Source organism: Pseudomonas sp. NPDC088890 (assembly GCF_044900155.1).
GTDB lineage: Bacteria > Pseudomonadota > Gammaproteobacteria > Pseudomonadales > Pseudomonadaceae > Aquipseudomonas > Aquipseudomonas urmiensis.
In genome coordinates, this window is the sequence record NZ_JBJDNG010000001.1 from 382,330 (window position 1) to 440,000 (window position 57,671).

At 63.0% G+C, this 57,671-nt stretch carries 47 protein-coding genes (2 of these 47 only partly in view); 19 read left to right on the forward strand and 28 right to left on the reverse strand.

Features of this window, described 5'->3' with window-relative positions; genetic code table 11:
- The 5 genes in view from ACI2JX_RS01755 to ACI2JX_RS01775 are tightly spaced (at most 4 nt apart) and all read right to left on the reverse strand, a layout consistent with a single transcriptional unit that may run on beyond the window.
- Positions 1-1,622: the 5' portion of a tetratricopeptide repeat protein gene (locus tag ACI2JX_RS01755; protein ID WP_404689215.1), read on the reverse strand. 94 nt of this gene lie to the left of the window's left edge; the window shows 1,622 of its 1,716 coding nt (coding positions 1-1,622); the start codon lies at positions 1,620-1,622; its stop codon lies beyond the left edge, outside the window.
- Positions 1,619-2,695: a vWA domain-containing protein gene (locus ACI2JX_RS01760; protein WP_404689216.1), complete on the reverse strand. Its 1,077-nt coding sequence runs from the start codon at positions 2,693-2,695 to the stop codon at positions 1,619-1,621. Before ACI2JX_RS01760 ends, ACI2JX_RS01755 begins: the two co-directional genes overlap by 4 nt.
- Complete coding sequence (locus ACI2JX_RS01765) at positions 2,688-3,182, reverse strand: DUF4381 domain-containing protein (protein ID WP_186557277.1); 495 nt, start codon at positions 3,180-3,182, stop codon at positions 2,688-2,690. Before ACI2JX_RS01765 ends, ACI2JX_RS01760 begins: the two co-directional genes overlap by 8 nt.
- The gene (locus tag ACI2JX_RS01770; RefSeq protein ID WP_404689217.1) at positions 3,179-4,123 is read right to left on the reverse strand and encodes a DUF58 domain-containing protein; all 945 of its coding nucleotides are present in this window, start codon (positions 4,121-4,123) and stop codon (positions 3,179-3,181) included. The genes ACI2JX_RS01765 and ACI2JX_RS01770 overlap by 4 nt, the downstream gene beginning before the upstream one ends.
- 4 nt (positions 4,124-4,127) lie before the next feature.
- On the reverse strand, positions 4,128-5,087 hold the full coding sequence (locus tag ACI2JX_RS01775; RefSeq protein WP_186557275.1) for a MoxR family ATPase: 960 nt from the start codon (positions 5,085-5,087) through the stop codon (positions 4,128-4,130).
- Positions 5,088-5,321: 234 nt separating this feature from the next.
- Between ACI2JX_RS01775 and ACI2JX_RS01780 the strand changes: the two genes are divergently transcribed.
- A complete protein-coding gene (locus ACI2JX_RS01780) occupies positions 5,322-6,665 on the forward strand; it encodes a phospholipase effector Tle1 domain-containing protein (protein WP_368971759.1) in 1,344 nt (447 codons plus the stop codon).
- Between the two features lie 56 nt (positions 6,666-6,721).
- Here the strand turns inward: ACI2JX_RS01780 and ACI2JX_RS01785 are convergent, their stop codons facing one another.
- From ACI2JX_RS01785 to ACI2JX_RS01800, 4 genes are all read right to left on the reverse strand, one after another.
- Positions 6,722-8,050 (reverse strand): MFS transporter, encoded by a 1,329-nt coding sequence (locus ACI2JX_RS01785; RefSeq protein ID WP_404689218.1) that lies wholly within the window; start codon positions 8,048-8,050, stop codon positions 6,722-6,724.
- 43 nt (positions 8,051-8,093) lie between these two features.
- Positions 8,094-9,287 carry an L-2-hydroxyglutarate oxidase gene (lhgO, locus tag ACI2JX_RS01790; RefSeq protein ID WP_404689219.1) on the reverse strand — a complete coding sequence of 398 codons (1,194 nt, stop codon included), beginning with the start codon at positions 9,285-9,287 and terminating at the stop codon, positions 8,094-8,096.
- A 103-nt stretch (positions 9,288-9,390) separates the two neighbouring features.
- On the reverse strand, positions 9,391-10,101 hold the full coding sequence (locus tag ACI2JX_RS01795) for a FadR/GntR family transcriptional regulator (RefSeq protein WP_264233770.1): 711 nt from the start codon (positions 10,099-10,101) through the stop codon (positions 9,391-9,393).
- 166 nt (positions 10,102-10,267) lie between these two features.
- Positions 10,268-10,621 (reverse strand): hypothetical protein, encoded by a 354-nt coding sequence (locus ACI2JX_RS01800; RefSeq protein WP_186557270.1) that lies wholly within the window; start codon positions 10,619-10,621, stop codon positions 10,268-10,270.
- Positions 10,622-10,956: 335 nt separating this feature from the next.
- On the opposite strand from ACI2JX_RS01800, the gene ACI2JX_RS01805 reads away from it, so the two are divergent.
- Complete coding sequence (locus ACI2JX_RS01805) at positions 10,957-15,822, forward strand: NAD-glutamate dehydrogenase (RefSeq protein ID WP_404689220.1); 4,866 nt, start codon at positions 10,957-10,959, stop codon at positions 15,820-15,822.
- 233 nt (positions 15,823-16,055) lie between these two features.
- Here the strand turns inward: ACI2JX_RS01805 and ACI2JX_RS01810 are convergent, their stop codons facing one another.
- On the reverse strand, positions 16,056-16,874 hold the full coding sequence (locus ACI2JX_RS01810; RefSeq protein WP_186557268.1) for a pyruvate, water dikinase regulatory protein: 819 nt from the start codon (positions 16,872-16,874) through the stop codon (positions 16,056-16,058).
- Positions 16,875-17,052: 178 nt separating this feature from the next.
- On the opposite strand from ACI2JX_RS01810, the gene ppsA reads away from it, so the two are divergent.
- The 8 genes from ppsA (at position 17,053) to ACI2JX_RS01850 (ending at position 25,288) form a co-directional block, all read left to right on the forward strand.
- Complete coding sequence (ppsA, locus tag ACI2JX_RS01815; RefSeq protein ID WP_186557267.1) at positions 17,053-19,428, forward strand: phosphoenolpyruvate synthase; 2,376 nt, start codon at positions 17,053-17,055, stop codon at positions 19,426-19,428.
- A gap of 95 nt (positions 19,429-19,523) precedes the next feature.
- The gene (locus ACI2JX_RS01820) at positions 19,524-20,516 is read left to right on the forward strand and encodes an alpha/beta hydrolase (protein WP_264233767.1); all 993 of its coding nucleotides are present in this window, start codon (positions 19,524-19,526) and stop codon (positions 20,514-20,516) included.
- 259 nt (positions 20,517-20,775) lie between these two features.
- Positions 20,776-21,267 (forward strand): ribonuclease E activity regulator RraA, encoded by a 492-nt coding sequence (gene rraA / locus ACI2JX_RS01825; RefSeq protein WP_186557265.1) that lies wholly within the window; start codon positions 20,776-20,778, stop codon positions 21,265-21,267.
- 27 nt (positions 21,268-21,294) lie between these two features.
- Positions 21,295-22,290, forward strand: coding sequence for a zinc transporter ZntB (locus tag ACI2JX_RS01830; RefSeq protein WP_404689221.1), 996 nt, complete (start codon positions 21,295-21,297; stop codon positions 22,288-22,290).
- Positions 22,291-22,378: 88 nt separating this feature from the next.
- Entirely contained in the window at positions 22,379-22,630 is a 252-nt protein-coding gene (locus ACI2JX_RS01835; RefSeq protein WP_186557263.1) for a CrfX protein, read from the forward strand.
- Between the two features lie 2 nt (positions 22,631-22,632).
- Positions 22,633-23,457, forward strand: a complete 825-nt coding sequence (locus ACI2JX_RS01840; RefSeq protein ID WP_186557262.1) for a mechanosensitive ion channel family protein — start codon at positions 22,633-22,635, stop codon at positions 23,455-23,457.
- A 114-nt stretch (positions 23,458-23,571) separates the two neighbouring features.
- Positions 23,572-24,138 (forward strand): RNA polymerase sigma factor SigX, encoded by a 567-nt coding sequence (sigX, locus tag ACI2JX_RS01845; protein ID WP_372353289.1) that lies wholly within the window; start codon positions 23,572-23,574, stop codon positions 24,136-24,138.
- Positions 24,139-24,247: 109 nt separating this feature from the next.
- A complete protein-coding gene (locus ACI2JX_RS01850) occupies positions 24,248-25,288 on the forward strand; it encodes an OmpA family protein (protein ID WP_186557260.1) in 1,041 nt (346 codons plus the stop codon).
- Positions 25,289-25,356: 68 nt separating this feature from the next.
- Here ACI2JX_RS01850 and cobA read toward each other — a convergent pair whose 3' ends face one another.
- The 5 genes from cobA to ACI2JX_RS01875 all read right to left on the reverse strand — a co-directional run bounded on the left by cobA (position 25,357) and on the right by ACI2JX_RS01875 (position 31,049).
- Entirely contained in the window at positions 25,357-26,097 is a 741-nt protein-coding gene (gene cobA, locus ACI2JX_RS01855) for a uroporphyrinogen-III C-methyltransferase (protein ID WP_404689222.1), read from the reverse strand.
- Between the two features lie 27 nt (positions 26,098-26,124).
- Positions 26,125-27,795 (reverse strand): protein kinase, encoded by a 1,671-nt coding sequence (locus ACI2JX_RS01860; protein ID WP_404689223.1) that lies wholly within the window; start codon positions 27,793-27,795, stop codon positions 26,125-26,127.
- A 10-nt stretch (positions 27,796-27,805) separates the two neighbouring features.
- Positions 27,806-29,017 (reverse strand): NarK/NasA family nitrate transporter, encoded by a 1,212-nt coding sequence (locus ACI2JX_RS01865; RefSeq protein ID WP_186557257.1) that lies wholly within the window; start codon positions 29,015-29,017, stop codon positions 27,806-27,808.
- A 230-nt stretch (positions 29,018-29,247) separates the two neighbouring features.
- Entirely contained in the window at positions 29,248-29,823 is a 576-nt protein-coding gene (locus tag ACI2JX_RS01870; protein ID WP_186557256.1) for an ANTAR domain-containing response regulator, read from the reverse strand.
- An 11-nt stretch (positions 29,824-29,834) separates the two neighbouring features.
- On the reverse strand, positions 29,835-31,049 hold the full coding sequence (locus tag ACI2JX_RS01875) for a CmpA/NrtA family ABC transporter substrate-binding protein (protein ID WP_264233721.1): 1,215 nt from the start codon (positions 31,047-31,049) through the stop codon (positions 29,835-29,837).
- A 139-nt stretch (positions 31,050-31,188) separates the two neighbouring features.
- Here ACI2JX_RS01875 and ACI2JX_RS01880 point away from each other — a divergent pair, with 139 nt between their 5' ends.
- Entirely contained in the window at positions 31,189-32,214 is a 1,026-nt protein-coding gene (locus ACI2JX_RS01880; RefSeq protein WP_264233719.1) for a quinone-dependent dihydroorotate dehydrogenase, read from the forward strand.
- Between the two features lie 97 nt (positions 32,215-32,311).
- On the opposite strand, the gene rmf is transcribed toward ACI2JX_RS01880, so the two are convergent.
- A complete protein-coding gene (gene rmf, locus ACI2JX_RS01885) occupies positions 32,312-32,527 on the reverse strand; it encodes a ribosome modulation factor (protein ID WP_079227119.1) in 216 nt (71 codons plus the stop codon).
- Between the two features lie 547 nt (positions 32,528-33,074).
- Between rmf and rlmKL the strand changes: the two genes are divergently transcribed.
- The 6 genes from rlmKL (at position 33,075) to ACI2JX_RS01915 (ending at position 41,821) form a co-directional block, all read left to right on the forward strand.
- Positions 33,075-35,267, forward strand: coding sequence for a bifunctional 23S rRNA (guanine(2069)-N(7))-methyltransferase RlmK/23S rRNA (guanine(2445)-N(2))-methyltransferase RlmL (rlmKL, locus tag ACI2JX_RS01890; protein ID WP_264233718.1), 2,193 nt, complete (start codon positions 33,075-33,077; stop codon positions 35,265-35,267).
- Between the two features lie 92 nt (positions 35,268-35,359).
- Entirely contained in the window at positions 35,360-37,753 is a 2,394-nt protein-coding gene (locus ACI2JX_RS01895) for a diguanylate cyclase (protein WP_404689224.1), read from the forward strand.
- Between the two features lie 1,029 nt (positions 37,754-38,782).
- A complete protein-coding gene (locus ACI2JX_RS01900) occupies positions 38,783-39,190 on the forward strand; it encodes a GFA family protein (RefSeq protein ID WP_404689225.1) in 408 nt (135 codons plus the stop codon).
- Between the two features lie 171 nt (positions 39,191-39,361).
- A complete protein-coding gene (locus tag ACI2JX_RS01905) occupies positions 39,362-39,700 on the forward strand; it encodes an FKBP-type peptidyl-prolyl cis-trans isomerase (RefSeq protein ID WP_312154985.1) in 339 nt (112 codons plus the stop codon).
- Positions 39,701-39,881: 181 nt separating this feature from the next.
- A complete protein-coding gene (locus tag ACI2JX_RS01910) occupies positions 39,882-40,541 on the forward strand; it encodes a histidine phosphatase family protein (RefSeq protein ID WP_404689226.1) in 660 nt (219 codons plus the stop codon).
- 77 nt (positions 40,542-40,618) lie between these two features.
- The gene (locus ACI2JX_RS01915; protein ID WP_404689227.1) at positions 40,619-41,821 is read left to right on the forward strand and encodes a D-amino acid dehydrogenase; all 1,203 of its coding nucleotides are present in this window, start codon (positions 40,619-40,621) and stop codon (positions 41,819-41,821) included.
- 97 nt (positions 41,822-41,918) lie between these two features.
- Here the strand turns inward: ACI2JX_RS01915 and ACI2JX_RS01920 are convergent, their stop codons facing one another.
- From ACI2JX_RS01920 to ACI2JX_RS01930, 3 genes are all read right to left on the reverse strand, one after another.
- Positions 41,919-42,647, reverse strand: coding sequence for an aspartate/glutamate racemase family protein (locus ACI2JX_RS01920; protein WP_404689228.1), 729 nt, complete (start codon positions 42,645-42,647; stop codon positions 41,919-41,921).
- Between the two features lie 16 nt (positions 42,648-42,663).
- Complete coding sequence (locus ACI2JX_RS01925) at positions 42,664-44,196, reverse strand: NCS1 family nucleobase:cation symporter-1 (protein ID WP_404689229.1); 1,533 nt, start codon at positions 44,194-44,196, stop codon at positions 42,664-42,666.
- A 486-nt stretch (positions 44,197-44,682) separates the two neighbouring features.
- Positions 44,683-45,123 carry an Lrp/AsnC family transcriptional regulator gene (locus tag ACI2JX_RS01930; protein ID WP_186556258.1) on the reverse strand — a complete coding sequence of 147 codons (441 nt, stop codon included), beginning with the start codon at positions 45,121-45,123 and terminating at the stop codon, positions 44,683-44,685.
- A 134-nt stretch (positions 45,124-45,257) separates the two neighbouring features.
- On the opposite strand from ACI2JX_RS01930, the gene ACI2JX_RS01935 reads away from it, so the two are divergent.
- A complete protein-coding gene (locus ACI2JX_RS01935) occupies positions 45,258-46,163 on the forward strand; it encodes a DMT family transporter (protein WP_404689230.1) in 906 nt (301 codons plus the stop codon).
- Between the two features lie 87 nt (positions 46,164-46,250).
- Complete coding sequence (locus ACI2JX_RS01940) at positions 46,251-47,174, forward strand: class I SAM-dependent methyltransferase (RefSeq protein ID WP_404689231.1); 924 nt, start codon at positions 46,251-46,253, stop codon at positions 47,172-47,174.
- Positions 47,175-47,325: 151 nt separating this feature from the next.
- On the opposite strand, the gene ACI2JX_RS01945 is transcribed toward ACI2JX_RS01940, so the two are convergent.
- The 9 genes from ACI2JX_RS01945 to gcl form a co-directional block, all read right to left on the reverse strand.
- A complete protein-coding gene (locus ACI2JX_RS01945; protein WP_264237256.1) occupies positions 47,326-49,356 on the reverse strand; it encodes a mechanosensitive ion channel family protein in 2,031 nt (676 codons plus the stop codon).
- Between the two features lie 198 nt (positions 49,357-49,554).
- Positions 49,555-50,553: a sulfate ABC transporter substrate-binding protein gene (locus tag ACI2JX_RS01950; protein WP_264237203.1), complete on the reverse strand. Its 999-nt coding sequence runs from the start codon at positions 50,551-50,553 to the stop codon at positions 49,555-49,557.
- A 91-nt stretch (positions 50,554-50,644) separates the two neighbouring features.
- Positions 50,645-51,469 (reverse strand): ion transporter, encoded by an 825-nt coding sequence (locus ACI2JX_RS01955; RefSeq protein WP_404689232.1) that lies wholly within the window; start codon positions 51,467-51,469, stop codon positions 50,645-50,647.
- A gap of 44 nt (positions 51,470-51,513) precedes the next feature.
- On the reverse strand, positions 51,514-52,392 hold the full coding sequence (locus ACI2JX_RS01960) for an urea transporter (protein ID WP_368972921.1): 879 nt from the start codon (positions 52,390-52,392) through the stop codon (positions 51,514-51,516).
- 162 nt (positions 52,393-52,554) lie between these two features.
- The gene (gene pyk, locus ACI2JX_RS01965; protein WP_186556265.1) at positions 52,555-53,970 is read right to left on the reverse strand and encodes a pyruvate kinase; all 1,416 of its coding nucleotides are present in this window, start codon (positions 53,968-53,970) and stop codon (positions 52,555-52,557) included.
- On the reverse strand, positions 53,967-55,241 hold the full coding sequence (locus ACI2JX_RS01970) for a glycerate kinase (RefSeq protein ID WP_186556266.1): 1,275 nt from the start codon (positions 55,239-55,241) through the stop codon (positions 53,967-53,969). The genes pyk and ACI2JX_RS01970 overlap by 4 nt, the downstream gene beginning before the upstream one ends.
- Before the next feature lie 232 nt (positions 55,242-55,473).
- Positions 55,474-56,367 (reverse strand): 2-hydroxy-3-oxopropionate reductase, encoded by an 894-nt coding sequence (locus ACI2JX_RS01975; protein ID WP_186556267.1) that lies wholly within the window; start codon positions 56,365-56,367, stop codon positions 55,474-55,476.
- Positions 56,368-56,526: 159 nt separating this feature from the next.
- Entirely contained in the window at positions 56,527-57,309 is a 783-nt protein-coding gene (gene hyi / locus ACI2JX_RS01980; RefSeq protein WP_264237209.1) for a hydroxypyruvate isomerase, read from the reverse strand.
- Between the two features lie 58 nt (positions 57,310-57,367).
- On the reverse strand, positions 57,368-57,671 hold the 3' portion of the coding sequence (gene gcl, locus ACI2JX_RS01985) for a glyoxylate carboligase (RefSeq protein ID WP_186556269.1). It continues 1,472 nt past the right edge of the window; 304 of the gene's 1,776 nt are visible here — the last part of the coding sequence; its start codon lies off the right edge, out of view; the stop codon is at positions 57,368-57,370.

Sequence of the window (57,671 nt, forward strand, 5' to 3'; positions counted from 1 at the left end):
TCCAACGCCTGGCGTTGTTCGGCATCCAGGCTGGTGGCAGTCGGGCGTTGCGGCGGCTGGGTAAGGCTGTCGTCGTCGCCGGCCTGATTGCCTGACGGCGGCTGGCCGTTGCTGCTGTCGCCTTGCTCCTGGCCGGGCGCTTGCTCCTCGTTGCCGGGGGTGGCTTGCGCCTGATTGGCCGCTGAGCTGCTGTTACCGTCGGTTTCGCTGCCTGGGGTGCCTTGGGCATCGCTGCTGGCTTGTTGCTGTTCGGCCTTGGCTTGACGCTGCAGCAACAGTTGCTGGACCAGGGCCTGGTTGTCCAGTGCCGCTTGCAGTTCCGGTTGGCGCTCAAGGGCCTGCTCGTAGGCGTCCAGGGCTGCTTCCAGTTGATCGGCACGGGCCAGGGCATTGCCTCGATTGTAGTGGGCGGCGGCCGTGCTGCCTTGGGCAAATGCCTTGGCCGCACCTTCATAGTCACCGGCCTGGTACAGCGTCATGCCACGCCATTGCGGATCGTCGAAGTGGCGTGCGGCCTCGGCCGGACGTTGTTGCTCCAGCAGACGCTGGCCTTGCTGGTCAGGGCGCAGCCACAGGTCGTTGAATTCGAACGCCTGGCTCGGTTGCGGCAACGCCAGCAGCAATGGCAGGCAAAACAGCCAGCCGCGCCGTCCGGCACAGGCAGCCAGCAACAAAAGCGGCAGCAGTAGCCAGTAGCCCTGGTCGGCCCAGCTGTCCAACTGCAGGGTCTGGCCATCGTTGCGCAAGCCGCGCGGACTATCGAACAGGCCCAGGCCGCGCAGGTCCAGGTCGTCGATGCGGGCGTGGCGATAGCGCCCGCCAGTGCCATTGATGAAGGCCTTGAGGCTGGCGCTGTCCAAGCGGGGGAGGAGGATACCGCCTTGCTCATCCTTGAGGTATTCGCCATTGACCTGGCGCACCGGCGCGCCCTCGCTGCTGCCGATGCCGAGCATCAGCAGGCTGGGGCCCTGGCGGCCTAGCGCCTGCTTGATGCCGTCGCGCTCCTGATCGCTTAAGGCCGAGCCGATCAGCAACAGGCGGCCTTGGCCCAAGCCGCTCTGGGCTAGCAAAGCCAGACCTTTGTGCACTGCAAGGTCCGCGCGCTGGCCGGGCTGGGGCATGATCGACGGGTCGATCGCTTCCAGCAGGTTGCGCGTGGTACCGAGGTCGTCGGACAGCGGCACCAGGGTGTGGGCGCTACCGGCATAGACGATCAACGCGGTCTGGCTGTCGCGGCGGTGTTCGAGCAGGTCGAGCACCTTGCGCCGAGCCTGCTCCAGGCGATTGGGCGGGCTGTCTTCGGCGAGCATCTGCGGGGTTAGCTCAAGCATGATCACCAGTGGGTCGGCGGGGCGTTGGCGGGTTTCTTCCACCCGCTGCCAACTGGTGCCAAGCAAGGCCAGGACGATCAGCAACCAGGCCAGGCCCAAGGCGATCCACGGCAACTTGCTGTTGCTGCCACTGCCGCCGCCAAGCAGTACCGCATGAAATTGTGGCGGCAGGATCATCTGCCAGCGCCCGGCGCGCCTGCGCCGGTGCCAGAGCTTGAACAGCAGCCAGGCGAGCAGCGGCACGACCAGCAGCCAGAGCGGGCGCAACCATTGTGGCCAGAGATCGATCATCGCCGCCTCCTAAGCCGTAGACGTTTCAAGCGCTCGCGCCATTGCGGGTGCGGTTGCAAGAAGCTGGGGCGACGCAGGACCCGCTGCAACAGGTTATCCGGCCATTGCACAGCGACTACCAGCAACACGCTCAGCAGCAGCGCCAGGGCCAGCGGCCAGGCATACAGCTCCTTGGCGGTGCGCGCCTGGGTCGGTTGCTGCGCCACTGGCTCCAACTGATCGAGGGTGTCGCCGATCGCGTCCAGCTCGGCGCCGTCATGGGCACGGAAATAGGTGCCCTGGGTCAGCTCGGCGATTTCCCGCAGCGAGGCTTCATCCAGGTCCAGGCTCGGGTTCAGCCCGAGCAGGCCAGGAGTGCCGCTGGCCTCGGGGTTGGCGCCGATGCCGATGGTGTAGATGCGCACGCCTTCCTGGGCGGCCAGACGGGCGGCGGTCAGCGGATGGATCTGCCCGCCGTTGTTGGCGCCGTCAGTGATCAGCACCAGCACTCGGCTCTGCGCCGGGCGTTGGCGCAGGCGCTTGACGGCCAGGCCAATGGCATCGCCAATCGCCGTGTTCTTACCGGCGATGCCGATCTGCGCTTCATCGAGGAAGGTGCGTACGGTGCGCCGGTCGAAGGTCAGTGGCGCTTGCAGGTAAGCCTCGCTGCCGAACAGGATCAGGCCCACCCGGTCGCCCTCGCGGTCCTGGAGGAAATCGCCGAGCAGCGCCTTGACTAGGTCCAAACGGCTGATTTCCTCATCCTTCCACAGCATGTCGGGGAAATCCATCGACCCGGAAACATCCACGGCCACCAGCAGGTCACGCCCGCTGGCCGCCACCGGCACCGGCTCGCCGAGCCATTGCGGGCGGGCGGCGGCGATCAGCAGCAGCAGCCAGATCAGGACGTAGGGTGCCTGCTGGCGCCAGGTCGGCAGGTTGAGTCGCGCGCGCCGGCCGGCCAGACCTTCGAGCTCATTGAGAAAGCCAACCTTGAGCACCGGCTCCCCGCTGTCGGCGGCTGGCAGCAGCAAGCGCGCCAGCCACGGCAGCGGCAGCAGCAGGAAGATCCACGGCCAGGCCAGCTCAAACATGCTTGCGGATCCAGGTTTCGACCGCCTGGCTGAGCCCGGCTATCGCTTTGTCGTCGAGCTTGCACTCGGGTTTGTAGGTGCCTTCGACCAGTACCATCCAGCGGGTCAGGCCAGCAGCGGGGCAGCGGTTATCGAGAAACGCCAGCCATTGGCGGCCGCTGAGCGTGTGGCTGTTGGCGCCGGGGTAGTGGTTGCGGCACAGGCGTTTGAGCAAGGCGTTGATCTGCTGCAACCAGGCGCCTGCGGGTGCGCCGTCATAGGGACGGGGCAGGCGCGCGAGCTCGGCCAGGGCTTCCACCCGTACCGGGTCCAGGGGTTGTTCGGCGCGCACGATCCGCCGCTTGCCAGGGCGCCATTTACGCACCCGCCACAGGCCCCAAGCGAGCAGCGGTAGCAGCGCCAGTAGCACCCACCAGCCGGGTGCAGGCGGCCACCAGCCAATCGCCGCGGGGGCGATCAACGGCTGCAGCGAATCCAGCGGGTTCATTTGCTGCTCCCTGGGCGCTGGGCGTTGAGGTACTCGCGCAGCTGCTCGATCATCTCGCTTTGGGTGCTCAATGGCATCAGCACCACGCGCAGCTTTTGCGCCAGCAGCTCCCAGCGCTCGATCCGTGCTTCGGCCTGCTGGTGGTAGGTGCGGCGCAGGTTGGCATCGAGGGTGTCGAGTTCCAGCTGGGCCCCGCGCTGGGCGAAGCGCAGCAGGCCGGCAGCGGGCAGGGCATGGTCGAGCGGATCGGAGACCGGCATCAGCAGCACGTCGCAGTGGCGTGAGAGCATCGACAGGTGCTGTTCGACGCCCTCGCTGAGTGCGCGTTCGTCGCAAATGACGATGGCCAGGCTGCCCGGGCGCAGCACTTCGCGCGCCCGGCGCAGGGCCAGGGCCAGGCTGTCGGCCTGCGGCACCGCTTCGGTGTGCAGGGCCTGGTTGACCTTGGCCAACCGGTTGAGCAGTTGCAACAGGCTTTGCTTGCTGCGCCGCGGCTTGACTTCATGGTGCTCGTTATCGCCAAACACCAGGCCGCCGATACGGTCGTTATGGGCCAGCGCGGCCCAGCCGAACAGCGCCGCAGCCTGGGCCGCCAGGACCGACTTGAACATCAATCCGGAGCTGAAGAACAGCCGCTGGCTTTGCTCGACCATGATGAAGATCGGCCGCTCGCGCTCTTCGTGGAACAGCTTGGTATGCGGCTCCTGGGTGCGTGCGGTAACGCGCCAGTCGATGTTGCGCACATCGTCGCCAGCCTGATACACCCGCACCTGGTCGAAATCCACGCCACGGCCACGCAGCTTGGAATGATGCAGGCCGACCAGTGGGCTGCGCTGGCCGGGCCGCGAGAACAGCTGGATCTCGCGCACGCGGTGGCGCATGTCGATCAACTCGCCGAGGCTGGTGCGGATACCGGGTTCGGCCAACGTCGCAGTGGGCATGGGCTCAGGCGACTGCGACAACGTCGAGGATGCGTTGGACCACGCGGTCCTGGTCGACCCCGGCCGCCTCAGCCTCGAACGAGAGAATCACCCGGTGGCGCAGGACATCGAACAGCACCGCCTGGATATCCTCAGGGCTGACGAAGTCGCGTCCGGCCAGCCAGGCGTGGGCACGCGCGCAGCGGTCCAGGGCGATCGAGCCACGGGGGCTGGCGCCGTAGGCGATCCAGTCGGCCAGCTCGCTGTCGAACTTGGCTGGGGTGCGCGTGGCCATTACCAGTTGCACCAGGTACTCCTCCACTGCATCGGCCATGTACAGGCCGAGAATTTCCTTGCGCGCTGCGAAGATCGCCTGCTGGCTGACCCGGCGTTCCGGCTTGGTCTCGCCATTGAGCGCTTCGCCACGGGCCTGCTGCAGGATGCGCCGCTCCACGGCGGCGTCGGGGAAACCGATTTTCACGTGCATCAGGAAACGGTCGAGCTGCGCCTCGGGCAGCGGGTAGGTGCCTTCCTGCTCGATCGGGTTCTGCGTGGCCATGACCAAGAACAGCGGCGACAGGTCGTAAGTGCTGCGGCCCACGCTGACCTGGCGCTCGGCCATGGCCTCGAGCAGTGCCGATTGCACCTTGGCCGGGGCGCGGTTGATTTCGTCGGCCAGCACCAGGTTATGGAAGATCGGCCCTTGCTGGAACACGAAGCTGCCGGTTTCCGGGCGATAGATCTCGGTGCCGGTGATATCGGCCGGCAACAGGTCGGGGGTGAACTGAATGCGATGGAACTGCGCCTCGACACCTTCTGCCAGCTCTTTGATGGCCTTGGTCTTGGCCAGGCCCGGTGCACCCTCGACCAGCATATGGCCGTCGGCAAGGAGGACGATCAGTAGGCGTTCAACCAGCTTTTCCTGGCCCAGGATCTGGGAGGAAAGAAAGGTGCGCAGCGCGATCAGCGCTTCACGGTGTTCCATCGGCGACGGTTCCTGGAAAGGGGCCGGGGGTGCGGTAAACGAGCAGCCCGGGCAGGGGGTGATACTTTAATCCATCCGGGCCCATGCCGACTAATGGCGGCACGCAAATTTATGTAAGGGTTACAGACGACAGCGGCCTCGGCCGATTCCGACGAGCAAGCGGAAAAACCCTGATTCTCGCCAACGGTGACTGTGTTTTTTGATGGAGGCTCGGTAATCAGGACGGGCAGTGACATGGCGGATCATCAGGCGGCGGCATTCCCGCGACACCCGACGCCCCTGCGTCTGGGGGTGTTCTTCGACGGCACGGGCAATAATTTCTGCAACAGCCTGCGGGCTGACGATAACCCGGCTGCAGCCGACACGCGCCAGGGCAGCTACGCCAACGCACCGACTAACGTCGCCCTGTTACACCAGCTGTATCCCACTGGTCTGGCCGAACTGCCTGACGGCGCGTTGCGCGAGTGCTTCACACTCTACGTCGAAGGCATCGGCACCACCCGGGGTGCGCAGGACTCGCTCTATCATCAACTGACCGGGCGGGGCTCTACTGGGGTCAAGGCGCGGGTGGCGCAAGCCGTGCAGGCCATTGTTGAGCAGTTGCTGGGCTGGCGCCAGGCGTATCCAGGCGGACGCACCGTCACGCTCGAGTTCGATTTGTTTGGCTTTAGTCGCGGGGCGGCGGCGGCCCGGCATCTGGTCAACGATCTGCATCTGGGCGAAAAAAGCCAGTTGGCGCAAGCGCTGGCAAGTTTGGCCATACGCTGCGAGATCACCATTGAGTTCGTCGGATTGTTCGATACCGTGGCGGCTATCGTGGCGCCGCTCAAGGGTAATTTCAGCCCGGCCAATGGCCGCTATTCGGGATTGCGCCTGGGCCTTGAGCCGGGTGTGGCCAAGCAGGTGGTACAGCTGGTGGCCGGCGATGAGCGACGTTACAACTACCCGCTGGTGCGCACTGAGCACGACATCGTGCTGCCTGGCGTGCATTCAGACATTGGCGGTGGTTACCCTGAACGCAGCGTCGAACGGGTGCTGTTGAGCAAGCCGCAGTCCAATCGACTGCCGTTGCGCACCCCGGTGACGCAAAGTCGCGCCTATTTCCTGGCCCAGGCCCAGCTGGAACGTGAGTACAGCGATAGCCCAGCGCCGCGTCCGACCATTATCACTTGGGAAATGCCCGCAGGCGGCGGCCGACGTGAGCTGCCAGAGAAACAGGTGTATGCCGCACTGCAGCGCGAGCGCGAGGTGTACGGGCATCTGTCGCGCATCTACCTGCGCATCATGCACGCCTTGGCGGTGCGCAGTGGGGTGCCGTTCGCTGAGCTGGATGAGACGCGCCAGGCATGGCGATTGCCGCAGGCGCTGCATGAAATCAGCCGTAAGTTGCATGAGTTCGCCCTGGGGCGTACTGCACAGCCGGGCTTGACCGAGGAGGAACAGCAACTGCTGCAGGGCCGCTACATTCACGCTTCGGCGCACTGGAACCCGCTCAAGGGGCTGCGTAACAGTATCCTCGACCTGGCCTACATCGACCGCCCCGCAGAAGGTGGGCGGGCGGTGCATGCCAACCGCTGAGCGAACGCGAGGCCATTGGCGGCCCCGCATTGGATACGCCGATCAGTTTTCGCCGATCAGTTTTTCGAGTTGGAGTGCTTGCGCCCCTGGTCACACAAGGCGAACGCCACCACCAGCACGCCAGCGATGGTCAGGATCAACGCCACACCTTCGGTGGAGTGGGTCGCGGAGTTGGCCACCAGCGCCAGGCCGCCCAACGGCGCCAGGCCCCCGGCCACCGCGGTGCCGATCTCGCGACCGGTGCCAAACCCCGAGGAGCGCGTCTGGGTCGGGAACTGGCGGCTGAGGAACGAGCCCTGTGGGGCGAACATCATCGGCGCCAGGATGCCGGTGCCAATACCGATCGCGATGTAGATCTTGGTCGGCTCGCCAGTGCCCAGCAGTTGCAGGAAGGGGTAGGCGAACAGCGCCGACAACACCCCGCCGAGCATCAGCACGGTCTTGCTGCTCCAGCGGTCGCACAGCCAGCCAAAGAACGGCACGGCGAAAATCGCCACCAGGCTGGCGATGGTCACCGACAGCGAGGTGACATGCGCCTCGACACCCTTGAACTGGGTCAGGTAGGCCAGCGAGAAGGTCTTGAAGATGTAGCTCAGGGCGTTGTAGCCGACGGCCACGAAGAACACCACGGCCAAGCCCTTGAGGTCATTCTTGAACAGCAGCTTGAGCGGCGAGACCTTGGGCTTGTCGTCGGACTTGTCCAGTTCCTTGAAGTCCGGGGTCTCAGGAATGCTCTTGCGCACCCACAGGCCGACAGCGACCAGCACGATGCTGGCGATGAACGGGATACGCCAGCCGCCGGCGAGCAGGAAGTCATTGCCGTTCATGGTCAGCAGGTACACGGTCAGCGACGACAGCAGCAGGCCGAGGTTCAGCCCCAGCGCCGGCCAGGCACCCTGGCTGCCGCGCTTGCCTTCGCTGGCGTGCTCGTAGGAGGTCACCGCGGCGCCCGACAGTTCCGCGCCAGCGCCCAGGCCCTGGATGATGCGGATCACCACCAGCAGGATCGGCGCCCAGATGCCAATCGAGGCGTAGCTGGGGATCAGGCCGATCAGCGCGGTGCACACGCCCATCATGCAGAAGGTGATCACCAGTACGTGCTTGCGACCGAAGCGGTCGCCCAGGTAGCCGAACAGGATGCCGCCGAAGGGCCGGGCAATGAAGCCGATGGCGAAGGTGGAAAACGCCAGCAGCGAGGCCACTGCCGGGTTGCTGGCGTCGAAGAAGATCTTCGAGAACACGATCGCCGCCATGGTCGCGTACAGGTAGAAGTCGTACCACTCCAGCATCGAGCCGAAGATGGTCGCTGCGGCCACCTTGCGCAGGCGTTTGCGTTTCTGATCGGGGGTTTCCGTTGCGGCCACAGCCGCCTCATGTACCGACATCTGAGGTTTCCTTATTGTCTTTGTAGTTGTGTGTGCAGCAGGTTCAGCGGGCCTTGAGGATCTTTTCGGCGATCATCTGGCCGATCGGGATAGCCGAGGTGGCAGCCGGCGAGGGGGCATTGCAGACATGCACCATGCGCGGGGTCTCGGCGAACAGGAAGTCGTGCACCAGGCTGCCGTCGCGCATGACCGCTTGGGCCCGAATGCCGGCTTCATAGGGCAGCAGGTCTTCCACCTGCAGCGACGGGCAGTACTTGCGGCACTGCTCCAGGTAGCCGCGCTTGAACAGCGAATTCTTCATCTCGCGGGTGCCGGAGCCGAGGTTGTTCCAGATGGTTTTCCAAAAGCCCGGGAAGCGCGCGTACTCGGCGACATCGCCCCAGTTCACCGAGAGCTTGCGGTAGTTCTCCCGACCAAAGCCGAGCACTGCATTGGGGCCAACGGTGACGCTGCCATCGATCATCCGCGTCAGGTGCACGCCGAGAAACGGCAGCTCAGGGTCGGGGATCGGGTAGATCAGGTGGTTGACGATCTGGTTCTTGCTCGCCGGCAGGCGGTAGTACTCGCCACGAAACGGGATGATCTGGTGGTCGATCTTGACCCCGGCCAAGCGCGCCAGGCGGTCCGATTGCAGGCCCGCGCAGGCCACCAGTTGACGGGCGCGCCAGCTGTGCTCGGCGCTGCTCACTTCTACGTAATCACCGTGCTCGGCAATGGCCTGCACGCTGGTCGACAGGCGCACTTCGCCGCCGGCTCGCTCGATCACCTTGGCCATGGCGTAGCAGACCTGCTTGTAGTCGACGATGCCGGTGGCATCGACAAACAGCGCGCCTAAGCCTGCGATATTCGGTTCGCGCTGCTTGAGCTCGGCGCCATCCAGGCGCTCGACCTTCAAGCCGTTTTGCTGCGAGCGCTCATAAAGCGCCTGCATGCGCTGCATTTCCAGCTCGTTGGAGGCCACCAGCAGCTTGCCGCAGACGTCGAAGGCAATCCCGTGTTCGGTGCAGAAGTCCTTGGTAGCCTGGGCGCCGCGTTTGCACAGTTCGGCCTTGAGGCTGCCCGGGGCGTAGTAGATCCCCGCGTGGATCACGCCGCTGTTGTGCCCGGTCTGGTGGCGGCCGAGGCTGGATTCCTTTTCCAGAATCAACAATGAGGCGCCGGGGCGCTGTTCGAGCAGGGCCATCGCGGTGGCGAGGCCGACGATGCCGCCACCAATGATGAGGTAGTCGTAAGTCATGCAGGGGTACCTTGGTGTTCTTGTCGGTGGATCTGCTTATCAGGTTGTCAGACTAACTAGTGCGTGTGAAAACCTCGCCAGGTCGCGATAGGGTTCTCCGTATTCAGTCGAGGGTGGGCAGGTCGATTTTCAGGCGTTTGGCCGAAGCGCGCAGGTGCGCTTCGGCGCAGGCGGCAGCGGCGTGGCGGTCGCCGTCGGCGATGGCCTGGTACAGTGCCTGGTGTTCGCGATTGGCGTCTGCCGACCCCCCCACTGAGTGAGTGGCGGAGTTTTCCCAGGCATTGCGGCGCGCGGCGGCCAATTGGCCGCCGAGGAAATCATGGAAGGCCACGAAGTAGTCGTTTTTGCTGGCTTCGGCGATGGCGCGGTGAAAGGCGACATCGGCGGCGGCAGCGGCGGCCAGATCGTTACGCTTGTCGAGCATCTGCTCGAGGGCCTTGGCAATGCTCGCCAGGTCCGCGGCGTCGCGGCGGCGGGCGGCGATGGCGGCGGCTTGGGTTTCGATCCACAGGCGCATCTCGAACATCTGCACCAGGTCCGGCTTGCGCCCGTTGCTGCCGGGGAAGCGGAACACCGTGCCATTGGGCGTTTGCGAAATGTACGAACCGAGCCCGCGGCGAGCGATCAATACACCGTCGGCCTTGAGCTGAGCCACAGCCTCGCGCACCACCGAGCGGCTGACATTGAGCTGCTCGGCCAGTTGCTGTTCGGTAGGCAGGCGCGATTCGGCGGCCAGGCGGCCGGAATCGATCTCTGCGCGGATGGCGCTGACGACCCGTTCTACCAAGGTGTCTGGGCGCTGGAGCTCTAGCATGGACGGTGATGCCTATTGATCAGGTTGTCAGACAATGCCTGTCGGGAAGGTTGGCTGTCAATTGTTTCAGTGAGTGGTGTGTTTACAGTGCTGGCCTCATCGCGGGATAAGCCCGCTCAGGGCTAGCGCTAGTCCCGCGATGAGGCCAGCACCTTCAGTCCATCACTCAGAGCTCGCTGACGTAGGTCCCGGTGCCTTCGAGGATGATCCGCAGAGTCTCCTCGACCTCAGCCAGGTCGGTCCCTTGGCTGGTCAACACGATCTCCAGGGTGTCATCCCCCTTGAGTGCATCGGTATCCCCCGCAGCCACCTCCAGCAGCAGCCGTTCGGCACTGAGCGTCACCTTCAGCCCATCCAGGGTCGAGGGCTCATCATCCAGGGTCAGGTCGACCGTGTCTTCGTCTGGATAACGGGTGAGCAAGAACATCTGGCCCTTGTCGCTGTGGCAGCACAGGGTCGCCATGTTGTCTTCCTCGTCATCGCAAGGGGTGGCGAAGAGCAGGGCGGTTTTCAGTTGCATGGGCAGCTCGGGTCAAGTGAAGTGAAAGTGAATTCTGCCAGTCTTGGGCGGATCCATAAACGAATGTTACCGGCCATTGACCGAATATGTCGCAGCGCTGCAAGCCGGGATGACCGCTCAGTCGTTAAGCTGCCCAGTCGATGGGTTCGCGTAAAGGCACAGCCGCAGGCAGTCGCTTTTGCAGGTACCCATCGTGCAATGGATGAGTGTGCCGATCACGCTCAACGCCCGGTTTCATCGTCCTGTTTTGCCGTGGGTTAGCTATGGTTGATCCATGCAAGGCGGACGCGCACGACGCTTCTCTTACAAAATAAAGCCCAAGCGGAGTACCACAGATGGCGTTCTTCACCGCAGCCAGCAAAGCCGACTTCCAGCATCAACTGCAAACGGCCCTGGCGCAGCACATCAGCGAGCAGTCACTGCCACAAGTGGCGCTGTTCGCCGAACAGTTCTTCGGTATCATCTCTCTGGACGAACTTACCCAGCGCAGGCTTTCCGACCTGGCTGGCTGCACCCTCTCTGCCTGGCGCATCATCGAGCGCTTCGACCCGCAAACCCCGCAAGTGCGGGTGTACAACCCCGATTACGAGCGCAACGGCTGGCAGTCGACCCACACCGTGGTCGAGGTGCTGCACCATGACCTGCCGTTCCTGGTCGACTCGGTACGCACCGAGCTCAACCGCCGTGGCTACAGCATCCACACCCTGCAGACCACCGTGCTCAGCGTGCGTCGCGGGGCAAAGGGCGAGCTGCTCGAGCTGCTGCCCAAGGGCACCCAGGGCGAAGGCGTGCGGCATGAATCGCTGATGTACCTGGAGATCGACCGCTGCGCCAATGCCGCCGAGCTCAACGTGCTGTCGCGCGAAATCGAGCAGGTGCTGGCCGAAGTGCGCGTTGCCGTGGCTGATTTCGAGCCGATGAAAGCCAAGCTGCGCGAGGTCGTGGCGCTGGTCGAGCAGACCCCATACCCGCAGGCGCAACATGAGAAGACCGAGGTCAAGGCTTTCCTCGAATGGTTGCTGGACAACCACTTCACCTTCCTCGGCTATGAAGAATTCACCGTCCAGGGCGATGCCGAAGGTGGTCGGATCGACTACGACGAGCAGTCCTTCCTCGGCCTGCCGCGCCGTCTGCGGGTCGGCCTGACGCCTGAAGAGCTGCGCATCGAAGATTACGCCGTCACCTACCTCAACGAGCCGCTGCTGCTGTCGTTCGCCAAGGCCGCGCTGCCCAGCCGCGTGCACCGTCCGGCCTACCCGGACTACGTGTCGATCCGCCAACTGGATGCCGACGGCAAGGTCATCAAGGAATGCCGCTTCATGGGCCTGTACACCTCCTCGGTGTATGGCGAGAGCGTGCATGCCATCCCCTACATCCGGGTCAAGGTTGCGGAAGTCGAGCGACGTTCTGGTTTCGATCCGAAGGCGCACCTGGGCAAGGAACTGGCCCAGGTGCTGGAAGTGCTGCCGCGCGACGACCTGTTCCAGACGCCGATCGACGAGCTGTTCAGTACCGTCATGTCGATCGTGCAGATCCAGGAGCGCAACAAGATCCGCGTATTCCTGCGCAAGGATCCCTACGGCCGCTTCTGCTACTGCCTGGCCTATGTACCGCGGGAGATCTACTCGACCGAAGTGCGGCAGAAGATCCAGCAGGTACTGATGGAGCGTCTGAAGGCCAGCGACTGCGAGTTCTGGACCTTCTTCTCCGAGTCGGTGCTGGCACGCGTGCAACTGATCTTGCGGGTCGATCCGAAGAATCGGATCGACATCGACCCGCAGCAGCTGGAAAACGAAGTGATCCAGGCCTGCCGCTCGTGGCATGACGACTACTCGACCCTGGTGGTGGAGAACTTCGGCGAGGCCCAGGGCACCAACATCCTGGCCGACTTCCCCAAAGGCTTCCCGGCCGGCTACCGCGAGCGCTTCGCCGCCCATTCGGCGGTGGTCGACATGCAGCATGTGTTGGCCTTGAGTGAAAGCAAGCCGCTGGCGATGAGCTTCTACCAGCCGCTGACCCAACTGGGTGAGCGCCTGTTGCATTGCAAGCTGTACCACGCCGACACGCCATTGGCGCTGTCGGATGTGTTGCCGATCCTGGAAAACCTGGGGCTGCGGGTGCTCGGCGAGTTCCCCTATCGCCTGCGCCATGCCAGCGGTCGCGAGTTCTGGATTCACGACTTCGCCTTTACCTACAGCGAAGGCCTGAGCCTGGATCTGCAGCAGCTCAACGACACCCTGCAAGACGCCTTCATCCACATCGTCAAGGGCGACGCCGAGAACGACGCCTTCAACCGCCTGGTGCTGACCGCCGGCCTGCCGTGGCGCGACGTGGCGCTGCTGCGTGCCTACGCCCGCTACATGAAGCAGATTCGCCTGGGCTTCGACCTGGGCTACATCGCCAGCACCCTGAACAACCACACCGACATCGCCCGCGAGCTGACCCGGTTGTTCAAGACCCGCTTCTACCTGGCGCGCAAGCTCACCCAGGATGATCTGGACGACAAGCAATTGCGTCTGGAGCAGGCCATCAACAGTGCCCTGGACGACGTTCAGGTGCTCAACGAAGACCGCATCCTGCGCCGCTACCTGGACCTGATCAAGGCCACCCTGCGGACCAACTTCTACCAGCCTGATGGCAATGGCCAGAACAAGTCGTACTTCAGCTTCAAGTTCAATCCCAAGCTGATCCCCGAGCTGCCCAAGCCGGTACCCAAGTTCGAAATCTTCGTTTATTCGCCACGGGTCGAGGGCGTGCACCTGCGCTTTGGTAACGTCGCTCGCGGCGGTTTGCGCTGGTCGGATCGTGAAGAAGACTTCCGCACCGAAGTGCTCGGCCTGGTCAAGGCCCAGCAGGTGAAGAACTCGGTGATCGTGCCGGTCGGCGCCAAGGGCGGCTTCCTGCCACGGCGGTTGCCGCTCGGTGGCAGCCGCGACGAGATCGCGGCTGAAGGGGTCGCCTGCTACCGCATCTTCATCTCTGGCCTGCTCGACATCACCGATAACCTCAAGGACGGCGGCGTGGTGCCACCGGCCAACGTGGTTCGCCACGATGATGACGATCCGTACCTGGTGGTGGCCGCAGACAAGGGCACGGCAACCTTCTCCGATATCGCCAACGGCATCGCCATCGATTATGGCTTCTGGCTCGGCGACGCCTTCGCCTCGGGCGGCTCGGCCGGTTACGACCACAAGAAAATGGGCATCACTGCCCGTGGCGCCTGGGTCGGCGTGCAGCGCCACTTCCGTGAGCGTGGCATCAACGTGCAGCAAGATCCGATCACCGTGATTGGTGTCGGCGATATGGCCGGTGACGTATTCGGTAACGGCTTGCTGATGTCCGATAAGTTGCAACTGGTGGCGGCGTTCAACCACCTGCACATCTTCATCGACCCCAACCCGGACCCGGCCAGCAGCTTCGCCGAGCGCAAGCGCTTGTTCGACCTGCCGCGCTCGGCCTGGAGCGACTACGACACCAGCATCATGTCCGAAGGCGGCGGGATCTTCCCGCGCAGTGCCAAGAGCATCAGCATCAGCCCGCAGATGAAGGAGCGCTTCGCCATCGAAGCCGACCGCCTGACGCCGACCGAACTGTTGCACGCGCTGCTCAAGGCGCCGGTCGACCTGCTGTGGAACGGTGGCATCGGCACTTACGTCAAGGCCAGCAGCGAAAGCCACGCCGATGTCGGCGACAAGGCCAACGATGCCCTGCGGGTCAACGGCAACGAGCTGCGCTGCAAGGTGGTGGGCGAGGGCGGCAACCTGGGCATGACCCAGCTTGGCCGGGTCGAGTTCGGCCTCAATGGTGGCGCGACCAACACCGACTTCATCGATAACGCCGGCGGCGTCGACTGCTCCGACCACGAGGTCAACATCAAGATCCTGCTCAACGAAGTGGTGCAGGGCGGCGACATGACCGAGAAGCAGCGCAACCAGCTGCTGGGCAGCATGACCGACGAAGTGGCCTCGCTGGTGCTGGGCAACAACTACAAGCAGACCCAGGCGCTGTCACTGGCGGCGCGTCGGGCCCGCGAGCGGATTGCCGAATACAAGCGCCTGATGGCTGACCTTGAGGCGCGCGGCAAGCTCGATCGGGCCATCGAGTTCCTGCCTTCGGAAGAGCAGCTCAATGAGCGTCTGGCTGCTGGCCAGGGCCTGACCCGTGCTGAGTTGTCGGTATTGATCTCCTACAGCAAGATCGACCTCAAGGAACAACTGCTCAAATCGCTGGTGCCGGACGACGACTACCTGACCCGTGATATGGAAACCGCGTTCCCGCCGTCGTTGCTCAGCCAGTTCGGCGAGGCCATGCGGCGTCATCGCCTCAAGCGCGAGATCGTCAGCACCCAGATCGCCAACGACCTGGTCAACAACATGGGCATCACCTTCGTCCAGCGGCTCAAGGAGTCCACTGGCATGAGCCCGGCCAACGTTGCCGGGGCCTATGTGATCGTGCGCGACATCTTCCACTTGCCGCACTGGTTCCGCCAGATCGAGGCCCTCGACTATCAAGTCCCGGCCGAGATCCAGCTGACCCTGATGGACGAGTTGATGCGCCTGGGCCGCCGTGCGACCCGTTGGTTCCTGCGCAGCCGGCGTAACGAGCAGGACGCCGGTCGTGACAGCGCCCACTTCGGGCCGAAGATCGCCCAGCTGGGGCTCAAGCTCGATGAGTTGCTCGAAGGGCCGACCCGCGAACGCTGGCAGGTGCGCTACCAGGGCTTCGTCGAGGCTGGCGTGCCGGAGTTGCTGGCGCGGATGGTCGCTGGCACGACCCATCTGTACACCCTGTTGCCGATCATCGAGGCCTCGGATGTCACCGGCCACGATCCGGCCCAGGTCGCCAAGGCGTTCTTCGCCGTGGGCAGTGCGCTGGACCTGACCTGGTACCTGCAGGAGATCAGCAACCTGCCGGTGGAGAACAATTGGCAGGCCCTGGCCCGCGAGGCGTTCCGCGACGATATCGACCTGCAGCAGCGGGCCATTACCATTTCTGTGTTGCAGATGGTCGATGCGCCCGAAGACATGGACGCCCGCGTGGCCCTGTGGGTCGAGCAGCACCGGGTGATGGTCGAGCGCTGGCGCGCGATGCTGGATGATCTGCGCAACGCTACCGGGACCGACTACGCGATGTATGCGGTGGCCAACCGCGAGCTGGTGGATCTGGCCATGAGTGGCCAGGCGGCGGTGGTGCCTTCCTGAGCCCTGGGGTGAGCTAAACCAAAGCCCCGGCAGCGATGCCGGGGCTTTTTCATTCGCAGTTCAGTTGTCTGTTGCGGTTGTAGATTGCGCTTGCGTGGGAGCGGGCTTGCCCCGCGATAACCATGCAGAATTCACTGACGCTATCGCGGGACAAGCCCGCTCCCACGCAACTTCGACAGAACTGCTGGCTTGCTTGAATCTTTGCTCTCCCGCGGTCGCGCCAACCTCAGTGGTTACTTGAACCGCCGCTCAACCCCTTTCTCGACCAAGATCTTCGCCGAAATCTCTTCCACCGAAAAATGCGTCGAGTTGATGTTGGGAATGTTCTCCCGGCGGAACAGATTCTCCACCTCGCGCACCTCGAACTCGCACTGGGCAAAGCTGGCATAGCGGCTATTGGGCTTGCGCTCGTGGCGAATGGCGGTCAAACGATCGGGGTCGATGGTCAGGCCAAACAGCTTGTTGTGATGCTTCTTCAGCACCGCCGGCAGCTGCAGGCGCTCCATGTCATCCTCGGTCAGCGGGTAGTTGGCCGCACGAATGCCAAACTGCATCGCCATGTACAGGCAGGTTGGGGTCTTGCCGCAGCGCGAGACACCCACCAGAATCAGGTCGGCCTTGTCGTAGTAATGGGTGCGGGCGCCGTCGTCGTTATCCAGGGCGAAGTTGACCGCTTCAATGCGCTCCATGTAGTTGGAGTTGCCGCCGATCGAATGGGATTTACCCACCGAATACGACGAATGGGCAGTCAATTCTTGTTCGAGCGGGGATAAAAACGTCGAAAAGATGTCGATCATGAAGCCATTGGAGGTCGCCAGGATCTCACGAATGTCCTGGTTGACGATGGTGTCGAAGATGATCGGGCGCACGCCGTCACGCTCGGCCGCAGCGTTGATTTGCTGGACCATGGTCCGCGCTTTGTCTGGGCTGTCGATGTACGGGCGGGTGAATTTATTGAAGCCGATGCTATCGAATTGGGCGAGCAGGCTTTGACCCAGGGTCTCGGCAGTGATGCCGGTGCCGTCGGAGATGAAAAACGCGGTTCGTTTCATTTGCACCCTAGGCCTTAAGCTGATGACGTTTCTTGGATATGATAAGTTCGGTTTGCCGAATGCGGCTGTCGGCATTCTCACTTATTTTCCAGGTCCAGGCCACAAGCGTCCGGCCCAGTCAATTCAGGCAGGCGGGCGCCCTTTGAGCTTTTCCAACACAGTTAGTGGAGAGATCACCTTGGTAGAGTACGTAGTTTCCCTCGATAAGCTCGGCGTCCATGATGTGGAGCATGTGGGGGGCAAGAACGCATCCCTGGGCGAGATGATCAGTAACCTCGCCGGTGCCGGCGTTTCGGTGCCGGGCGGCTTTGCCACTACGGCTCAGGCGTACCGCGATTTTCTCGAGCAGAGCGGGCTGAACGACCGCATCCACGCCGCGCTCGACGCGCTGGACGTCGATGACATCAATGCCCTGACCAAGACCGGCGCACAGATTCGCCAGTGGGTCATGGAAGCTGAGTTCCCCGCGCGCCTGGATTCGGAAATCCGAACAGCCTTCGCTGCCATGGCCGCCGGCAATGACAACATGGCGGTCGCGGTGCGTTCCTCAGCGACTGCCGAAGACTTGCCGGACGCCTCTTTTGCCGGCCAGCAGGAAACCTTCCTGAACATTCGCGGCGTCGACAACGTGATCCGCGCCGCCAAGGAAGTGTTCGCCTCGCTGTTCAACGACCGCGCCATCGCCTACCGCGTGCACCAGGGCTTCGATCACAAGCTAGTGGCCTTGTCCGCGGGTGTGCAGCGCATGGTCCGCTCGGAAACGGGCACTGCCGGTGTGATGTTCACCCTCGACACCGAGTCGGGCTTCCGCGACGTGGTGTTCATCACTGGCGCCTATGGCCTGGGCGAAACCGTGGTGCAGGGTGCGGTCAACCCTGACGAATTCTACGTGCACAAGAACACTTTGCAGGCCGGCCGCCCGGCCATCCTGCGGCGCAACCTGGGCAGCAAGGCGATCAAGATGATCTACGGCGACGAGGCCAAGGCCGGTCGCTCGGTCAAGACCGTCGAAGTCGACCGTGCCGAACGCGCGCGCTTCTGCCTGACCGACGCCGAGGTCAGCGAGCTGGCCAAGCAGGCGATGATCATCGAGCAGCACTACCAGCGGCCGATGGACATCGAGTGGGCCAAAGATGGTGATGACGGCCAGCTGTACATCGTCCAGGCCCGTCCTGAGACCGTGAAGAGCCGCGCCAGCGCCAATGTCATGGAACGCTACCTGCTCAAAGAGAAGGGTACCGTGCTGGTCGAAGGCCGCGCGATCGGTCAACGCATCGGCGCCGGCAAGGTGCGGGTGATCAACGACGTATCCGAGATGGACAAGGTCCAGCCAGGCGACGTGTTGGTTTCCGACATGACCGACCCAGACTGGGAGCCGGTGATGAAGCGCGCCAGCGCCATCGTCACCAACCGTGGCGGGCGTACTTGCCACGCGGCGATCATCGCACGTGAGCTGGGTATTCCGGCTGTGGTTGGCTGCGGCAACGCCACCCAACTGCTCAAGGATGGCCAGGGCGTTACCGTCTCCTGCGCCGAAGGCGATACCGGTTTCATCTTCGAAGGCGAACTGGGCTTCGACATCAAGCAGAACTCGGTCGATGCCATGCCTGACCTGCCGTTCAAGATCATGATGAACGTCGGCAACCCAGACCGCGCTTTCGACTTCGCCCAGCTGCCCAACGCCGGTGTCGGCCTGGCGCGCCTGGAGTTCATCATCAACCGCATGATCGGCGTGCATCCCAAGGCACTGCTCAACTACGCAGGCTTGCCAGCGGAGCTCAAAGAGAGCGTCGACAAGCGTATCGCTGGCTACAACGACCCGGTCGGTTTCTATGTCGAGAAGCTGGTCGAGGGCATCAGCACCCTGGCTGCGGCCTTCTATCCGAAAAAGGTCATCGTGCGCCTGTCGGACTTCAAGTCCAACGAATACGCCAACCTGATCGGCGGCAAGCTGTACGAGCCGGAAGAAGAGAACCCGATGCTGGGCTTCCGCGGCGCTTCGCGTTACATCAGCGAGTCGTTCCGTGACTGCTTCGAGCTCGAGTGCCGTGCACTCAAGCGTGTGCGCGACGAGATGGGCCTGACCAACGTCGAGATCATGGTGCCGTTCGTGCGCACCTTGGGCGAAGCCAGCCAGGTCGTCGACCTGCTGGCCGAAAATGGCCTGGCCCGTGGCGACAACGGCCTGCGCGTGATCATGATGTGCGAGCTGCCATCCAACGCCATCCTGGCTGAAGAGTTCCTCGAATACTTCGACGGCTTCTCCATCGGCTCCAACGACCTGACCCAGCTGACCCTGGGCCTGGATCGCGACTCGGGGATCATCGCTCACCTGTTCGACGAGCGTAACCCCGCCGTGAAGAAGCTGCTGGCCAACGCCATCCAGGCGTGCAACAAGGCTGGCAAGTACATCGGTATCTGCGGCCAGGGTCCATCGGACCATCCAGACCTGGCCAAGTGGCTGATGGAGCAGGGCATCGAGAGTGTGTCGCTGAACCCGGACTCGGTACTCGAGACCTGGTTCTTCCTGGCCGAAGGCCAAGGCGCAGCCTGATCCAGCCAATGCGCAGGCACCTTCGCGTGCCTGCGCCCGTTTTCTTCGGGGCGAGTTCCAGTGATGGTTCGCGCCCTTTTTCATACAAGTACCTTATGCAAAGCAGCAGCACCCTTTTCCCCGTGGCCCTGCAAAGTGCCGAGCGCCGCGGCGATCTCAGTGAAGACGTGTATCGGATCAAGGCCGGCAACAGCCCCGACCCGAGCGTCGAACTGGCCGTGACCCGCCTGGGGCTAGCCGACCATAGCCGTGGCCCGGGCGTGCCGGTGATTCTTCTGCATGGCAGTTTTTCCAATCGGCGCTTCTGGTTCTCGCCCAAGGGCGTGGGCCTGGGCGCCTTTCTGGCGCGTGCCGGGTTCGATGTGTGGATTCCGGAGATGCGCGGCCATGGCTTGTCGCCACGCAACCGCCAGTGGCGCCATAACCGGGTGGCCGACTATGCCCGCTACGACCTGCCCTTGATTGCTGCGTTCGTGCAGGAACAAGCCGGCCAGGCGCCGCATTGGCTTGGCCATTCATTGGGTGGCACTACCTTGGCTGCGGCCTTGGGCGGCGGTTACCTGGAGCCGGAACGGGTCGCCAGTGCGGCGTTCTTCGGCACCCAGGTCAGCCGCGTCTATTGGCCGTTGAAAGTGCCGACGGTGGAGTGGGGCGCGCGTCTGGTGCTCAAGCGCTTTGCGCAGATTTCCGGCTCGCGGCTCAAGCGTGGCCCGGAAGATGAACCGATCGGTCTGGCGCTGGAAAGCATGCGCTGGCATGGCCTGTTCGGCCGCTTCGGTGGCAAGGACGGCGACTGGTGGGCCGGCTTGGCGCAGGTTGATGTGCCGGTGCTGGCGGTGGCCGGGGCGGGCGATTTCCAGGATCCGGTGTGGGCCTGTCGCAAGTTGTTCGACCAGTTGGGCGGCGAGCGCAAGCAGTTTCTGCGGCTGGGGCGCGAAGAGGGCTTCGAGCCGTTCGGACACGTCGATATGTTGGTCAGCAAGGCCGCTCAGCAGCAGGTGTGGCCGTTGGTGGAGGGGTGGCTGCGCGATCCATTGGCGCAGGTGCACGGGGCTGTGGCGGTTTCGCAGGTGGTGCCAGCGGTTTAGCGTGTGGGTGGCTGTCGTGGCCTCATCGCGGGGCAAGCCCGCTCCCACGCCATTCGACTCGCAGGACAATGGCGTGGGAGCGGGCTCGCCTCGCGATGAGACGACAATCGTCCTGCCAGGCGAATGGCGTGGGAGCGGGCTTGCCCCGCGATGAGGCGCCAATCAATCTGACTGCTCGGTCCCGGATGACTGCGACACCGTCCCCGGTGTAGCCTTGCACTCAACCCTTGTTTTCGTTGTGCCTGACAGGAGCTTTCCCATGCAGCATTACGTAACGCCCGACCTGTGCGATGCCTACCCAGAGCTGGTCCAGGTACTGGAGCCGATGTTCAGCAACTTCGGTGGTCGCGACTCTTTTGGTGGGCAGATCGTCACCATCAAGTGCTTCGAAGACAACTCGCTGGTCAAAGCCCAGGCTGAACTGGACGGCAAAGGCAAGGTGCTGGTAGTCGACGGTGGCGGTTCGCTGCGCTGCGCACTGCTCGGTGACATGATCGCCGACAAAGCGGCAAAAAATGGCTGGGAAGGCTTGGTGATCTACGGCTGCGTGCGCGACGTCGATGTGCTGGCGCAGACCAACCTCGGCGTCCAGGCCTTGGCCAGCCACCCGATGAAGACCGACAAGCGCGGCCTGGGTGATCTCAACGTCAACGTGACCTTTGCCGGGGTGACCTTCCGCCCGGGTGAGTACGTGTATGCCGACAACAACGGCGTGCTGATCTCGCCAAGCCCGCTGAAAATGCCGGAGTGATGCGCCGCGCGCGCTGATGGAGCTTCAATGTTCGAGGAAGACAACGCGCAGTGGGGGCTGGTCCATGCTCTGGTGCTCGATGGCAAAGGTGGCGCGCGTTCTATCGCTCGGACCGAATTGGAAGGCTTGCAATTGCAGGCGCAGGAGAGCCTCTGGCTGCATTGGGACCGCAGTCATCCGCAGACCCGCAGCTGGTTGCTGCGCGAAAGTGGCCTGAGCGAATTCAGTTGCGATCTACTGCTGGAAGAAAACACTCGTCCACGTCTGCTGCCGTTGGCCAATGAGCAAGTGTTGCTGTTCTTGCGCGGGGTCAACCTCAATCCGGGCGCCGAGCCCGAAGACATGGTCTCTGTGCGCATCTTCGCCGAGGCGCAGCGGGTCATCTCGCTGCGCTTGAGGCCACTGCGTGCCAGCGATGAAATTCTCCAGCTGCTGGATCAAGGGCGCGGGCCGAAGTCGGCGTCCGAGCTGCTGTTGCTGATGGGTGAGCTGTTGACCGAAAAGGTCCAGGCCCTGGTCAGCGATCTGTCCGAGCTGGTCGATATCGAAGAAGAGAAGGTCGAATCCGACGAACGGTATAGTCCAGAGCACGGCAGCCTGCAGCAGATTCGTCGACGTGCCGCAGGCTTGCGACGGTTTCTGGCGCCGCAACGGGACATCTATGCCCAGCTTTCGCGCAACAAGTGGAGCTGGTTCGCCGATGCCGATGCCGATTACTGGAATGAGCTCAACAACAGCCTGATTCGTTATCTGGAAGAGCTCGAGCTGACCCGCGAACGCGCGGCGCTGGTGCTGGAGAGCGAAGACCGGCGGCGCAGCGAGCGGATGAACCGGACCATGTACCGCTTCGGTATCATCACCTGCATTTTCCTGCCCATGAGCTTCATTACCGGCTTGTTGGGCATCAACGTCGGGGGTATCCCCGGTGCCGACAGCCCCTATGGCTTCCTGTTCGCCAGCCTGGTGGTATTGGGCCTGGCGCTGGGCCAGTGGTGGTTGTTCCGCAAGCTGCGGTGGGTGTGAATGGTGCATTTTGAAACAATCGTCATGCTGCGCCGTGTGACCCATCGCCTGGCGCCCTCGTCTTTGACTGACACTGCGCGAGGTGCCTATGCACGATCCGTTTGAACAATCGTTGCGCGACCTGCTCAACGCGTCGCCGTCCGGCCAGGACCGAGACGACGCTGCGTGCCTGGGGCGCGTGCTGAAAACTGCCAACCGCCAGGTTGGTGCCGGCGTTCTGTTCAGCCTGCTTGGCCGTTGGGGCCAGGCGCTGATGATCGCCGTGAACAATGGCTCGGCGCATGTTGCGCCGGTGCGCCGCACCGCTGCCGCTGGCAGCAAAGCTGATAAGGCCGATTGAATATGGAACTCGATCTCTGGACCCAGAGCCTGGTCACTGCGATGACCGCCCTTTGGACCAAGGTAGCGAACTTCATCCCCAACCTGTTCGGCGCGCTGGTCGTGGTGCTGCTCGGTTTCGTGGTGGCCAAGCTGCTCGACACGCTGCTGTCCAAGCTGCTGGCCAAGTTCGGCCTGGACCGCTTGATGAGCGGCACCGGCCTGACCAAGATGCTCAGCCGGGTCGGCATCCAGGTGCCGATCTCGACCCTGATCGGCAAGATCGTCTACTGGTTCGTGCTGCTGATCTTCCTCGTCTCGGCGGCGGAATCGCTCGGCCTTGAGCGGGTTTCGGCGACCCTGGACATGCTTGCGCTGTACCTGCCCAAAGTGTTTGGCGCAGCCTTGGTACTGCTTGCCGGTGTGCTCCTGGCGCAACTGGTCAACGGCCTGACGCGGGGTGCGGCTGAAGGCATTGGCCTGGAATACGCAGCCGGCGTTGGGCGCATTGCCCAGGGCCTGGTGATCATGATTGCGATCTCGGTGGCCATCAGCCAGCTCGAGGTCAAGACCGACCTGCTCAACCACGTCATCGTCATCGGTTTGATTACCGTTGGTCTGGCAGTTGCATTGGCCATGGGGCTGGGTAGCCGGGAAATCGCCGGGCAGATCCTGGCCGGAATTTACGTTCGCGAACTCTATCAAGTTGGCCAGCAGGTGCGGATTGGAGAGGTCGAAGGGCAGATCGAAGAGATCGGCACGGTCAAGACGACGTTGCTGACCGATGACGGCGAACTGGTGTCGTTGTCGAATCGAGAACTGCTCGAGCAGCGAGTCGATAGCCGCTAACCGCACAAAAGCTGTTAATGTATGCCGCCGCGAAAAACCGACCCTTTGGGGCGGCGCGGCGAATTGACCTGACTGTCGGCCAGATCCGTTTTGAATAAAGTTCACTCGCTGCCCATGCGCTATGACCCCCGCGAGCTCACCGACGAGGAGTTGGTGGCGCGTTCGCATGAGGAGCTGTTTCATGTTACTCGCGCCTATGAAGAGCTCATGCGGCGCTACCAGCGGACCTTGTTCAACGTCTGTGCGCGTTACCTTGGGAACGACCGGGATGCGGACGATGTCTGTCAGGAAGTGATGTTGAAAGTGTTGTACGGCCTGAAGAACTTCGAAGGTAAATCGAAGTTCAAGACCTGGCTCTACAGCATCACTTACAACGAGTGCATCACCCAGTATCGCAAGGAGCGTCGTAAACGAAGGCTGATGGATGCCCTTAGTCTTGACCCTGTTGAAGAGGCGTCTGAAGACAAGGCTCCAAAGCCCGAGGAGAAGGGTGGCCTGGACAAATGGCTGGTGCATGTTAATCCGATCGATCGGGAAATCCTGGTGCTGCGATTTGTCGCAGAGCTGGAATTCCAGGAGATCGCCGATATCATGCACATGGGCTTGAGCGCAACCAAAATGCGTTACAAGCGTGCGCTCGACAAGCTTAGAGAGAAATTTGCAGGTGAGGTTGAAACTTAGTGACCGGCAAATGTCTCTAACCACCGGCGAGTTCTGCTAGACTAGCCGTCGAGTTGTCCCCCGGATTTTGGTGGGACCGCTTAACTATCACCAGATGGGGATTTAACGGATGAAATTGAAAAACACTTTGGGCTTGGCCATTGGCTCGCTCGTAGCTGCTACTTCGTTCGGTGCTCTGGCTCAAGGCCAAGGCGCTGTCGAAATCGAAGGTAACGTCACCAAGCAGTACTACGACAGCGAGCGTAACTTCAAGAACGACGGCACCAATCCTGGTGTTCGCCTCGGTTACTTCCTGACCGACGACGTTTCCCTGGATCTGGGCTACAACGAGACCCACAACGCTCGTGGCGAAGTCTTCAACAAAGACATCAAAGGTTCCAAAACCAAGCTGGACGCCACCTACCACTTCGGTACCGTTGGCGACGCGCTGCGTCCGTACGTCTCCGCTGGCTTCGCCCACGAGAGCCTGGGCCAAGCTACCCGTAGCGGCCGTGACCACTCCACCTTCGCCAACGTTGGCGCTGGCGCCAAGTGGTACATCACCGACATGTTCTTCGCCCGTGCTGGCGTTGAAGCCATGTACAACATCGACAACGGCAACACCGAGTGGGGCCCAACCGTTGGTCTGGGTCTGAACTTCGGTGGTAGCGGCGGCAAGCAGCCTGCTCCTGCTCCTGCTCCAGTTGCTGAAGTTTGCTCCGACAGCGACAACGACGGCGTTTGCGACAACGTCGACAAGTGCCCAGACACCCCGGCCAACGTTACCGTTGACGCCGACGGCTGCCCGGCAGTTGCCGAAGTCGTACGTGTTGAGCTGGACGTGAAGTTCGACTTCGACAAGTCGGTCGTCAAGCCAAACAGCTACGGCGACATCAAGAACCTGGCCGACTTCATGAAGCAGTACCCGTCGACCACCACCACCGTTGAAGGTCACACTGACTCCGTCGGTCCAGACGCTTACAACCAGAAGCTGTCCGAGCGTCGTGCCAGCGCTGTCAAGCAAGTGCTGACCCAGCAGTACGGTGTTGAATCCAGCCGTGTTGATTCGGTTGGCTACGGTGAGACCCGTCCGGTTGCTGACAACGCCACCGAAGAAGGTCGCGCTGTTAACCGTCGCGTTGAAGCGCAAGTAGAAGCTCAGTCCAAGTAATTGGTTTGAGGTTCATGAAAAACCCGGCCTAGGCCGGGTTTTTCTTTGCCTGAAATTCGTCCTGGGCGCTAGCTGGCCAACTGCTGCAGGGTCTGCTGGGCGGCATGTCCGACGACTTCGCCAATCACCAGGATCGCAGGGCTTCGCAGGCCGAATGCATGGGCATCTGAGCCCATTCGCTGCAGCTGGCTGCGACATTCGCGCTGGTTGGGCAGCGAGGCGTTTTCGATCATCGACACAGGCGTATCGCCAGGCATGCCGGCGCTGAGCAAGCCTTGGCGGATCTCCTCCAGGCGGGCGACGCCCATGTACACCACGAGCGTAGTGCCGCCCTGGGCTAGTCCTGCCCAGTTCAGCTCGCTGTCATCCTGGGTGTGTGCAGTGACCAGCGTCACCCCGCGGCTGACGCCACGCAAGGTCAGGGGGATACCGCACTGGGTCGCGCCGGCCAGCCCAGCGGTAATGCCATTGACCACCTCCACTTCAATGCCGTAGCCCTGCAACCACAGTGCCTCTTCGCCGCCACGGCCAAAGATGCACGGATCTCCGCCTTTGAGCCGCACTACGCAACGGCCCTGGCGGGCATGGCGCAGCATCAGCCGTTGAATGAACGCTTGCGGCGTCGAGCGACAACCGCCGCGCTTGCCCACGGCAATCACTCGCGCCTGCGGGCAGTGCTCGAGCAGCGCCGGATTGACCAGGTCATCGATCATCACCACCTGGGCCTGGCGTAGCGCACGTACCGCCTTAAGGGTCAGAAGCTCAGGGTCGCCGGGGCCTGCGCCCACCAGCCAGACTTTTGCATGCATTGGGGTGTTCCTCATCAGCAGCGCCGCTCAGCCTTTGAACAGGCAGAACAGCGCAATCAGGTTGAACAGCATCGATAGCAGCGCCAAGGTCCGCCAGACTTTCAGCGGTTCGCGCTCAAGCAATGGCCGAGGGCGGCCGGTCAGCTCCTGGCGGTCACCGCGTTCGAGCAACAACAGCCACTGCTCAGCGGTTTCGAAACGCTGCGCAGGGTCTGCGGCGACGGCCTGCTCCAGGTTGCGCTGGAGCCACTCGGGAAGGTCTGGGCGATAGCGCGCCGGGTTAATCGGGTTGTTGAAACGCGGGTGCTGGAACGCTTCGATTTCGCCATAGGGGTAGTGCCCGGTGAGCAGCTGATACAGGGTTACGCCCAGCGCGTAGAGGTCTTGGCGGGGGCTGGGCGGTTGCCCTTCGAACGCTTCCGGGGCGATGAACGAGGGGGTTCCGGGCAGATCATGCGGGGCGTCTTCGGATAGGCCCGGGCAATAGGCCAGGCCGAAGTCCAGCAGGCGCAGCTGACCGTCTTCGCCCAGGTGCAGGTTGTCCGGTTTGATGTCCCGGTGCAGCAGGTTGCGCCGGTGCAGCACGCCTACCGCTTGCAGCAGCTGGCGGGCGACCTCCAGCCATTGCACCAGCGGCAGCGGGCCGCTTTCGGTCAGCAGGGTCGCCAGGGTCTGCCCTGGGTATTCGCGCATCAGGTAGTACAGGTGCTGGCGATGGCTGGCGGCATGCACCTCGGGGAAATGCCGGCCTGCAACGCGGCGCAGGAACCATTCCTCCTGCAGCAAACGCTGCGCGGCGCCGGCTTGTGTTTCTTGGCCTGTGGGCAAGGTCTTCAGTAGCCACGGGTGGCCTTGGCTGTCGTGAACGCGGTACAGCAATGACTGGCGGCTACGCGCCAGTTGTGCATCGACCCGCCAGCCATCGATCAGTTGCCCTGGGCGCAACGCTGTTGGCACAGGCCACTGTTGCAGTTGTGCCAGGGTGTCTCCCAAGTTTGCTGGCCCCAGTTGCTCGACCCGCACCAGCAGGGCGCTGGCGTTGTCTTGGCTGCCGCACAGATGAGCGCTGGCCACCAGCGTATTGGCCGCCTCCTGTAGATCAGCGTGCTCGCGCAGCACCGAGAGGATGCCTTGGTCGCCCAGGCTGGCCCACACGCCGTCGCTGAGCAGCAGGTAGCATTCACCGTTGTGCAGCTCGCCTTCGAGGTAGTCGACCAGCAGGTGCTGATCCAGCCCCAAGGCGCGCTTGAGCACATGCTGCATGCCGGGTTGATCCCAGACATGGTCTTCGCTCAGGCAGTGCAAGCGCCCCTGGTGCCAGCGATAGACCCGGCAGTCGCCAACGTGGGCCAGGGTGAAGCGCCGCCCGCGGATCACCAGCGCGCTCAAGGTGGTCAACAGCGGTTGGCCACTGCCCTGGGCGCGCAGCCAGCGGTTTTGCGCCAGCAGCAGGCGATCGAGCGCCTGCGGCACGGCCCAGGTCGCCGGGGTGGCGTAGTAATCCAGCGCCAGCGCCTGCAGGCTGGCTCGCGCTGCCAGGCCGCCGTCTGCGCACTGGCTGACGCCGTCGGCGAGGGCGAACAGGTAGCCCTTGCTGGCAGCCAGCTCCGGTGCCGGGGTGACCAGGCGCAAAGCGTCCTGGTTTTCCGCACGCGGGCCGGTGGCCGTGGCTTGGGCAAAGCTCAGTTGCAGGCTCATGTTGGCTGCCTCAGACCCGTGCCGCGGTGACCGCCGCCGAGCCCCAGGTGGTGCGCCAGCGTTGCTTGACCCCATGCAGGCCGAACCAGGCCAGCAGGCCGAGGCTGGCGAACAGCCACAGCCCCAGCTGATAGTCGCCAGTGTGCTGCTTGATCATGCCCAGGCCTGCGGCCAGGATGAAGCCACCGATGCCGCCGGCCATGCCGATCAGCCCGGTCATCACGCCGATTTCCTGGCGAAAGCGCTGCGGCACCAATTGGAACACCGCACCATTGCCCGCACCAAGACCGAGCATGGCGCTGACGAACAAGGCCAAGGCCGCGGCAGCGCTGGGCAGGTTGAAGCCGACCGCAGCGATGCACACTGCGGCTACGCTGTACATGCCCAGCAGGGTACGGATACCGCCGAAGCGGTCGGCCAGGGCGCCGCCCAGTGGGCGCATCATGCTGCCGCCAAAGACGCAGGCGGCGGTGTAGTAACCGGCAGTCACCGGGCTCAGCCCGTACTGATCGCTGAAGTAGCCGGGCAGGGCGCTGGCCAGGCCGATGAAGCCGCCGAAGGTGACGCTGTAGAAGAACATGAACCACCAGCTGTCACGATCACCCAGTGCCTTGAAATAGTCGGCCATGGCTTTGGGCTTGGGGCGTTGTGGGGCGTTGCGTGCCAGCCAGGCGAACAGCACCAGGGTCAGCAGCAGCGGGATCAGGGCGAAGCCGAACACGTTGTTCCACCCAAAGGCTGCCGCCAGCGCCGGGGCCAGCAGGGCGGCGAATACGGTGCCGGAGTTGCCGGCACCCGCGATGCCCATGGCCTTGCCCTGGTGTTGTGGCGGATACCACTGCGAAGCCAGTGGCAGCGAGACCGCGAACGAAGCGCCGGCAACGCCGAGGAACACGCCGAGCAGCAACGCCTGCTCATAGCTGTGCACACCCAGCAACCAGGCACAGGCCAATGCCAGGATTACCACCACCTGGCCGAGCAGGCCGGCGGTTTTTGGCGACAGGCGATCGACCAGCATGCCCATCGCGAAGCGCAGCAGCGCGCCAGCCAGGATCGGTGTCGCGACCATCAGGCCACGTTGTTGCGGGCTCAGTTGCAAGTCGGCGGCGATCTGCACCGCCATGGGGCCAAGCAGGTACCAGACCATGAAGCTCAGGTCGAAATACAGGAACGCGGCGAACAGGGTTGGCACATGCCCGGACTTCCAGAAACTCGTACTCATCGAACACCTCGCGCGGCTTGCAACGGTAGTCATGCCCTGTCTGCGCAGGGCCGGAACGAAAAAGACGCCGCTACCCGATCCACCGCAGTGGAGGGGAGAGCGACGTCTTTGTCGGAGGGTTGGGCAACCGCCGTTGGCTACCTGTGGTATTTGTTCAGCAAGAGCCGGGCCAATCTTGAGCTGGCGGTTTTGGCTTGTCAGTGCCGGCCAGCGCATACTGGCCGTTAGGCTCAGCCCAGCATCTCGTGCATGGCGATGATCTGCTCGGCCACCTGAATCAGTTTCTGCTGTTTGCTCATGGCCTGGCGGCGCATCAGGGTGAAGGCCTGCTCCTCGTTGCAGTCCTTCATCTTCATCAGCAAGCCCTTGGCCTGCTCGATGCGCTTGCGCTCGGCCAGTTGCTGGTCGCGCGCCAACAACTGGGCCTTGAGCGCCTGGTCGCTCTCAAAGCGGGCCATGGCTACATCGAGGATCGGCTGCAGGCGGGCGCTATGGATGCCTTCGACGATGTAGGCGCTGACCCCAGCCTGGATCGCCTGGCGCATCACCTGCGGGTCGTGCTCATCGGTAAACAGCACGATGGGGCGCGGTCGATCACGGCTGACCAGCACAACTTGCTCCATCACATCCCGCCCCGGTGACTCGGTATCGATCAACACCACATCGGGACGCACCGTTTCGACGCAGGCGGGCAGGTCGATGGTCAGCCCACCGGCTTCGATGACTTCGAAGCCGGCTTCGACCAGTGCGGCCTTGAGCCGGCCCACTTTCTTTTCGGTGTCGTCGATCAGCAGGATGCGTAGCATGTTCGTCCCCCTCACAGACCGACACGGGCGCTGGGTGTCTCAGCCATGGCATGCAGGCGAAAGCTGCGCGCATAGCCGTGGGGATCGCTGCCATCCCAGCGGATGCCGTCGATCAGCAGGCTGCTGCGCATTGGCAGCTCAGCGCAAGGCACGCCGAGTGCTGCCGCAGCTTCCCGATAGAGCGCCAGCTGCTGCACCTGGCGAGCGACGTCGAGGTAATCAGGGTCTTCGCGCAAAAGACCCCAGCGGCGGAACTGAGTCATGAACCACATGCCGTCGGACAGGTACGGCAGGTTGGCCCGGCCTTGGTCGAACAGGCGCAGCGCGTGCCGGTCTTGCCAGCGGTTGCCCAGGCCGTCCTGGTAGTCGCCGAGCAAGCGCGGCTCGATGGTTTCCAGCGGCGTATCCAGGTACGCCGTGCCGCTGAGCAACTGGGCGGTGCTGCGGCGGTTTTCCGGGCTCTGCTCGATGAAGCGGCTGGCGGCGAGAATGGCTGTGATCAAGGCACGGGCGCTGTTGGGGCATTGCTCGACAAAGGCACGCGCGCAACCGAGGACTTTTTCCGGATGGTCTGGCCAGATCGACTGGCTGGTGGCCAGGGTAAAGCCTTGGCCTTGGGCCACGGCATCGGCCGACCAGGGCTCGCCGACGCAAAAGCCATCGATACGCCCGGCCTGGACGTGAGCGACCATCTGCGCCGGTGGCACCACGACACTGTGCACGTCGCGCAGCGGATGAATGCCTTGGCTGGCCAGCCAGTAGTACAACCACATCGCGTGGGTGCCGGTGGGGAAGGTCTGGGCGAAGGTCAGCCGTGAGCCATTTTGGTGCGCAAGCCTGGCCAGCGCTTCAGGGCTGGTCACGCCCTTGCGTTGCAGTGCCGGCGACAGGTTGATCGCCTGGGCATTCTGGTTGAGGCCCATCAGCACCGCCATGTCGCTGGCCGCTACGCCGCCGATACCCAGGTGCACGGCGTAGATCAGGCCATATAAGCAGTGCGCCGCGTCGAGTTCGCCGCTGACCAGTTTATCGCGCAGGCCGGCCCAGGAGGCCTGGCGCTTGAGGTTGAGGGTCAGGCCCTGTTGCTGGGCAAAGCCTTGGGTGGCTGCGACCACTACCGAAGCACAATCGGTCAGGGCCATGAAGCCAATGTCCAGGCTGGGCTTTTCCGGTGCATCGCTGCCGTTGACCCAGGCCAGAGGTGTTGCGCGGGGGAATGTATTCACGAAGCTCCTCGCCCGTACTCAATAGGCTTTGAAGCCTGAGCGAAGCAAGCGATATGCCACAGGTGCGGTAAAGGCCTGTCGCGGCGGCGGCGTGCTGGCTATAATCGCCCCCTCACTCACCCCCGAGTCTTGCCCGCCCATGTATACCCTGGCCCGCCAGCTGTTGTTCAAGCTTTCTCCGGAAACCTCCCACGACCTGTCCCTCGACCTGATCGGCGCAGGTGGCCGGCTGGGGCTCAATGGCTTGCTGTGCAAGCAGCCGGCAGCAACCCCGGTGACCGTCATGGGCTTGAACTTCGCCAACCCGGTGGGCCTGGCCGCAGGCTTGGACAAGAATGGCGCGGCCATCGATGGCTTCGCCCAGCTGGGTTTTGGCTTCGTCGAGATCGGTACCGTGACCCCGCGTGCGCAACCGGGCAACCCCAAGCCGCGCCTGTTCCGTCTGCCAGAGGCGAGCGCGATCATCAACCGCATGGGCTTCAACAACCTAGGCGTCGATCATTTGCTCACGCGGGTGCGGGCTTCGCGCTATGACGGCATTCTGGGCATCAATATTGGCAAGAACTTCGACACCCCGGTCGAGCGCGCGGTTGACGACTACCTGATCGGCCTGGAGAAGGTCTACAACGACGCCAGCTATATCACCGTCAACGTCAGCTCGCCGAATACCCCGGGCCTGCGTTCGCTGCAGTTCGGTGACTCGCTCAAGCAACTGCTCGATGCCCTGGCCGTGCGCCGCGAGCAACTGGCCAGCGAGCATGGCAAGCGCGTACCGCTGGCGATCAAGATCGCCCCAGACATGACTGATGAAGAAACCGCCCTGGTAGCGGCGGCCTTGCTCGACTCGGGTATGGACGCAGTGATCGCCACCAACACCACGCTGTCTCGCGAAGGCGTCGAAGGCCTGCCGTTCGGCGGCGAGGCGGGTGGGCTGTCGGGGGCTCCAGTGCTGGAAAAAAGCACCCACACGGTGAAGGTGCTGGCGGGCGAGCTGTCCGGGCGGATGCCGATCATCGCTGCGGGCGGGATTACCGAAGGCCGGCATGCTGCCGAGAAGATCGCCGCGGGTGCGAGCCTGGTACAGATCTATTCGGGCTTCATCTACAAGGGCCCGGCGTTGATTCGCCAGGCGGTGGATGCCATCGCTGCGATGCCGCGCCAGTAACGGCGGGGCATAAAAAAGGGCCCCATCAAGGGGCCCCTGGGCCGTAGCCCGCCGCCCGGATGGGGCGTGCATGGTGACTCGAATTCAATGTCCTCGTTCAGCCAACGGCGTGATTTTCGTTGAGTCTATGGATGCCAGCGGTGCCGGTCATACCGTCCCAGTTATCTCCGCGACCTTCGCGCCAGCCGTTGATCCAGGCCTGGCGAACGGATGGAAGGGTGAAGGGGCAAAGTTCGCGAGATTTGCCGGTGACCCCATACTGGTAGCCACGTGAATATGCTCTTTCCAACGGATCACGCTTAAGTCTTCTCATAGGGTGTTGCCCTCACTTGTTGACTGTAATGTCCCGTCGGCCTCTCTGAGGCCGGGCAGAATCTTTCTGCCGGTTTTGCGCTCGCTGCCGGCGTCGCGAGCAGAAGTGTCGTTCCATTGCGAAACGACCTGAGTTCAGTTCTAACGAATGCGAGTCACAGTGTGAATGATCGATTTGTCATAAGGACGTAACCTTTCTGCCGATGAAAGGATAAGTAAATAAATGCGACTCAACCCTGTTTAGGCTTTAGCCCGCTATGATCAGGGTTTAGTGGTGGTTGCAGTCATTTGGCCATTGTTTCCGGCACATGACTGAAATAATTGGTAATGCGACGAAGGGTCACGCCTTCCCCGCGAACCCACGAAATTTTCACACTGCCCGACGATCAAAGCGTTTTCACCCAGGTGGAGCGTTTAACTGTCGGGTGGCCTGGCGCTTGCTCTGCACGCAGCGCCACCCGAGCGCCTGTGAAAAGGGCGCTCGGGTAAACATCGGCGGGACGATGCGTCGACCCGTCACTTAAATAGCCAAAGGCTCTGGATTACTCATGTCGGACCGTTTCGAACTTTATCTCACCTGCCCCAAGGGCCTGGAAGGCCTGCTTGCCGAAGAGGCCCGTGGCCTTGGTCTGGAGGAGGTGCGTGAGCACACCTCGGCGATTCGTGGCGAGGCCGACATGGAAACCGCCTACCGCCTGTGCCTTTGGTCGCGCCTGGGCAACCGCGTGCTGCTGGTCCTCAAGCGCTTCTCGATGAAGAACGCCGATGATCTGTACGACGGCGTCAACGCCGTCGACTGGCAGGATCATCTGACCGCCGATGGCACCCTGGCCGTGGAGTTCAGCGGGCATGGTTCGGGGATCGACAACACCCACTTCGGCGCCTTGAAGGTCAAGGACGCGATTGTCGACAAACTGCGTAACCGTGAAGGGCTGCGTCCTTCGGTGGACAAGCTCAACCCGGACCTGCGCGTGCACCTGCGCCTGGACCGTGGCGAGGCGATCCTCTCGCTCGACCTTTCCGGGCACAGCTTGCACCAGCGTGGCTACCGCCTGCAGCAAGGCGCCGCGCCGCTGAAAGAAAACCTCGCGGCTGCCGTGCTGATCCGCGCCGGCTGGCCGCGGATTGCCGCTGAAGGCGGCGCCCTGGCCGACCCGATGTGCGGTGTGGGGACCTTCCTGGTCGAAGCGGCGATGATCGCCGCCGACATCGCCCCCAACCTCAAGCGCGAGCGTTGGGGTTTCAGCGCCTGGCTCGGCCACGTGCCGGCGCTGTGGCGCAAGGTGCACGACGAGGCGGCAGCCCGCGCCGAGGCTGGCTTGGCCAAGCCACCGCTGTGGATTCGTGGTTATGAAGCCGATCCCCGGCTGATCCAACCGGGGCGCAACAACGTCGAGCGTGCCGGCCTGGCGGACTGGGTGAAGATCTATCAGGGTGAAGTCGGCAGCTTCGAGCCGCGTCCTGACCAGAATCAAAAAGGCCTGGTCATCAGCAACCCGCCATATGGCGAGCGCCTCGGTGACGAAGCTAGCTTGCTCTACCTCTACCAGAACCTTGGCGAACGCCTGCGCCAGGCCTGCCTGGGTTGGCAAGCTGCGGTGTTCACCGGTGCGCCTGAGCTGGGCAAGCGCATGGGGATCCGCAGCCACAAGCAATACGCTTTCTGGAACGGCGCGCTGCCGTGCAAATTGCTGCTGTTCAAGGTTCAACCAGATCAGTTCGTCACTGGCGAGCGACGCTCGTCCGAGTCGCAAGAAGTCGACAGCCCGCGTCAGCTGGCGGTGGCCAGCGAACCGGCGCGGTTGTCCGAAGGCGCGCAGATGTTCGCCAACCGCTTGCAGAAAAATCTCAAGCAACTGGGCAAGTGGGCCCGCCGCGAGCAGGTCGATTGCTACCGCCTGTATGACGCCGACATGCCCGAGTACGCCCTGGCGGTCGATCTCTATCAGGACTGGGTGCACGTGCAGGAATACGCCGCACCGCGCTCGATCGACCCGGATAAGGCCCAAGGCCGTTTGCTCGATGCACTGGCGGCCATTCCCCAGGCGCTGGGCATCGATCCGCAGCGTGTGGTGCTCAAGCGTCGCGAGCGCCAGAGTGGCACCCGCCAGTATGAGCGTCAGGCTACCGAAGGGCGCTTCCAGGAAGTCAACGAAGGTGGCGTCAAGCTGCTGGTCAACCTCACCGACTACCTGGACACCGGGCTGTTCCTCGACCATCGCCCGATGCGCATGCGCATCCAGCGCGAGGCTGCCGGCAAGCGCTTCCTCAACCTGTTCTGCTACACCGCCACTGCCACTGTGCATGCCGCCAAAGGCGGCGCGCGCGACACCACCAGCGTCGACCTGTCCAAGACCTACCTGGACTGGGCGCGTCGCAACCTGTCGCTCAATGGCTATTCCGATCGCCATCGCCTGGAGCAGGGCGATGTAATGGCCTGGCTGGAGAACTGCCGCGAGAGCTACGACCTGATCTTCATCGACCCACCCACCTTCTCCAACTCCAAGCGTATGGAAGGCGTGTTCGATGTGCAGCGGGACCACGTGCAGTTGCTCGACCTGGCCCTGGCCCGTCTGGCGCCGGGTGGCGTGCTGTACTTCTCCAACAACTTCCGCAAGTTCCAGCTCGACGAGAGCCTGAGCGCACGCTACGCCGTGGAGGAGATCAGCGCTCAGACCGTCGACCCGGACTTTGCGCGTAACAGCAAGATTCACCGGGCATGGCGTTTGCAACTGCGTTGAGGCGACGAGGTACATTGCGTCGCTAGTGGCCAATGGCTATAAATAGCTAGGGCCGGACAATTCGCAGGACGCTGACGTGACGAGAATGCTCTATGTCCAAGTGTGGCGTGCGTGCGAAGGTGTTCGGCCTGTTCAGCCAGGCGCTGTCCGCGTGGGCGGTCGCCCTGGTGGCCCTGGTGGCTGGCGGCCTGCTCACGGCCGCCCTGGCCATTGCCGCACAGACCTTCTACAAGCAGCAGTTGCGCCAGCGCTTCGAGCTGCTGGCCAATGAGCGCTACAGCCGCATCGCCGAGCGCTTCGATGATCAGGAGCAGCGCCTGGACGGGCTGCGCCGATTCTTCAGCTACTCAAGCGAAATCACCCCGCGTGAGTTCGATGGCTACGTCAAACCGCTGTTGCATCGCACCCAAGCCTATTCCTGGGCACCCAGGGTAGAGGCCGGGCAGCGAGAAAGCTTCGAGCGTCAGGCCAGTGCCTGGCTCGGCCAGCCTTATCACATCCGCGACCAGGACGCGCAAGGCGTGTTGCAGCCAGCAGCGGCGCGCGAGCGTTTTTATCCCGTGCTCTATACCCAAGCGGCCACGTTGCAGGGGCAGCCTTATGGCTTGGATCTGCTCGGCCAGCCACTGCGTGAAGCCACATTGGCGCGAGCGTCGGCGCCGGGGAGCATGGCGGTGTCGGCCCCGTTGGACATGATCAATGTCGAGCCGGTGTATACCCGTGGCCTGCTGATGGTGGCGCCAGTCTTCGCCGAGCGCGGGCCAGACAATGCGCCCAGCGGCTATGTCATGGCGCTGCTGAGCATGCGCCAGCTGATCGCCGAGGGCCTGCCGCCGCCGGTCGACGATAACCTGGTGGTGCGCATCCTCGACACCTCCGGGAGCAATGGTCAGGAAGTGCTGTACGACTCGCAGAATCCGGTCGCGCAAATCCCGATGGCCAGCAACCACTTGCTGCATTTGGCCGATCATCACTACCAGCTGTCGATCCGGCCCAGCCAGGCTTTTTTGCAGGCCAACCGTTCTTCGGCAGTGCACACAGTGGCATTGCTCGGAGGTCTGCTGAGCGTGTTGCTCAGCGCCTTGCTGTACAGCCTGTTCAGCCAACGTCAGCGCGCCTTGCGGCTGGTCGAACAGCGCACGGCGCAATTGCGCATCAGTGAACAATCCCTGCGCGGCACCCACAATCAGTTACGCGGTGTGCTCGATGCCGCGACCCAGGTGGCAATCATCGCTACCAGCCTCAAGGGTGTGGTCAGCACCTTCAATGCCGGCGCCGAACGCATGCTGGGCTACGCGGCCGGTGAGGCGGTGGGTCAGCTGAACCTTGCCGACCTGGTCGAAGCTGAAGAACTCGGCCAGCGAGCGCATGCCTTGACCGTGCGTTACGGGCGGGAGATCGCCGGCGGCCAGGCGATGTTCGCCGAAACCGTGCAAGAGCCCAGCGCAGAGCCCGGCGAGTGGACTTTGGTGCGCAAGGACGGCAGCCACTTGTTGGCCAATATGCTGGTGACTGCGGTGCTCGACGAGCAGGGCTTGTGGGTGGGCTATCTGGCGATTTGTATCGACGTGACCGAGCGGCGTCGGGTGCATGAGGCGCTCGCTGCGCGTGATCGGCTGCTGGAAAAGCTCAGCGCCGAGGTGCCCGGTGGTATCTACCAGTACCGCCTGGATGTCGATGGACATTCGTGCTTTCCCTATGCCAGCCAGGGTTTGTACGACATCTACGAGGTCGACCTGCAGTTGTTGGGCGAAGATGCGACGGTTGTATTCGAGCGCATTCATCCGGACGATCTGGAGCGGGTACGGCGTTCGGTGCGCTACTCGGCCGAGCATCTGTCGCCGTGGCGGGAGGAGTATCGCGTGATTCTGCCGCGGGCCGGGCTGCGCTGGGTGAGGGGCGAGGCGACGCCGGAGATTGGCGATAACGGCTGCACCCTGTGGCATGGCTATCTGACGGATGTATCTGACACCAAGCGGGTTGAGGAAGAGCTGCGAGCGCTGTCGATCACCGATGTGCTGACCGGTATTCATAATCGGCGCTACTTCCAGGAACGGCTCAAGAGCGAGCTGGAACGGGCTCAGCGTGATGGTCTGGAGCTGGCGGTGATCATGCTCGATATCGACCATTTCAAGCGCATCAACGATGAGCATGGGCATGCGGTGGGTGACCATGTGTTGCGCAGCCTGTGCCAGCATATTGGCCAGCGGTTGCGCCGTAGCGATGTGTTTTGCAGGTTGGGTGGGGAGGAGTTCATGGTGCTGTGTCCGGGGAGTGATGCTGAACAGGCGCGGTGGTTGGCGTTGGAGTTGTGGCAGGGGGTGCGGAGTTTGACGATTGAGGGGGTTGGGCGGGTTACTGCGAGTTTTGGGGTGGCTGGGTGGCGGGCGGGGGAGGGGGCTGATGCTTTGTTGTTGCGGGCGGATGCTGGGGTTTATGCGGCTAAACAGGCGGGTCGGGATCGGGTTGAGGTGGTGTTGCTTTGAGGGGGTAGTGGCTGATTTCCTGATTTCCTGATTTCCTGATTTCCTGATTTCCTGATTTCCTGATTTCCTGATTTCCTGATTTCCTGATTTCCTGATTTGTCTGATTCAATGTGTTTTGTGTGATTATCCATTCACGATGGTGATATTTCGGCACCCTTCCGCCCTTACGGCGGGTCACTTTTGGTCGTGGCCAAAAGTAACCAAAAGCCGTGCGCTCCACCATCCGGCCCTACGCTGCGCTTCGGGTCCCCTCGCTTCGGTGCCTTCCGGGCCCGCGCGGCCTACGATTTGCTGCGCAAATCTACATCTCGCGCCTTCGGCTGCGCCGAAGGGTGCTGCGCACCTGGCCCTTCAGACACCTACGCTCGGCCTCCTGAAGTCGCGAAGTTAGTGGCGGCGACTGGGCTGGCGTTATCTGGCGATAGTGACAGGTGTGGTGGATGCTCTGGCCTCTTCGCGGGCAAGCCCGCTCCCACAGGTACCGCGTAGATTTAAGTCCAGCGTTGAGCCAGCACTGACACCACGCAGATGCTGCGAATCCCGCAAACCCTGTGGGAGCGGGCTTGCCCGCGAAGAGGCCAGAACAAACAACACAAAACAGAAAAATCAAATTTTGGCTTCGGCTTTGGCTTTGGCTTTGGCGAGAGCGCAGCGATTCGCCTGCTCTTGATGTTCGTGCGCGCAATTCCAGGCGACGCAGATTCGCGACTTCAGGAGGCTGAGCAGAGGCGTCTGGAGGGCCAGGTGCGCTAGCACCCTTCGGCGTAGCCGAGGGCGCGAGATGTAGATTTGCGCAGCAAATCGTAGGCCGCGCGGGCCCGGAAGGCGCCGGCGCGAAGGGACCCGAAGCGCAGCGTAGGACCGTATGTAGGAGCGAGCGGTTTTGCTTACTTTTCCCAAGAGAAAAGTAAGCCGCCGTAAGGGCGGAAGGGGCCAGTGGTATCGCCACATCGAATGGATAAGCCCACGTCCAAAAAATGCCCAATGTCTATACTCCCAAGCTCCCGCCCACCCCCGAGGACCCCCGCCATGCCCCTGGAAAAAACCGGCACCTGCCTCTGCGGCGAAACCCACCTGAGCGCGACCATCGACAACACCCAGATCAGCGCCTGCCACTGCAGCATGTGCCGCAAATGGACCGGCGGCCCACTGCTGGTCGTACACTGCAGCAACCCCCCACTGATCGAAGGCCGCGCGCCAAGCGTCTACGATTCCTCCGACTGGGCACAACGCGGTTTCTGCGGCAAATGTGGCACCCATTTGTACTACCGGCTCAAGGCCAATGACTTCTACGCTATCCCCGTCGGCCTGCTCGATGGCGAGGAAGCCTGGGACTTCGACCTGCAGATATTCGTCGAACAGAAACCCGCCTGGTATTGCTTCAAAAACCAGACCCGGGAGCTGACCGGCCAGCAAGCCTTCGATGAGCTGAGCTAGCTCACACCTGGCACCACAGCCATTCGGCAACGTACTGGAAGCGGCGGCGATGGTGCTGGTGATTGGCGGTGTGCTGTGGTCGATGCGCCAGCACGAGGCGCCGCCTGAGCTTGCCAAACCAGTGCATTCCTGAGAAAACGGCGCCCTACGTTTGCCCTTAGAGAGAACGCCATGAGCGACCCATTGCAGATCATTGACCTTGAGCCCGGCGACGGCAAGGCCGTGGTCAAAGGTGCCCTGATCACCACCCAATACACCGGCTGGCTGGCTGACGGCAGCGAGTTCGACTCGTCCTGGTCGCGTGGCAAGCCGTTTCAGTGCGTGATCGGCACCGGTCGCGTCATCAAGGGCTGGGACCAGGGCCTGATGGGCATGCGTGTGGGTGGCAAGCGCAAGCTGCAGGTGCCGGCGCACCTGGGTTATGGCGAGCGCACGGTCGGCGCCATCCCGGCCAACTCGGACCTTACGTTCGAGATCGAACTGCTCGAAGTCCTGACCCGCGACGACTGACACCAACGTGTCCCGGTAACGACTTCATTTGGCAAAGTTACCGCCCTAAAGTGAATTTTGCTCACCCAAGGCGGTCAAGGATGGGCCTCGTCTGGGAGTTGGTGTGCAACTCGCCCCGGGCGACGAGCATGGAACGCAGGCACGGACGCCTCCCTTTTTTTTGCCGGATGAGTCCATCGCCATGAAGTTGCCGCAGCTTATGCGACGCCGTCATCTGTTTCTCGCCGCGGCGCTCGCCGCGATTCTCGTACCCTTGAGCCTGGATGTGGTGGAAAGTCACGACCAGCCCGCCGATGGTACGCAGACCCTGGTTTTCCTGCGTCACGCCGAAAAGCCCGGCGAGGGCCTGGGTCAGTTGAACTGCCAGGGACTCAATCGCGCCCTGGACCTGGCCACTTTGCTGCCCGAGCGTTTCGGTGATGCCGACTACGTGTTCGCCGCCAATCCTTCCCGGCATGTCGAGGAGGGCAGCCAGGACCTGCGCTACAGCTACATTCGTCCCTTGATGACCATCACCCCCAGCGCCATCCGCCTGGGCCTGCCGGTCAATATCGACTTCGGCGCCAATGATTACGACGAACTGGCCGACGAGTTATTGAGCGACAAGTATCGCAACGCCACGGTCTACACCGCCTGGTCGCACGGCTACTTGCCGGACCTGATCAACGCCGTGGCCGGCAAAGCCCTGGGTGATGAGCGGGTGATCACCCAGGACTGGAACAATGACGATTTCGACACCCTGTACGTGCTCACCCTGACCTGGCACGACGGCGAAGCCAGCCTGCTCAGCCGCAATGTGCGCCAGGGCCTGGATGGTGGCAAGAAGACCTGCCCGACCTGATCAGGGCTGGCCCTGGCTGGTGAGCGCAGCCCGGAATCTGCGATGCTTGTGCGGTGGATTCGAGCAAGGAGCAGGGCATGGGCAAGCGGGTAACCGTGATTGGCGGTGGGGTGATCGGCCTGGCCAGCGCCTACGCGCTGGTGCGTGAAGGCTGCCAGGTCGAGCTGATCGAAGCGCGCGACAGCCTGGCCAGCGCCACCAGCTTTGCCAATGGCGGGCAGTTGTCTTATCGCTACGTGGCGCCGCTGGCCGACACCGGTGTGCCGTGGCAGGCGTTGGGCTGGTTGCTGCGCGGTGACTCGCCGTTGCGCCTGCGCCTGCGTCTGGACCCTGCCCAGTGGCGTTGGTTGGCGGCCTTCGTGGCGGCGTGTCGCGGCTCGGTCAACCGCCGCAATGCTGCCCAGTTGCTTGAACTGGCGTTGCACAGCCAGGCGGTCATGGCGCGTTGGCGCGAAGAGGACCATCTGCACGGATTTGCCTGGCGACGCAACGGCAAGTTGGTTGCGTTTCGCACCCAGGCGGCGTTCTCTCGGGCTTGCGCGCATCGGCTCGACCCGGCCACTCAACAGATTTTCGCTGGCGCCGAGCTTGGCGCGCTCGACGCGGCGCTGGCCGATGCGCCGTTCATTGGCGGGGTGTATACCGCAGACGAAGAAGTCGCTGACTGTCATCGCTTCTGCCAGGTGCTGGCGCAGCGTCTGCGCGCTTCAGGGCAATGTGAGTTTCGCCTGGGCCAGGCGGTTACCGGGCTGCGGCACGATGGCAGGCGGGTGACGGCAGTGGAACTGGCTGCTGGGCAGCTGGACGTCGAGCACCTGCTGTTGTGTGCCGGACATCGCAGCCCGAGCTTGGCGCTGCCGGGGCTGAAGCTGCCGATCTATCCGCTCAAGGGCTATAGCCTGACTGCGCCAGTGCTGGCGCAGCATCGGGCTCCGCAGGTGAGTGTCACTGACTATGAGCGCAAGATCGTCTATGCCCGGCTGGAGAATCAGCTGAGGGTGGCGGCGATGGTGGATATCGTTGGCTTCGACGATGCAGTCGATCCGCGCAGGTTGTGCAGCATGCAGCGCTTGGCACAGGCGACGTTGCCTGAGGCGGCGGATTATCGGCAGGCGGTGGAGTGGGCCGGGATGCGCCCGGCGACACCCACCGGGGTGCCGATTCTCGGCGCTACGGCGTATCGCAATGTGTGGGTGAACCTGGGGCATGGGGCCTTGGGGTTCACCTTGGCTTGTGGCAGTGCTCAGCGGCTAGCCCAGCTCATTAACTGTCGGGAGTGATGGTGTTTGTACCGGCCTCATCGCGGGCAAGCCCGCTCCTACAGGGCCTGTAGGAGCGGGCTTGCCCGCGATGAGGCCGGTACAGGCGACTACGATCCTAGCGGCCGAACCGCATCGGCCAGCCCACCACCTTCTTCACCCGCGGCGTCGCATAGGTCCGTACCTTGGAAGTGCTCAAGCCCATCCGCACCAGCGACTCGGCAATGGTCACCGCCGCACTGACGCCATCGACCACCGGCACGCCAGTGCGCTGGCGGATCTGCTCATCCAACCCGGCCATGCCGCCGCAGCCCAGGCAGATCACCTCGGCCTTGTCATCCTGCACCGCTCGTGCGGCCTGCTCGACAATTGCCTCGACCGCTCGCTGCGGATCGGCCTCAAGCTCGAGCACTGCCAGCCCGCTGGCACGCACCGAGGCGCAGCGCTCATACAGGCCGGAGAGCTTCAGGCGGTCTTCGATCAAGGGCACGGTGCGATCCAGGGTGGTCACTACCGAGTAGGCATGGCCCAGGTACATCGCGGTGCTGGCGGCCGCGTCGGTGATGTCCACCACTGGCACGTTTAGCAGCTCTTGCAGGCCCTCGCGGCCATGTTCGCCATAGCCGGCCTGGATCACCGCGTCATAGGGCTGATCATAGGCCATGACCCGGTCCATCACGGCGATCGCCGCCAAATAGCTTTCAAAGTTGCCTTCGACCGATTCGGCGCCGAACCAGGGCGTCAGGCCGACGATCTCGGTGCCGGCCGAAGCGACGCTGCGTGCCTGTTCGGCAATGGCCTCGGTGATGGCTTCGGTGGTGTTGACGTTGACGATCAGAATGCGCATGCACCTTCCTCCTTGATCAATGGCTGCTGTGGTCGACGGCGATGCACTCGCCGCTGACATCGTGGTATTGGCGATTGCGCGGAGCGATCAGCAGGTACAATGCGGCAGCGATGCCAGCACCGATCAGCCAGGAGAACGGCGCAATGCTGTGGAAGCTCGGGACCAGGGCCAGGACGATCGCCAGCAGCGCCGCCGGAACGAACACCGCCACTGCCCGCAGGTTGACGCCACGGGTGTAGTGATAGGCGCCGGCTGGGTTTTCGCTGTACAGCTCTGGCACGTTGATCCGGCCTTTGCGCAGCAGCCAGTAGTCGGCCATGATCACCCCGTACAGCGGGCCGAGCAGGGCGCCCAGGCCAGACAGGAAGTACACGATCACCAGCGGGCTGTTGTACAGGTTCCACGGCAGGATCAGCACCGCCAGGGTTGCGCTGATCAGGCCTGCGCGGCGGAAGTTCAGGTGCCGGGGGGCAAGGTTGCTGAGCACGAAGGCCGGCGCCACGAAGTTGGCCATGATGTTTACCGCCACCGTGACGATCAGGAAGGCCAGGCAGCCCAGTACCAGAAACGGCGTGCTCGGGATGGTAGCGACGATCTGGGTCGGGCTGTCGATCACCTGGCCGTTGATCTGGAACTGCGCACCGCACAGCACCACGGTGATCACCGCGAACACCAGGATGTTCACCGGCAGCCCCCAGAAGTTACCGACGCGGATGGTCTTGCGGCACGGCGAGGAGCGGGCGAAGTCGCAGAAGTTCAGCACCAGGGTGCCGTAGATCGCCAGCCACAGCGCACCACCGGCAAAAATATTGCGCCACATCTCATAACCGCTCAGTGGCTCGGCCACCGACCAGGCAATGCGCGTATCGGCCTGAAAGTACATCCACCCAGCCAGGCTCGCCACGGTGAGCAGGATCACCGGGCCGGCAAACGCCTCGTAACGACGGACCATCTCCATGCCGTAAGCGAGGATCACCAGCTGCACCAGCCAGATCGCCACGAAGCACAGCCAACCCAGGCTCGACAGCCCGAGAATGCTGTCCTGATCATAGGCGGCCACTTGCGGCCATACCGCAGTGAGCAACACCCGCAGCACCACCGAAGCCAGGTAGGTCTGGATACCGAACCAGGCGATGGCGATCACCGCGCGGATCAGTGCCGGAATTTGCGCGCCGTGGATGCCGAAGGCGATCCGGCTGATCACCGGGAACGGCACGCCGGTCTTCTGCCCCATGTACCCGGAGAGGTTCATGAAGAAGTACACCAGCGCCGCGCCAATGGTCAGCGATAGCAGGATCTGCCAGCCACCCAGGCCGAGGGCGAACAAACCCATGGCGAACGAGTAGTTGGCGATGTTGTGCACATCGTTGGTCCACAGGGCAAAGATGCTGTAGCCCCCCCAGCGGCGACCTTCGCTGCGGGTCGGGGCGAGGTCGCGGTTGTGCAGCCGCGGGCTGAGTTCAAGCTCGGGCGCATGGCCGGCCAAGGTCGAGGTGGGGGAGGTGCTGGCGACGGATAGTTCAGGGGCAAGGTCGAGGCTGCTACTCATTCCGGCGGCTCCTGATGCGGCTGCCGGCGATAAGCGGGCGAGCTGCACGGGCTCGTCATCTCATCGTTGCAGGCAGTGGCATCACTGGGTTCTCGAGGCAGCGGCCCTAAGGATCAGGCGCTGCGTTATTGTGTATTTATGTTTCGTAAACTTTGTATACAAAACACAAACACACAAAAGCCAGTTCCATGCCAGGAACAATACAAGTTTAAGCAGGCCAGTAATCTGATTCTGTCTTTTTTTAATATAACCTAATGAAAATAAGGAATTATAAGTTGACCAAATGAACAGTTTTTATTTTTTCAGGAGTTTTTTAGTTGATCAAGTGGTCAATTTTTTATTCGGGTCCAATGTAACCTAGTGGTGCGTTACTTCACCTAAGTGCACACAAAAATGGCACTTATAGTGACATTCTTGTGTACAAAAAATAGTCAATAGGATTAGCCGGATACTCGCCTGGGGCGGGCTAGCGCCGTCGCTATAAGGCTATTCGCCCATCGGCGGTAGCCGGCGTTTTACCGGGCTCTTCTTGATGATCGCGGTATTGGTTTCAGCCAGCACATTGATCCGATCGAGCAAGGTGTCGAGTTGCTCCATCGAGCGCACATGCAACCTGGCGATGAAGCAATCTTCACCGGTGACCTTGTCGCACTCGGTGAACTCGGGGATGGCAATGATCTGCCGCTCCACTTCCTGTAACTGCCCAGGCAATGGCCGGATGCGCACGATAGCCTGCAACTGGTAGCCGAAACTGCGCGGGTCGACGTCTACCGTGTAGCCGCGTAACACGCCTCGCTCCTCCAAACGGCGCAGGCGCTCGCTGACGCTGGGCGCAGACAACCCGCTGATCTGCGCCAGGGCTTTGAGCGAGCGGCGGGAGTCTTCCATCAGGGCATTGATCAACAGCTGGTCTATAGCGTCGGTCATCTTTAACCTCGTCAGGCAAAATTGGTGATTCGCCTTGATAGTAAAGGCGATTCTGACATTTAGCCTTGGTTATCCGCTGGAAGGTAGCGCTTGACCCTCGTCATACTGTGGCCATCGTCAAGCGGAGGTGTGAGATGGACAGTTCAGTGCGCCGTGGCTCTGTGGAAATGATGGTCGCCATGCTGATTTCCGGGACCATCGGCTGGTTCGTGCTGGTGTCTGGGCAGCCGGTACTGGAGGTGGTGTTCTGGCGCTGCGTATTCGGCGCCGGCACCTTGCTGCTGATTTGCGCAGGCTTGGGTTTTCTCAAGCCAGGGGTGATCGGCCGCACTGCGTTCCTGCTGGCGATCGCCAGCGGCGTGGCCATCGTCGGCAACTGGGTACTGCTGTTCGCCTCCTACTCACGCGCCTCGATCGCCATCGGTACGGCGGTGTACAACGTGCAGCCTTTCATGCTGGTGGGGCTGGCGGCGCTGTTTCTCGGCGAGAAGATCACCGCGGCCAAGCTGACCTGGCTGAGCGTGGCGTTTCTCGGCATGTTGGCGATCGTCAGCGCGCATGGTGCCGGGCAGGGTAGCGGCAACGACTATCTATTGGGCATTGCCCTGGCCTTGGGCGCGGCCTTGCTGTACGCCGTGGCGGCGCTGATCATCAAGCGTCTGAGTGGCACCCCCCCGCATTTGATCGCGCTGATCCAGGTAAGTACAGGCGTGTTGCTGCTGGCGCCGTGGGTCAAGCTTGGCGGGCTGCCCGCTGAACCGTCGGCGCTGGCTAGCCTGATTACCTTGGGCATCGTGCATACCGGGGTGATGTACGTGCTGCTCTACAGCGCCATCCAACGCCTGCCCACGGCCCTGACGGGCGCGCTGTCGTTCATCTACCCCATCGCGGCGATCCTGGTCGATTGGATCGCCTTCGGCCATCGGCTGGCGCCGTTGCAGTGGCTGGGCGTAGCGCTGATCCTGCTGGCGGCTGCGGGCATGCAGCAGGGCTGGTGGTTCAAGCCGGCGCCACGGGTCGAGGTGCTCAAGCCAGATTGAACCTGGCCAGACGAATATGTGGGCATGACTGGGCTGTTGGCGATGCTCGGTTACAATGGCGTTTTTTTGCCCGTGTGAATCCCCGCCATGACCTCAGCCATCGCCACCCTTGCCCTGCACCTGACTGCGGCGCTTGACCCCGCCCCGCAGGAAACCCGGCGCCTGTTCCACGGCCGCGGCCGTTGCTGGCCGGGGCTTGAGCAGATCACCGTCGACTGGTTGCAGGGGGTGTTGTCGGTCGCCTTGTTTCGCGAGCCCGCGCCTGAGCAGTTGGCCGAATTGGAGGCAATGCTCAATGCCCTGGCTCAAACCCCACAGTGGACGGGCGAGGCGATTTTGATCCAGCACCGCTACCTGCCCGACAGCCCCGGCCAGTGGCTGGTTGGCGGCCCGATCCAGCAACGTGAGGTGGTTGAGGATGGCCTGCGCTATTTGCTGGACTTGGGCGTTCGCCAGAACAACGGGCTGTTCCTCGATATGCGCTACGGTCGGCGCTGGGTGCGCGAACAGTCGGCCGGTAAGCGGGTGCTGAACTTGTTTGCCTATACCTGCGGCTTTTCCGTGGCGGCGATTGCTGGCGGGGCCGAGCAGGTGGTCAACCTGGACATGGCCAAGTCGGCGCTGTCGCGTGGGCGGGAGAATCATCGGCTCAATGGGCATGATGTGGGGCAGGTGGCGTTTCTCGGCCATGAGCTGTTCAAGTCCTGGGGCAAGGTGCGCAAGTATGGGCCGTATGACCTGGTCATCATCGATCCGCCGACGTTCCAGCGCGGTAGCTTCGTCCTGACCCAGGATTACGCGAAGATCCTGCGCCGCCTGCCGGAGCTCCTGCGCGAGGGCGGCACCGTGCTGGCCTGTGTCAACGATCCGGGGATCGGCTCGGCGTTCTTGATCGAGGGTATGGCTGAGCAGGCCCCGGCGCTGAAGTTTGTCGAGCGGCTGGAGAATCCCCCGGAGTTTCCCGATGTGGATGTTGAGGGTGGTTTGAAGGCTTTGGTATTCCGTCAGTAGGTTTGAAGCTATCGCGGGGCAAGCCCGCTCCCACTCAAGCCCGCTCCCACTCAAGCTCGCTCCCACGCAAGCCTGCTCCCACGCAATCGCTCTACTGCTCGCTCGGGAGCTGACTTGCGTGGGAGCGGGCTTGCCCCGCGATGAGACTGGCTCAGGCCGAAACAGCACGCGCCTGCGCAGGCATGGGATACACCTGGGCAAACGCCACATTCTCAGTCTGATCTACGCGCTTTTTCAGTCGCTCGTTGAACGCCCGGCTCACCGCATACTGGCCGCCGGAAATGGTGCGGAACTGCGCGGTCAACACGAAGCCGTTCAAATCCATCCGGTCCACCCCGAACACCTGCAGCGGCCCTTGCAGGTTGATCCGCAGCAGCGGGTCTTCGCTGATCGACTTGCCCACCTCGTGGATCAACGCAAGCGATTGATCGACATCGCTGTCGTAGGTGAACTGCACCGAGAAGAACGCGTAGGCGAACTGACGTGACTGGTTGGTGACGGCCTTGATCTGGCCGAACGGCACCGAATGCACGAATCCTTTGCCATCGCGCAGGCGCAGGGTGCGGATGGTCAGGCTCTCGACCGTGCCGGCATGCCCGGAATCGAGCACCACCCAATCGCCGATGGAAATGGTGTCTTCGATCAGGATGAACAGCCCGGTGATGACGTCCTGCACCAGTTGCTGCGAGCCGAAACCGATGGCCAAGCCGATCACCCCGGCACCGGCCAGCAGCGGCGCGACATTGATCCCCAGGTTGGCCATGGTGGTGATGGTGCAGATGACGATCAGGATCACCTTGATGGCGTTGCGCAGCATCGGCAGGATGGTCCGCGTGCGGGTGCTCGGCTGGCGCGAGGCGCGCCGACCGACAGCGGGCTTAAGCGCTTCCTGGATTGCCGTGTCGAGCACCACCCAGAGCAGCCAGGTGACCAGCAGGATCAAGCCGATGCTCGACAGTGAATTGCTGATCGCCTGGCCGAGGCTGTTGCTCAGGGCGAAGGTAATCACCGAAAAGCCCCAGATCCGCCCGAGCAGTTCGATGAACGCCACCGCCATGGCGATCCGCAGCAAGGCGTGCACCAGGCTGCGCAACAGCTCTTTGTAGGGGCGTACCCGCTGTTGATCGTCGCCCTCGTGCGTGGCCAGCAGGTGCTGCATCAGGGTGCTGAGGAACACCGCCGCGACCAGCAGCACAGTGGTCAATAGCGCGTTCTGCAAGGCTTTCTGACTTTCTTCGCCAGCGCCGATCAGGTGGATCGCCGACACCAGGATCATCATCAGGATCGGCAAGTACCACAGCTTGGAAAAGATCCGCAGCGTCTCCTGCACGGCGCGATGCTGCAAACGGTCCTTGAGGTCGCGGTTGCGGATCAAGTGCGCCACCGGGCGGCGCAGGCGCAGGACCAGGCTGGCAAAGACGAAGGTCGCCAGCAGCCCGGTCAATACGGCAATGCTGGCGGTGATGTTGCCGCCCAGCTGACGGGCGATCTGCGGACTGGTCAGGGCATCGCTCCAGGCTGCCAGAAAACCAATCATGAACAGCGGGCGCGGCGCCATGCGCCGGATCACTGCCACGGCTTGGCGTTTGTGGCCGGCGTCGAACAAGGTGATCAGGCAAAGGATGATCGAGGTCGAGAACAGGCCGCTGCTGGTCGCGTAGGCCAGGCTCAGGCCCAATGCGCGGGCGACCGAGGGATCGAGGAAGCGGCTGACGTAGAGCGTCAACGGCAGGCTGGCCAGGGCTGGCAAGGTATAGGGCAGAAGATAGCCAAGCAGGCTGCGTACGCGTTTGCGCTGACCCAGCAGGGAAGTCGCTGCGCAGCGCTTGGCGCACCAACGACCGAGGGTGGTGAGCAGGGCGAAGCTGGCGGCCCAGGTCAGGCTCAGCAGGAGGAAATTGCCGGTCAGCTGCAGCGAGTCGCTGGCTGAGTGGCGATCGACCAGACGCTCCATCTCCTTGGCGGCGCGGTCGGTACGCAGGCGCCAGGCGTCGATCAGGTGGGCATCGAGGTCGAGGTCTTGGGCTGCGCTGTCCAGGCCGTCAGCCAAGGCGCCGAGCAGGCCGCCTTGCAGCACCGGGGCTGGCTCCTCGGGCGTTTGCTCGGTGGGGGTGGGTTCTGCGGCGAGTAGCCGGGTGCTCAGCAGCAGGCTGAGTAGAAGCGGGGTGAGAAAGCGCAGCACTGGAGTACTCCTTGGGCCGGGGCGAGCGGGGAAGGGTTACTCAAGGAACTGATGGCTGAATGTGGGGGAAGTTCAGCTGGGTGTGTTGCCAGTGCCGGCGCTATCGCGGGGCAAGCCCGCTCCCACGCCAATCGTCAACCTCGGCGCAGAGTGTGGGAGCGGGCTTGCCCCGCGATGGGGCCGGCCCTAACCGATAACCTACTGACCGGTATAGATCTGGTCGAACACACCACCATCGTTGAAGTGGGTCTTCTGCACCGTGCGCCAGTCACCGAAGGTCTTCTCTACCGAGAGAAAGTCAACTTTCGGGAAGCGGTCGGTGTACTTGGCCAGTACCGTCGCGTCGCGCGGACGCAGGTAGTTCTGCGCGGCGATTTCCTGGGCAGCTGGCGACCACAGGTACTTCAGGTACTCCTCGGCCACCGCGCGGGTGCCTTTCTTGTCGACCACTTTGTCGACCACGCTCACCGGCGGCTCAGCTTCGGCCGACACGCTTGGATAGACTACTTCGAACTGGTCGCGGCCGAACTCGCGGGCAATCATCTCGGCTTCGTTCTCGAACGTTACCAGCACGTCGCCGATCTGGTTGGTCATGAACGTGGTAGTGGCGGCGCGGCCACCGGTGTCGAGCACTGGCGCTTGCTTGAACAGCTTGCCGACGAAGTCCTTGGCCTTGGCTTCGTCACCACCGTTTTGCAGCACGTAGCCCCAGGCCGAGAGGTAGGTGTAGCGGCCGTTACCGGAAGTCTTGGGGTTGGGCACGATCACCTGGACGCCGTCCTTGAGCAGATCGGGCCAGTCTTTCAGGGCCTTGGGGTTGCCCTTGCGAACGATGAACACGGTGGCCGAGGTGAACGGCGCGCTGTTGTTCGGCAGGCGGCTGACCCAGTTGTCCGGGACCAGTTTGCCGTTGTCGACCAGGGCATTGATGTCAGTGGCCATGTTCATGGTGATGACGTCAGCCGGCAGGCCGTCGATCACCGCTCGCGCTTGCTTGCTCGAACCGCCGAAGGACATCTGCAGGTTGACTTTCTCTTTGTGCTCGGCCTCCCAGTGCTTCTGGAACGCTGAGTTGTAGTCCTTGTAAAAGTCGCGCATCACGTCGTAGGAGACGTTGAGCAGGGTGGGCGCGGCCTGGGCCAGGTTGCCGAGGGTGAGCCCGGCGGCCAGTAGCGAGGCAGTGAACAGTTTTTTCACGACGCATTCCTTGTTCTTGAAGAGTGTGGGCAGTTTGCCAGCGACTATAGCGGGTGCTCGACAGGCGTTTAAAGAACAAAAAACGCTTTGGTTATTCCGCCTTGGGAAATAGCGCATTGCCGCAGCGTGAGCAGAATGCAGCGCCGTGTTCATGGTGCTTTTTCCGGCAGGTCGGGCAGTCGTGCTGCAGCTGTTCACCGCGCATGGCGTTGGCCAACTCAGCGGTAAAAATGCCGGTGGGCACGGCGATGATCGAGTAACCGGTGATCATCACCAGCGACGACAGCACTTGGCCCAGCGGAGTCTTCGGTACGATGTCGCCAAAGCCCACCGTAGTGAGGGTGACGATGGCCCAGTAGATGCCCTTGGGGATGCTGGTAAAGCCATGCTCGGGGCCTTCGATCACGTACATCAAGGTGCCGAACACCGTGACCAGGGTCGATACCGTGACCAGGAACACGATGATCTTCTGCTTGCTGCCGCGCAGCGCTGCCATCAGGTAGTTGGCTTGCTTGAGGTATTGGCCAAGCTTGAGCACGCGGAAGATGCGCAGCATGCGGATCACTCGGATGATCAGCAGGTACTGGGCGTCGCTGTAGTACAGGGCGATCACCCCAGGCACGATCGCCAGCAGATCGACCAGGCCGTAGAAGCTGAAGGCGTAGCGCAATGGCTTGGGCGAGCAGTACAGGCGGGTCAGGTACTCGGCGAGGAAGATCGCCGTGAAGCCCCACTCGATGGCGGCGAGCACCCCGGCGTAGCCTTGGTGAACTTCATCGATACTGTCGAGGATCACCGTCACCAGGCTGGCGAGGATGATCAGCAGGAGGATCTTGTCGAAGCGTCTGCCAGCGTCGGTGTCGGTCTGGAAGACGATGATGTAGAGCCGCTCGCGCAGGCTCGCAGGGGTATCCATGGGCGCGTTCCATTGTGCAATGGCCAGAGCCTAGGGGCTGCCCCTCAGCTGTGCAAGCGGCGTGGATTGCCTCCTTGGAGCAAACGCGGCAAGCGTGCACCCAGGTGCAGCAGCCAGCAAGCGGCAATGAACGGTGCGGTCAGGCCGGCAATCGGCAGCAGGTTGAACAGCGGCTGCAGCACAATCGCCAGGATGCTCGCCAGCATAGGCAGCCAGGGCCGTTCGCGTTGCGCGCTGAAGGCCAAGGCCGCCAGTGCTGCGTTAAAGCCGAGCAGGCCCATCCAGGCGGTCTGCGCCTCACCGGCCAGCAGCGCGACGCTGCCGCCCAGCGCCGAGCCGAGCAGGGCCCACAGCGCTGCGTAGCGGTTGGCGATGAACAGGCCAATGGCGATCAACAGGCCGGCCAAAGGCTGGTCGAGGAGAAACACCTGACCCAAGCCGCGCGCCAGGGCATGTATGGGATTGGCTTCGACCGCTGCAGCGGCGCTGGAGGGTTCGGCCAGCAGCAGGGCGGCCCAGCCGAGCAGCACGAACGGCGCGGTGTAGGCCGGAAGCAGGCAGTTGCCGCGTTTGCGCCACTGCTGGACAAAGATGCTCGAGAGGCCGCCAGCGGCGATGATCAGCGGTGGCAGGATCGCCGACCATGGCAGCACTGCGCTGAACAGGATGCCGATCAGCACGCCGTTGTAGCTGTACAACCCGGCCTGGCGGTCAGCGCGCGGATAGCCGCGGCGCTGTGCGGTGAGCAGGCCGGCCAGGGCGCCGAGCAGGGCGCCGCCGACCAGGTTGGGGGCGGTCAGCAGGATTGCCAGCAGGCAGCACAAGCCGCACAGCGGGTTGCGCTGCAGCAATACCTGGCTGAAGCCATTGAGCAGCGCCGTGGCCCAGTCGGGGCACGGGTTGACGAAATTTTTGGTGTACATGGGCAGTCAGCAAGGTTGATGGTGAGCGGTGGGCCTCTTTGGGCCTCGGGTTTTCCGCAGTGTCGAACAGTGCAACGGTAGCGTGGGAGCGAGCTTGCCCCGCGATAGCGAGCGTGGCTCCAGCTCAGTGATCGCGGGTCAAGCCCGCTCCCACGACGCTTGTTAGATCAGCGTCTCGATCCGCAGCGTGTTAGTCGTCCCCGGTTTGCCGAAAGGCACACCGGCGGTGATCAGCAGCGTGTCACCGCGGCTGGCCATGCCTTGCGCCTGGGCAATTTCCAGCGCCGTCGAGCAGATCTCATCGACCTGACGCAGGCGGTCGTTGACCACCGAGTGCACACCCCAGGTCACGCTCAGGCGGCGGGCGGTCACCAGGTTCGGCGTCAGGTTGAGGATCGGCGCGCGTGGCCGCTCACGTGCAGCGCGCAGGGTCGAAGCACCGGACTCGCTGTAGTTGACCAGCACCGCCACCGGCAGGATGCCGCTGATGCGGCGGATCGCGCAGCTGATCGCATCCGACATGGTCGCCTCGGCCTTGGGCCGGCCGACGTCCAGTTGCGCCTGGTAATCCGGGCCATTCTCGACCTGGCGGATGATCTTGCTCATCATCTGCACCGCTTCGAGCGGGTAGTCGCCCGAGGCGGTCTCGGCCGACAGCATCACCGCGTCCGCGCCTTCGGCCACGGCATTGGCCACGTCGGTGACTTCAGCGCGGGTCGGGGCAGGGGCGAAGCGCATCGATTCGAGCATCTGCGTCGCCACCACCACCGGCCGGCCCAATTGGCGGCAGGTGTTGATGATGCGTTTCTGGATCTGCGGCACGCTTTCGGCCGGCACTTCTACGCCCAGGTCACCGCGGGCGACCATGATGGCATCGGACAGCTCGGCGATTGCCTGCAATTGATCGACCGCCGAAGGCTTCTCGATCTTGGCCATCAGGTAGGCGCGATCACCGATCAGCTGGCGTGCTTCGATGATGTCCTGCGGGCGTTGGACGAACGACAGCGCCACCCAGTCCACGCCCAGTTCCAGGCCAAAGGCCAGGTCGCGGCGGTCTTTCTCAGTCAGCGGGCTGAGTTCGAGCACCGCTTGCGGCACGTTGACCCCTTTGCGATCGGACAGCTCGCCACCGGCCAGCACCTCGGTGTCAATCGCGTCGCTGTGCTTGGCCGTCACCCGCAGGCGCAGCTTGCCGTCGTCGAGCAACAGGTCCATGCCCGGTTCCAGCGCGGCGATGATCTCGGGGTGCGGCAGGTTGACCCGGCGGCTGTCGCCTGGGGTGCTATCCAGATCCAGGCGCAGGGCCTGGCCGCGTTGCAGCTGGACCTTGCCGTCGGCAAAACGGCCGACGCGCAGCTTCGGCCCTTGCAGGTCCATGAGGATGCCCAGCGGGTAGTTCAGCTGCTGCTCGACTTCGCGGATCCACTGATAGCGCAGGGCGTGGTCGGCATGTTCGCCGTGGCTGAAGTTGAGGCGGAAGATGTTCACTCCGGCTTCGACCAGTTGGCGGATGTCATCGACGCCGTTGATCGCAGGGCCGAGGGTAGCGAGGATTTTGACTTTTTTATCAGGCGTCATGATTGGGCAGTCTCAAGGATCAGAATGGCGCGGAAGTCGTTGACGTTGGTGCGGGTCGGTTCGGTGACGATCAGCGCATCCAGCGCGGCGAAATAGCCGTAGCCGTTGTTGTTGTCCAGTTCATCGCTGGCTGACAGGCCCAGGGCGGCGGCGCGGGCGAAGCTCTCCGGGGTCATGATGGCGCCGGCGTTTTCTTCCGAGCCATCGATGCCGTCGGTGTCACCGGCCAGGGCATACACGCCCGGCACGCCTTTGAGGCTTTCGGTGAGGCTGAGCAGGAACTCGGCGTTGCGCCCGCCACGGCCGTTGCCGCGCACGGTGACCGTGGTTTCGCCGCCGGAGAGGATCACGCAGGGCGCCTTCAGCGGCTGGCCGTGCAGAACGATCTGCCGGGCAATGCCGGCATGTACTTTGGCCACTTCGCGCGATTCGCCTTCCAGGTCACCCAGGATCAACGGGCTGAAGCCGGCTTGGCGGGCCTTGACCGCGGCCGCTTCCAGCGACTGCTGGGGCTTGGCGATCAACTGGAAATGGCTGCGGGCCAGGGCCGGGTCATCGGCCTTGACGGTTTCCGAGGCGGGGTTGTTCAGCCAGTCGATGACGGCCTTGGGCGCATCGATGTTGTAGCGCTTGATGATCGCCAGGGCGTCGGCCGAGGTGCTCGGGTCGGCCACGGTCGGGCCGGAAGCGATCACCGTGGCCAGGTCGCCCGGGACGTCGGAGATGGCGTAGGTGTACACCGTGGCCGGCCAGCAGGCCTTGGCCAGGCGTCCGCCCTTGATCGCCGAGAGGTGCTTGCGCACGCAGTTCATTTCGCCGATGGTCGCGCCGGACTTGAGCAGCGCCTTGTTGATCTGTTGCTTGTCGGCCAGGGTCAGGCCCTCGGCCGGCAATGCCAGCAGGGCCGAGCCGCCGCCGGACAGCAGGAAGATCACCCGATCGTCTTCGCACAGGTTGCTGACCAGTTCCAGCACGCGCTTGGCTACCGCCAGGCCGGCGGCATCGGGGACCGGGTGGGCGGCTTCGACCACCTCGATCTTCTGGCAGTTGGCGCCGTGGCCGTAGCGGGTCACGACCAGGCCGGAGACTTCGCCTTGCCAGCTTTTTTCGACCACTTCAGCCATGGCCGCGGCGGCTTTGCCGGCACCAATGACGATGACTCGGCCGCTACGGTCGGCGGGCAGGTGGGGTTCGAGGACCTGGCGGGGGTGGGCGGCAGCGATGGCTGTGTCGAACAGCTCGCGGAGTAATTGTTGCGGATCGACCGACATGGCAGGCTCCCAAATTCTTGTTGTTCTGCAAAATCGAAAACGCCCCTGGAACTGCCTCCGTGCAGGCTGAACCAGGGGCGGTGTTGCGCGTTGCCAGCGATGGCCTGTGGTTGCAAGTTCATCGCTGGTGGATTCTTCGCGGGCCCCGCAGGTAGCCCACAGTTCTCAGGTTCAGCGCTGAACCTGTAGGAGCGGGCTTGCCCGCGAAGAGGCCAGTGAGGCTAGCAATGGCTTACTTGTCGCCGCGGATCGAGAAGTTGGCCATGTGCTCCAGGCCTTTGATCAGCGCCGAGTGGTCCCAGTTGCCGCCACCGAGGGCGACGCAGGTGCTGAACACTTGCTGGGCGTTGGAGGTGTTGGGCAGGTTGATGCCCAGCTCCTTGGCGCCTTGCAGGGCCAGGTTCAGGTCCTTCTGGTGCAGGTTGATACGGAAGCCCGGGTCGAAGGTGCCTTTGATCATGCGCTCGGCATGCACTTCAAGGATCTTCGAGGAAGCGAAGCCACCCATCAGTGCTTCACGCACCTTGGCAGGATCGGCGCCGTTCTTGGCAGCGAACAGCAGCGCTTCGCTGACAGCCTGGATGTTCAGGGCGACGATGATCTGGTTGGCGACCTTGGCCGTCTGGCCGTCGCCATTGCCGCCAACGCGGGTGATGTTCTTGCCCATGGCTTCGAACAGCGGCAGGGCGCGCTCGAAGGCTTTCGGGCAGCCACCGACCATGATGCTCAGGGTCGCGGCCTTGGCACCGACTTCACCGCCCGACACTGGCGCGTCGAGGTAGGCAGCGCCGGTTGCCTTGATCTTCTCGGCAAAGGCTTTGGTGGCAGTTGGCGAGATCGAGCTCATGTCGATCACCACCTTGTTCGGGCCAACGCCTTCGCCAACGCCGTTTTCACCGAACAGCACGGCCTCGACCTGGGGGGTATCGGGGACCATGACGATGATGAATTCAGCTTCCTGGGCCACTTCTTTGGGGTTGGCCAGGGCCACCGCGCCAGCGGCGATCAGGTCGGCCGGGGCTGCGTCGTGGTGGGTGGAGACGAACAGGCTGTGACCTGCTTTTTGCAGGTTCTGGGCCATGGGCTTGCCCATGATGCCGGTGCCGATAAAACCGATTTTAGCCATGAGAATTTGCCTCTTTGTATTTGTGATATCTCAAGCGAGCCAAGGCCTCTGTGGGGGCGGGCTTGTCGAAGCGTCGAACCGCCGCGAAACAGCCGGTGTTCGCGGGCAAGCCCGCTCCCACAGGGTTTGTTGTTTCACAGGGGGCCTGTGTTCAGCCCTTCAGATAGCGTTATGGGTCTTCAGCCAGCCCAGGCCAGCCTCGGTGGTGGTCAGCGGCTTGTATTCCGCGCCCACCCAGCCCTGGTAACCGATGCGGTCCAGGTGCTCGAACAGGAAGCGGTAGTTGATCTCACCGGTGCCTGGCTCGTTGCGGCCGGGGTTGTCGGCCAGCTGGATGTGGTTGATCAGCTTCAGGTTGGCTTGCAGGGTGCGAGCCAGGTCACCTTCCATGATCTGCATGTGGTAGATGTCGTACTGCAGGAACAGGTTGTCGCTGCCGACTTCGGCCTGGATTTCCAGGGCCTGTTGGGTGGTGTTCAGGTAGAAACCTGGGATGTCGCGGGTGTTGATCATTTCCATGACCAGGCGAATCCCGGCAGCCTTGAGTTTGTCGGCGGCGAACTTGAGGTTGTCGACGAAGGTCTTGCGCACATCGGCGCATTGCAGGCCTTGTGGACGGATGCCGGCCAGGCAGTTGACCTGGGTGTTGCCCAGGACCTTGGCGTATTCGATGGCCTTGTCGACGCCGCTGCGGAACTCTTCGACGCGGTCCGGGTGGCAGGCGATGCCGCGCTCACCCTTGCCCCAATCGCCGGCAGGCAGGTTGAACAGCACCTGGGTCAGGCCGTGGGCGTCGAGCTGCTGCTTGATCAGGTCGGCGCTGAAGTCATACGGGAAGAGGTATTCGACACCGCTGAAGCCAGCGTCGGCGGCGGCCTTGAAGCGGGCCAGGAAGTCCTGCTCGGTGAACAGCATGGACAGGTTGGCAGCGAAGCGAGGCATGGTTGTCTCCTTTGCAGATGAAGGCCCCCGGCACAATCGGCGCGGGGGCGTCAGGCAATCAGTCGAGCATCGAGATCGCAGTTGGCGCGTCGTTGCCAACCAGGGCGAGGTCTTCGAACTCGTTGACCGCGTTGATCTCGGTGCCCATGGAAATGTTGGTCACACGCTCGAGGATCACTTCAACCACGACCGGCACGCGGAATTCTTCGGCCATTTTCTGCGCCTTGAGCAGGGCAGGGGCGATCTCGCCTGGCTCGAATACGCGCAGGGCCTTGCAACCCAGGCCTTCGACCACGGCAACGTGATCGACACCGTAGCTGCCGGCTTCGGTCGAGTTGATGTTCTCGAACGCCAGTTGTACA

Excerpts from the sequence above, each read along its gene's own strand:
- ACI2JX_RS01895 (WP_404689224.1), top strand. The coding sequence starts at position 35,360 with ATGTCCAAGTGTGGCGTGCGTGCGAAGGTGTTCGGCCTGTTCAGCCAG.
- ACI2JX_RS01905 (WP_312154985.1), top strand. The coding sequence starts at position 39,362 with ATGAGCGACCCATTGCAGATCATTGACCTTGAGCCCGGCGACGGCAAG.
- ACI2JX_RS01910 (WP_404689226.1), top strand. The coding sequence starts at position 39,882 with ATGAAGTTGCCGCAGCTTATGCGACGCCGTCATCTGTTTCTCGCCGCG.
- ACI2JX_RS01765 (WP_186557277.1), bottom strand. The coding sequence starts at position 3,182 with ATGAACCCGCTGGATTCGCTGCAGCCGTTGATCGCCCCCGCGGCGATT.
- ACI2JX_RS01930 (WP_186556258.1), bottom strand. The coding sequence starts at position 45,123 with ATGACCGACGCTATAGACCAGCTGTTGATCAATGCCCTGATGGAAGAC.
- rlmKL (WP_264233718.1), top strand. The coding sequence starts at position 33,075 with ATGTCGGACCGTTTCGAACTTTATCTCACCTGCCCCAAGGGCCTGGAA.
- ACI2JX_RS01940 (WP_404689231.1), top strand. The coding sequence starts at position 46,251 with ATGACCTCAGCCATCGCCACCCTTGCCCTGCACCTGACTGCGGCGCTT.
- ACI2JX_RS01780 (WP_368971759.1), top strand. The coding sequence starts at position 5,322 with ATGGCGGATCATCAGGCGGCGGCATTCCCGCGACACCCGACGCCCCTG.
- ACI2JX_RS01840 (WP_186557262.1), top strand. The coding sequence starts at position 22,633 with ATGGAACTCGATCTCTGGACCCAGAGCCTGGTCACTGCGATGACCGCC.
- ACI2JX_RS01830 (WP_404689221.1), top strand. The coding sequence starts at position 21,295 with ATGTTCGAGGAAGACAACGCGCAGTGGGGGCTGGTCCATGCTCTGGTG.
- ACI2JX_RS01835 (WP_186557263.1), top strand. The coding sequence starts at position 22,379 with ATGCACGATCCGTTTGAACAATCGTTGCGCGACCTGCTCAACGCGTCG.
- ACI2JX_RS01800 (WP_186557270.1), bottom strand. The coding sequence starts at position 10,621 with ATGCAACTGAAAACCGCCCTGCTCTTCGCCACCCCTTGCGATGACGAG.
- ACI2JX_RS01870 (WP_186557256.1), bottom strand. The coding sequence starts at position 29,823 with ATGCTACGCATCCTGCTGATCGACGACACCGAAAAGAAAGTGGGCCGG.
- ACI2JX_RS01925 (WP_404689229.1), bottom strand. The coding sequence starts at position 44,196 with ATGAGTAGCAGCCTCGACCTTGCCCCTGAACTATCCGTCGCCAGCACC.
- ACI2JX_RS01975 (WP_186556267.1), bottom strand. The coding sequence starts at position 56,367 with ATGGCTAAAATCGGTTTTATCGGCACCGGCATCATGGGCAAGCCCATG.
- ACI2JX_RS01820 (WP_264233767.1), top strand. The coding sequence starts at position 19,524 with ATGCAAAGCAGCAGCACCCTTTTCCCCGTGGCCCTGCAAAGTGCCGAG.
- cobA (WP_404689222.1), bottom strand. The coding sequence starts at position 26,097 with ATGCATGCAAAAGTCTGGCTGGTGGGCGCAGGCCCCGGCGACCCTGAG.
- ACI2JX_RS01850 (WP_186557260.1), top strand. The coding sequence starts at position 24,248 with ATGAAATTGAAAAACACTTTGGGCTTGGCCATTGGCTCGCTCGTAGCT.
- ACI2JX_RS01785 (WP_404689218.1), bottom strand. The coding sequence starts at position 8,050 with ATGTCGGTACATGAGGCGGCTGTGGCCGCAACGGAAACCCCCGATCAG.
- ACI2JX_RS01795 (WP_264233770.1), bottom strand. The coding sequence starts at position 10,101 with ATGCTAGAGCTCCAGCGCCCAGACACCTTGGTAGAACGGGTCGTCAGC.
- ACI2JX_RS01970 (WP_186556266.1), bottom strand. The coding sequence starts at position 55,241 with ATGTCGGTCGATCCGCAACAATTACTCCGCGAGCTGTTCGACACAGCC.
- ACI2JX_RS01915 (WP_404689227.1), top strand. The coding sequence starts at position 40,619 with ATGGGCAAGCGGGTAACCGTGATTGGCGGTGGGGTGATCGGCCTGGCC.
- lhgO (WP_404689219.1), bottom strand. The coding sequence starts at position 9,287 with ATGACTTACGACTACCTCATCATTGGTGGCGGCATCGTCGGCCTCGCC.
- ACI2JX_RS01805 (WP_404689220.1), top strand. The coding sequence starts at position 10,957 with ATGGCGTTCTTCACCGCAGCCAGCAAAGCCGACTTCCAGCATCAACTG.
- rmf (WP_079227119.1), bottom strand. The coding sequence starts at position 32,527 with ATGAGAAGACTTAAGCGTGATCCGTTGGAAAGAGCATATTCACGTGGC.
- ACI2JX_RS01960 (WP_368972921.1), bottom strand. The coding sequence starts at position 52,392 with ATGTACACCAAAAATTTCGTCAACCCGTGCCCCGACTGGGCCACGGCG.
- ACI2JX_RS01935 (WP_404689230.1), top strand. The coding sequence starts at position 45,258 with ATGGACAGTTCAGTGCGCCGTGGCTCTGTGGAAATGATGGTCGCCATG.
- ACI2JX_RS01900 (WP_404689225.1), top strand. The coding sequence starts at position 38,783 with ATGCCCCTGGAAAAAACCGGCACCTGCCTCTGCGGCGAAACCCACCTG.
- ACI2JX_RS01775 (WP_186557275.1), bottom strand. The coding sequence starts at position 5,087 with ATGGAACACCGTGAAGCGCTGATCGCGCTGCGCACCTTTCTTTCCTCC.
- sigX (WP_372353289.1), top strand. The coding sequence starts at position 23,572 with ATGCGCTATGACCCCCGCGAGCTCACCGACGAGGAGTTGGTGGCGCGT.
- ACI2JX_RS01770 (WP_404689217.1), bottom strand. The coding sequence starts at position 4,123 with ATGCCCACTGCGACGTTGGCCGAACCCGGTATCCGCACCAGCCTCGGC.
- ACI2JX_RS01920 (WP_404689228.1), bottom strand. The coding sequence starts at position 42,647 with ATGCGCATTCTGATCGTCAACGTCAACACCACCGAAGCCATCACCGAG.
- rraA (WP_186557265.1), top strand. The coding sequence starts at position 20,776 with ATGCAGCATTACGTAACGCCCGACCTGTGCGATGCCTACCCAGAGCTG.
- pyk (WP_186556265.1), bottom strand. The coding sequence starts at position 53,970 with ATGACGCCTGATAAAAAAGTCAAAATCCTCGCTACCCTCGGCCCTGCG.
- ACI2JX_RS01760 (WP_404689216.1), bottom strand. The coding sequence starts at position 2,695 with ATGTTTGAGCTGGCCTGGCCGTGGATCTTCCTGCTGCTGCCGCTGCCG.
- ACI2JX_RS01880 (WP_264233719.1), top strand. The coding sequence starts at position 31,189 with ATGTATACCCTGGCCCGCCAGCTGTTGTTCAAGCTTTCTCCGGAAACC.
- ACI2JX_RS01955 (WP_404689232.1), bottom strand. The coding sequence starts at position 51,469 with ATGGATACCCCTGCGAGCCTGCGCGAGCGGCTCTACATCATCGTCTTC.
- hyi (WP_264237209.1), bottom strand. The coding sequence starts at position 57,309 with ATGCCTCGCTTCGCTGCCAACCTGTCCATGCTGTTCACCGAGCAGGAC.
- ACI2JX_RS01810 (WP_186557268.1), bottom strand. The coding sequence starts at position 16,874 with ATGAAACGAACCGCGTTTTTCATCTCCGACGGCACCGGCATCACTGCC.
- ACI2JX_RS01865 (WP_186557257.1), bottom strand. The coding sequence starts at position 29,017 with ATGAGTACGAGTTTCTGGAAGTCCGGGCATGTGCCAACCCTGTTCGCC.
- ACI2JX_RS01860 (WP_404689223.1), bottom strand. The coding sequence starts at position 27,795 with ATGAGCCTGCAACTGAGCTTTGCCCAAGCCACGGCCACCGGCCCGCGT.